Origin of the sequence: Rathayibacter sp. VKM Ac-2926, from assembly GCF_022815565.1 — a bacterium.
Taxonomy (GTDB): domain Bacteria; phylum Actinomycetota; class Actinomycetes; order Actinomycetales; family Microbacteriaceae; genus Rathayibacter; species Rathayibacter festucae.
Genome location: NZ_JALGRS010000004.1, coordinates 169,952 through 211,666, shown reverse-complemented (window position 1 = coordinate 211,666; position 41,715 = coordinate 169,952). Strand labels below are relative to the sequence as shown.

Genomic DNA, 41,715 nt, shown 5'->3' with positions numbered 1-41,715 from the left:
CCCCCCCCCCCCCCCCCCCGACGCTGTGTCCGTTTTCTGCGCCGCTCCCTGCGCGGCGCAGCGCGGTCGGCTCGGGGAGGTGGTCGCGTTCTGCAGAGCGGGGTGCGGGCGGCGACGGCGATTCGCTGGCACGCGAATCGCCGGATGCGCCTCGTGGGGCGCGGCGATACGGTGCGCGACTCTCCGAGGGGTGGGCGCGTCTTCGGCTCGTCGGAACGGCGGGATCCGGCTGCTCGTCCGCCGTGCTGGGGACGGTGGGTCTCGATACGCCCCTGCGGGGCTACTCGACCAGCATGGCCGGGCGCTGCCGAGGTGTCCGACGGAGCGAGCCGCAGGCGATGCGGTCTGGTTCCCAGGACTGTGGGCGAGGGCTTGCGGTGAACGACCGCCCTCGCGGCACGAGGCGTATCCGGCGATCCGCGTTCCAGCGGATCGCCGTCGCCGCACCGCACCGGCCCTGCGGAACGCGACCATGCAGGGAGCGGACGCGCCTGCGCCGCGCGATGCGCGGCGCAGCCCGCGTTCCGCTCGGTGTGACGGGGCTACGCCCCGTTACACCGACCGGAACGCGGCAACAGCATTGTGCCCCCCGAACCCGAAGGAGTTGGAGAGGGCGACGAGGGGCCCTGCTCCGAGGTCGCGCGGGCTGGTGACGACGTCGAGCGGGATCTGCGGGTCCTGGTCGAAGAGGTTGATGGTGGGCGGGGCGGTGCGCTCGTGCAGGGCGAGGACGGTGAAGATCGCCTCGAGGGCGCCGGTGCCGCCGAGGAGGTGGCCGGTGGCGGCCTTGGTGGCGGAGACGGCGATGTTCGGGAGGTGGTCGCCGAACACGCGGGCGAGGGCGCGGTACTCGGCGATGTCGCCGACGGGGGTGCTGGTCGCGTGGGCGTTGACGTGGGTGACGTCGGTGCGGGCGGCGCCGGCCTGCTCGAGAGCCTCGATCATGGCGCGGGCGGCGGCGGAGCCCTCGGGGTCGGGGGCGGTGATGTGGTACGAGTCGCTGGTGACGGCGCCGCCGGCGAGCTCGGCGTAGATGCGGGCGCCGCGGGCGAGCGCGTGCTCCTCGGTCTCGAGGACGAGGGTGGCGGCGCCCTCGCCGAGGACGAAGCCGTCGCGGGAGACGTCGTAGGGGCGGGAGGCGGTGGCCGGGTCGTCGTTGCGGCGCGAGAGGGCCTGCATCGAGGCGAAGGCGGCGAGGGGGAGCGGGTGGACGACCGACTCGGTGCCGCCGGCGATGACGACGTCGGCGAGGCCGCGCTGGAGGTGCTCGTAGGCGTTGGCGATCGCCTCGGTGCTGGACGCGCAGGCCGACACGTCGGTGCGGGCGTAGGCGCGGGAGGGGATCGACATGCTGATCGCGGCAGCGGCGGCGTTGGGCATGAGCATGGGGATGGTCATCGGGAGGACGCGGCGGGGGCCGCGCTCGCGCAGGGTGTCCCACGCGTCGATGAGGGTCCAGAGTCCGCCGATGCCGGTGGAGTAGTCGACGCCGACGCGCAGCGGGTCGACGTCGGTGATGCCGGAGTCGGCCCACGCCTCGCGGGCGGAGATGAGGGCGAACTGGCTGGAGGGGTCGAGGCGCTTGGCCTCGGGCCGGGGGAGGACCTCCTCCGGGCGCACCTTCGCCTGCGCGGCGAAGGTGACGGGGAGGTCGAGCTCGGTCACCCAGTCGGCCTGGATCGTGCTGACGCCGGACTCTCCCGCGAGAAGGGCGTTCCAGGACTCGCGAGCGGTGCCGCCGAGGGGCGTGCTGGCTCCGATGCCGGTGACGACGATTTTCTTGGGACTCATGACGACGATCTCTGTTCCGTGACGGGTGGGTTCCGGGCGCACCCCGGCCGGGCTCAGGGCCCTGGCCGGGGTGTCCGCCGCGAGGACGGGAAGCGCGGGGCGCTGGTTACGCGGAGGCCTTGACGATGAAGGTGACCGCGTCGCCGACCGTCTTGAGGTTCTTGACCTCGTCGTCCGGGATCTTCACGTCGAACTTCTCCTCGGCGTTGACGACGATGGTCATCATCGAGATGGAGTCGATGTCGAGGTCGTCGGTGAACGACTTCTCCATCTCGACGGAATCGGTCGCGATGCCCGTCTCGTCGTTGACCAGTTCGGCCAGGCCGGCGAGGACTTCTTCGTTGGACAGTGCCATGGTTCTCTCCTTGAGGGGTGTTCGATCAGGGTGTTTCGACTCGGTGTACGTCGAGATCGAGGTGTTCGTCGTGTGACCGTAGGTCAGTTTAGGGGTGGGCCTGCGCCCCCTAAGGGAGCACCACGACCTGCGCGCCGAAGACGAGTCCGGCGCCGAAGCCGATCTGCAGGGCGAGTCCGCCGCTGAGCTCGGGGTGCTCCTCGAGCAGGCGGTGGGTCGCGAGCGGGATGGAGGCGGCCGAGGTGTTGCCGGTCGTCTCGATGTCGCGGCCGATGGTCACGGTCTCGGGCAGCTTCAGCTGCTTCGCGAGCTCGTCGATGATGCGCATGTTCGCCTGGTGCGGGATGAAGGCGGCGAGGTCCTCGGGCGCGACGCCCGCCTCGGCCAGCGCCTGCTTGGCGACCTTGGCCATCTCCCAGACCGCCCAGCGGAAGACGGAGGGGCCGTCCTGGCGCAGCGTCGGCCACTCGGCGACGCCGTCGCGGTAGGCGGCGAGCGGGTTGTCCATCCCGACGGTGTCCCACTTCGAGCCGTCGGAGCCCCAGACGGTCTTCGAGATGCCGGCGGTGTCGCTCGGGCCGACGATCGCGGCGCCGGCGCCGTCGCCGAGGAGGAAGGAGATGCTGCGGTCGGTCGACTTCACGATGTCGGAGAGCTTCTCGGCGCCGACGACGAGGACGTACTCGGCGAGGCCGGAGCGGACGAACGAGTCGGCCTGGGCGATGCCGTAGGTGTACCCGGCGCAGGCGGCGGAGATGTCGTAGGCGGGTGCCGGGTTCGCGCCGATCCGATCGGCGAGGAGCGCCGCCAGCGACGGGGTCTGCACGGTGTTGCTGATGGTGGAGACCAGCACGAGGCCGATCTGGTCGGCGCGGATCCCGGCCTTCTCGATCGCCTCGAGCGAGGCGGTCGTCGCGAGGTCGACGGCCTGGATCTCGGAGGAGGCGCGGCGGCGCTCGACGATGCCGGTGCGCTGGCGGATCCACTCGTCGGAGGAGTTGATCGGGCCGACGAGGTCGTCGTTCGGGACGACGAGGTCGCCGCGGGCCGCGCCGATGCCGAGGATGCGGGTGTACTGGCTGCCGCTGGACTGGGTGAGGGAAGGGGTCGTCATGGGTCTCTCCTGCTAGGCGGCGTGCTCGTCGATGAAGGCGCGGGCGGCGTCGAGGTCGTCGGGGGTCTTGATCGCGAGGGTCGGGAGTCCCTTGAGGCCGCGCTTGGCGAGGCCGACGAGGGCGCCGGCGGGGGCCAGCTCGATCAGGCCGGTGACGCCCGCCTCGGCGAAGGCCGCCATGCAGAGGTCCCAGCGGACGGGCGAGGCGACCTGGCCGACGAGCAGCTCCAGGAAGCGGGAGCCGCTGTCGACGACGGAGCCGTCGTTGTTCGTCCAGAGGCGCAGCGTCGGGTCGGCCGGGGTGATCGAGGCGGCGACGCCGGCGAGGGCGTCGCGGGCCGGCGCCATGTAGCGGGTGTGGAAGGCGCCGGCGACCTGGAGCGGGACGACGCGGGTGCCGCGGAGGGGCTCGTCCTTCAGCGCCTGCAGGGCGTCGACCGCGCCGGCGACGACGATCTGGCCGCCGCCGTTGTAGTTGGCCGGCTCGAGGCCGAGCTCGTCGAGGCGGGCGAGGAGCGCCTCCTCGTCGCCGCCGAGGACGGCGCTCATCGCGGTGGGGGTCGCGGCGGCCGCGGCGGCCATGGCGCGGGCGCGCTCGCGGACGAAGACGAGGGCGTCGGGCTCGGAGAGGACGCCGGCTCCGGCCGCGGCGGTGATCTCGCCGACCGAGTGGCCGGCGATGCCCGCGATGCGCTCGCGGCGGCCGCCCTCGAGCAGTGCGGCCAGGCTGACCAGCCCGGCGGAGACGATCAGCGGCTGGGCGATCGCGGTGTCGCGGATCGTGTCCGCGTCCGAGACGGTGCCGTGGGCGGCGAGGTCGATGCCGACCGCCTCCGAGTGGGCGGCGACCTGCTCGGCCACCGAGGGGACGGCGAGCCACGGCTCGAGGAATCCGGGGGTCTGGGAGCCCTGACCCGGGGCGACGACGACGATCACGCTTTCAGTCTTCCGATCCGCGCCGGTTCGTGCGGCGCTCTGAGGTACTGACAAACCACAAAGAGCTTGTGGCGGTTCTACAACGGGGTGCGAGGAGGGGTGCGGCTCACTTGCGGGTCGGACGGCGGCGGACCGCTCCGTCCGGGTCGCTCATCGAGCCGAGGATGAGGGCCGACTGGAGGATGAGCGCCTCGCGAGCGCCCGTCGCGTCCCAGCCGATCACCTCCGCCACCCGCTTCAGGCGGTAGCGGACGGTGTTGGGGTGCACGAAGAGCTCGCGGGCCGTCGCCTCCAGCGAGCGGCCGTTGTCCAGGTAGGCCCACAGCGTGGTGAGCAGCTCGGTCGAGTGCTTCTGCAGCGGCTTGTAGATCTGGGTGATCAGGCTGTGCCGGGCGAGGGGATCGCCGGCGAGCGCGCGCTCGGGGAGGAGGTCGTCGGCGTTCACCGGCCGCGGGGCGTTGCGCCAGGAGCGCGCGACCGCGAAGCCGGCCAGGGCGGCGCGGGCGCTGCGCGAGGCCTCGACGAGCGTCGGCACCTCGTGGCCGAGGACCAGGTGACCGGAGCCGAAGCCCGGCTCGAGCGCGTTCGCGATCTCGAGGAAGGCGACCGGCGGGCCGGTCTCGTCCGTCGCGTTCTCGCTCGGCTCGGCGCGGCCGATCACCAGCACGAGCCGGCTGCCCTGCACGCCGATCAGCACGTCGGCGCTCATGTGCCGGGCGGTGCGGCGGAGCTGGTCGACGTCGAGCATCTTCGGCGCGGTGCCCACGAGCACCGCGACCTCGCCGTGGCCGTGCCAGCCGAGGGCCGCGATGCGGCTCGGCAGCTCGTCGTCGGCCTCGCCCGTGAGGATCGAGTCGACGACGAGCGCCTCGAGCCGGGCGTCCCAGAGGCCGCGCGCCTCGGCCGCCCGGGCGTAGACGTCGGCCGCGGCGAAGGCGATCTCGCGCGAGTAGAGCAGGATCGCCTCGCGCAGGTCCTCGCCGCGGTTGGTGATCCGCTCCTCGACGACCTCGACGGTGACCTTGATCAGCTGGAGGGTCTGGGTCAGCGAGACGGAGCGGAGCAGCTCCCGGGGAGCCGCTCCGAAGACGTCGGCGGCGATCCACGGCGTCGCCGAGGGGTCGTCGAACCAGGAGATGAACGAGGTGATGCCGGCCTGCGCGACCATGCCCACCGCGGAGCGGCGGCCCGGGGGCATGCTGCCGTACCAGGGCAGCGTGTCCTCGAGCTTCTTGATGGTCTGCGTGGACAGCTCGCCCGAGAGGGTCCGCAGCCAGGCGAGGGTCTGCTCCTTCGTGCGCGGAGCGCCCGGCCGGGTGGCCGGACGCTCCGCGGAAGGGGCGGTTCCCCGCGTCGTCGACTGCGCGTCGTCGGAGGAGAGCACCGAGCCGTCCGTCAGTTATCGCCGCCGGCGTTGCCGGTGGTGCCGGCGTTCACGTCGTGGAGGCTGTACTTCTGGATCGCCTGGGCGGAGAGCGAGGGGTCGACCTCGCCGCGCTTGGCGAGCAGCTGCAGCGTGCGCACCACGACCGACGGTCCGTCGATCTTGAAGTGGCGACGTGCGGCGGCGCGGGTGTCCGAGAAGCCGAAGTCGTCCGCTCCGAGCGTCGCGAAGTCGCCCGGGATGAACTGGCGCAGCTGGTCCGGGACCTGGTGCGAGAAGTCCGAGACGGCGACGAAGGGGCCCTTCGCGTCGGCGAGCTTCTGCGTGACGTAGGGGACCTGCGCCTCGTCCTCGGGGTAGAGGAAGTTGTGGTGCTCGGCGTTGATGCCGTCGCGCCGCAGCTCGTTCCACGAGGTGACCGACCAGACGTCGGCCGAAACTCCCCAGTCCTCGGCGAGGAGCTTCTGCGCCTCGATCGCCCACGGCACGGCGACGCCGGACGCGAGCAGCTGGGCCTTCGGGCCGTCCCACTGACCCCAGGAGACGCGGTGGATGCCGCGGACGATGCCGTCCACGTCCACGTCCTCGGGCTCCTTCGGGTGCACGATCGGCTCGTTGTAGACCGTCACGTAGTACATGACGTTCGGGTCCGGGTGCTTCCCGCCGTACATCCGCTCGAGACCGGACTGCACGATGTGCGCGATCTCGTAGCTGTACGCCGGGTCGTAGCTGACGACGGCCGGGTTGGTGGCGGCGAGGATCGGCGAGTGGCCGTCCGCGTGCTGGAGGCCCTCACCGGTCAGCGTGGTGCGACCGGCGGTCGCCGCGATCATGAAGCCGCGGGCCATCATGTCGCCCGCCGCCCAGATCGCGTCGGCCGTGCGCTGGAAGCCGAACATCGAGTAGAAGACGTAGACCGGGATGAGCGGCTCGCCCTGCGTCGAGTAGGACGTGCCGACCGCGGTGAACGCCGCGAGCGCGCCCGCCTCGTTGATGCCGACGTGCAGGATCTGACCCTGCGGGCTCTCCTTGTAGGCCAGGAGCAGCTCGCGGTCGACCGACGTGTAGTGCTGGCCGCGCGGGTTGTAGATCTTCGCGTTCGGGAAGAACGCGTCCATGCCGAAGGTGCGGGCCTCGTCGGGGATGATCGGGACGACGCGGTTGCCGAAGTCCTTCGAGCGCAGGATGTCCTTCAGGATGCGGACGAACGCCATGGTGGTGGCGATCTCCTGCGTCCCGGAGCCCTTCTTGCCGATCTTGTAGGCCGAGTCGTCCGGCAGCGAGAGCTGGGTGTACTTCGACCGGCGCTCGGGCAGGTAGCCGCCGAGCGCGCGGCGGCGCTCCTGCATGTACTCGATCGCCTCGTCGCCCTGACCGGGGTGGTAGTACGGCGGGAGGTAGGGGTTCTCCTCGAGCTGCGCATCCGTGATCGGGATCCGCATGGTGTCGCGGAAGCCCTTCAGGTTGTCGAGCGTCATCTTCTTCATCTGGTGGGTCGCGTTGCGGCCCTCGAAGCTGCGGCCGAGACCGTAGCCCTTGATGGTGTGGGCGAGGATGACGGTCGGCTGGCCCTTGTGCTCCGTCGCGGCCTTCATGGCGGCGTAGATCTTGCGGTAGTCGTGACCACCGCGGCGCAGGCCCCAGATCTGCTCGTCGCTGTAGTCCTCGACGAGCTTCTTCGCGCGCTCGTCGCGGCCGAAGAAGTTCTCGCGGACGTAGGCGCCGTCCTCGGTCTTGAAGGTCTGGAAGTCGCCGTCGGGCGTCTTGTTCATCAGGTCGAGCAGCGCGCCCTCGGTGTCGCGGGCGAGCAGGTCGTCCCACTCGCGGCCCCAGATGAGCTTGATGACGTTCCAGCCGGCGCCGCGGAAGAACGACTCCAGCTCCTGGACGATCTTGCCGTTGCCGCGGACCGGGCCGTCGAGGCGCTGCAGGTTGCAGTTGATGATGAAGTTGAGGTTGTCGAGGCCGTCGTTCGCGGCGACCTGGAGCTGACCGCGCGACTCGACCTCGTCCATCTCGCCGTCGCCGAGGAACGCCCAGACCTGCTGGTCGGAAGCGTCCTTGATGCCGCGGTTGGTGAGGTACTTGTTCGCCTGCGCCTGGTAGATCGCGTTGATCGGGCCGAGGCCCATCGACACGGTCGGGAACTGCCAGAACTCCGGCATGAGGCGCGGGTGCGGGTAGCTGGAGAGCCCGCCGCCCTGGTGCGACTTCTCCTGGCGGAACCCGTCGAGCTGGTGCTCGCTCAGGCGTCCCTCGAGGAAGGCGCGCGCGTAGGGGCCGGGGGAGGCGTGGCCCTGGATGAAGATCTGGTCGCCGCCGCCCGGGTGGTCCTGGCCGCGGAAGAAGTGGTTGAAGCCGACCTCGTAGAGCGAGGCGCTCGACGCGTAGGTCGAGATGTGCCCGCCGACGCCGATGCCGGGGCGCTGCGCGCGGTGCACGAGGATGGCCGCGTTCCAGCGGATCCAGGCGCGGTAGCGGCGCTCGACGTCCTCGTCGCCGGGGAAGTCGGGCTCGTTCTCGGCCGCGATGGTGTTGATGTAGTCCGTCGTCGGCACCATCGGAACGCCGAGGTGCAGCTCCTTGGAGCGCTTGAGGAGGCTGAGCATGACGTCGCGTCCGCGACCGGCACCCCGCTCCTCGACGAGCGCGTCCAGCGACTCGTTCCACTCCGACGTTTCCTCGGGATCCGAGTCGACGTGTCCGACGGAATACGGGTCCTGATCGTTAACAGTCACCCTCGACCTCTCTCTGGGGGCAGATCGTGCCCGAGACATCACTCTCATGAAGCGGTGCGGATCCGCGCGCAGGACCCTCGGATGACGAGGAGCGCGCGGGCACCCGTGCAAGCCTAGCGATTCCGGTCATGTGTGGCGATCCACGACGGAACCGCACAGGGCACTGTGGGATTTCTCCATCCGAACCGCGTCCAGCGGCCGATCGTCGCGGTCCCTTGGCCGATCGGCGGAGCAGGTCTAGCATTGCCCCTCGTGCTCGCGCGACATTCGTGCGCATGGAAGGACATCGTCCGATGGCTCTCGAGAAGCTCACGCTGGCTCCCGACTTCGAACTCGCGAACCAGTACGGCGAGCGCATCCAGCTCGGCGACTTCCACGGGCGGCGCAACGTCGCCCTCGTCTTCTTCCCGCTCGCCTTCTCCGGCACCTGCACCGGCGAGTTCTGCGCGCTGCGCGAGAACCTCTCGCTGTTCGAGCACGCGGAGGTCGAGCTGATCGGCATCTCCGTCGACTCCAAGCACACCCTGCGCGCCTGGGGTGAGAAGCAGGGCTACGACTTCACGCTGCTCTCCGACTTCTGGCCGCACGGCGACGTCGCCAAGCAGTACGGCGTCTTCCTCGAGGGCAAGGGCTACGCGACGCGCGCGACCTTCCTCATCGACAAGGAGGGCGTCATCCGCGACACCTTCATCACCGCGCCCGGCGAGGCCCGCTCGATGGACGACTACCGCGCCGCGATCGACGCGCTCACCCCGGCCCACGCCTGACACCCTCCGCGAGATGCCACTTGTGATCGCCTTTCACGGCGTGTCGCGCTCATAAGTGGCATCTCGCGGACGGCCGATGCGCGTGCACAGGCCAGGGCGTCAGTTGAGGATGTTGACGGCTCGGGAGATGACCAGGGCGAGCAGGACGAAGCCGGTGACGCCCTCGAGGGCCATCAGGAGCTTCACCCGGCTGGACAGCGGCATCGTGTCGGTGGGGCTGAACGCCATGGTGTTCGTCGTCGAGACGTAGAGGTAGTCGACGAAGCCGGGACGCCAGTCGGCCTTCTCGGAGGAGCCGACCGCGACCTCGCTGACGGTGTCGCGGTAGGTGTCCTGCGGGAAGGCGAAGTCGGCGGGCGGCAGCTGCGAGCGCTCGAGCGTGCCGCGGGAGACGGGGCCGCCGCGGTCGAGCTCCCAGTAGATCAGCGCGTAGGCGACGACGTTGGTGACCCAGACCTGCAGTGCGGTGAGCAACAGGAGCGGGCCGTCGGCGGATCCGTCGACGAGGTCGATCACGACCCGGCCGACGTTGATCTGGTTCGCCGCGGCGAGCACGACCGCGAGGGCGATCGAGACTCCGCGCGACCAGCGGGTCTCGGTGTCCAGGCGCCGCGGGTTGACCACGAACAGCGGGATCAGCAGCGCGAGCGTCAGGACCGCCGCGGCGATCCGGACGACCGAGGTGCCGGGATCGTGTCCGACGAGGTTGAGCGCCACGGCCACGAGGATCGCGGCGGAGGCCGGCCAGCGGCTCTCGGCCCGGCGCCTCGCGCGGGTGTCGTCCGTGTCCGCCATGCGCCGAGAGTAGCGCTGCGAGCCGTGTCGTAGGATCGATCCGATCGTCCGCGGCCCGGCCGCGACGGGGGCCTTTAGCTCAGTTGGTAGAGCGCCACGTTTACACCGTGGATGTCATCGGTTCGAGCCCGGTAGGGCCCACAGGAGAGCCTCGCGGGACCTCGGGTCAGCGGGACTGGCGGCGCTTGTAGGGCTTGGGCTGGCCCTTGACGACGGGGGCGCGGCCGGTGCCCTTCGAGGCCTTGGCCTTGCCGCCGGACTTGGGGGCCTCCTCCGGCTCGTCGCCGAGGGCGGCGAGCTCCTCGCGGGCCGAGGCGAGGCGCTGGCGGCCGGCGGCGGTGAGGGTCGTGGCGGCGGCGCCGGGCTCGAAGAGCGGGCGGCCGAGGTCGAGCTCGACGGCGGCGACGGAGGAGTCGAGCTTCGCGCGGGAGATGCCGAGCTTCTCGGCGGCGCGCACGAAGTGGAGCTCCTCGGCGACGGCCACGAAGTGACGCAGCTGGCTGATCTTCATGAGGAACCCTTCGCGGCCGCTCGCTGCGACCGCCTCCACCCTAGGTGGACCCCGGCGCGCGGCGGACACGCGCCCCGGCGCGGACGGACCGTCGCGGACACCCGCCCGGTCGACACCGGCCCTACGCCGACGGCGTCAGCCGCTGGTCGCCGACGACGCCGAGCAGCCGGAGGGCCTCGGCGGAGGCGGGCGATCCGGCGCGCGGCGTGAGCACCAGCAGCACCTGCGCCTGGTTCTCGGTGAAGAGGGCCTGGCAGTCGACGTCGATCTCGCCGACCTCGGGGTGGCGCAGGGTCTTGTGGTCCTCGAAGCGGGCGGTGACCTCCTGGAGCTCCCAGTAGCGGCGGAACTCCTCGCTCCGACCGAGCAGCGACTCGATGATCCGGGCGGCCAGCGGGTCGGCGTCGGGTGCCGCGGCGGCGAAGCGCAGCTGGGCGGTCTGCATCCGCCCCTGGTGCTCGTGCTCGCGCTCGGGGTAGCTGCGCCGGGCCTCGTCGGGGTGCGCGAACCAGCGGTGGATGCCGCTGCGGTCCAGTCCGGTCCAGTCGGCGCCGTCGCCGAAGAGGGCGCGGGCCAGACGGTTCTGCACGAGGGTCTCGCCGAGTTCCGTGATCACCAGCGCCGGGGTGTCCTCCAGGCGGTCGAGGACGCGGAGCAGCCCGGGGGAGACGTGCTCGTCGCGCCGGTGCCGCGCGGGCGGGGTCTGCCCGGCGAGCCGGAAGAGGTGGTCGCGCTCGTCGAGGTCCAGGCGCAGCCCGCGGGCGATCGCGGTGAGCATCTGCTCGGACGGCTGCGGTCCGCGCTGCTGCTCGAGCCGCGACCAGTAGTCGGCGGACATGCCGACGGCGGCGGCGATCTCCTCCCGGCGCAGGCCCGCGGTGCGGCGGCGCGCTCCGGGCGGCATGCCGACGTCGGACGGCTGCAGCCGCTCGCGTCGGCCGCGGAGGAACTCGGCGAGCGCAGGTCTGTCCATGCGCTCATCCTGCCGGTCCGCGCGCATCGCGGACCAGGGAGCGCCGATCCCTGGATCGTCCAGCCCTTCCGGCCCGCGCGGCACAGGGCGACGCTGGGGTCAGCCGGGCGGGACAGCCCGGGACACGGAGGAGACCACATGAAGACCACGGGCAGCACCATCCTGATCACCGGCGCGACCTCGGGCATCGGCCGGGGCCTCGCCGAGCGCTTCCTCGACGCGGGGAGCACGGTGATCCTCGGCGGTCGCCGCAGCGAGCTGCTGGACGAGTTCACGGCGGCCCACCCCGGTTCGCACTCGGTCGTGATCGACGTCACCGACCCGGAGTCGATCGCCGCCGCGGTCGAGACGGTCACCCGGGAGCACCCCGACCTCGACGTCGTCGTCACGATGGCCGGCATCATGCTGCCGGAGGACCTGCAGGACTCGGGGCACCTCGACACCGCCGCGGCCATCGTCGAGACCAATCTGCTCGGCACGATCCGCACGCTGACCGCCTTCACGCCGTGGATCGCCGCGAAGCCGGACGGCGTGCTGATGACCGTGTCCTCGGGGCTCGCGTTCGTGCCGCTGCCGGCGACCCCGACCTACAGCGCGACCAAGGCCGCGGTGCACTCCTACACGCAGAGCCTGCGGGCGCAGCTCGCGGAGACTCCGGTGCAGGTGATCGAGCTGGTGCCGCCGGCCGTCCAGACGACGCTGATGGGGCAGCAGGACGACCCGAGCGCGATGCCGCTGGAGGAGTTCCTCGACGAGACGGTGCGGATCCTCGCCTCCCAGCCGGAGGTGGAGGAGGTGCTCGTGGACCGGGTGCGCTTCCTCCGCGACGCCGAGGCCGAGGGGCGCCACGCCGACGTGCTGGCGCTGCTCAGCGGCCGCCACTGAGCCCGGAGCGGGCCGTCGCCGCCGCGGGGCCGCCGTTCAGCGTCTGTTCTCCGACAGGTGTTGCGCTGGAGCGCTCTCACACCTACCCTCGCGGGCGTGGCCGGAACCCGAAGCCGGCCGCGGAGGAGGCCATTGTGGGCGCGCTCGTCTACAGCGGTGTGGCCTCGATCGACGGCTACACCGTCGACGAGACCGGGGACTTCAGCTGGGCCACGCCCCGCCCCGAGGTGCACCGCTTCATCAACGAGACCGAGACCGGGGTGGGCACGTACCTCTACGGCCACCGGATCTACGAGACCATGCGCGGCTGGGACGCGGGCTACGAGCTCGCCGAGCAGTTCGCCTTCATCCACGACTTCCAGGAGATGTGGCGCGCGGCGGACAAGGTCGTCTACTCGACGACGCTGCCCGCCGTGCGCACCCGCCGCACCCGGCTCGAGCGGACGTTCGATCCGGTGAGCGTGGCGCAGGAGGTCCGCTCGAAGCCGCACGACGTCTCCGTCGGCGGCGCGACCCTCGGGGCGCAGGCACTCCTGGCCGGCGTGGTCGACGAGATCCGCTGGTACGTGGCGCCGATCGCGGTGGGCGGCGGGACGCCGTTCCTCCCGCACGGCTTCCGCAGCCGCCTCGAGCTCCGGCAGCAGCGCAGCTTCGCGGACGGAACCGTGTTCCTCCGCTACGGCGTGAAGCCCTGAGGAGGAGCGACGCGGGCGCCGGTCAGGCGCGGGCCGGCTCGTCCGCGCCGACCAGTGCGGCGATCCGGGCGGCGATCCGCGCGCCCTGCGCCCGGCCGGCCTGCGCCGCGGCGGGACGGACCTCGGGGTCGAGCGAGTTCGGGCCGAAGGCTGCGATCGACGCCTCGTCCGCATAGACGACCTCGACGCGCGAGCCCGACAGTGCCTCGAGCTCGGCGGTGGGCAGAGTGCCGACACCGGGCGAGCCGATCCCGGACATCGGCGTGATGACGACCACCCAGTCGGCGCCGGCGGCGAGGTCGGCGTTGCTCCCGGAGCGCACGCCGCCGTCCATGTAGCGGACGCCGTCGATGCTCACCGGCGGCCAGACGCCGGGCACCGCGCAGCTGGCGGCGATGGCGTCGACCAGGCCGACGCCGCTCGTGCGGTCGAAGACGGTGAGCGCTCCGGTGGCGGTGTCGATCGCGGTGATCAGGAGGCGCTGCTCGGGCCAGTCGGCGTCGGCGATCCGCGCGGCGATGACGTCGCGGCGGGACTCCTCGGAGAGGGTCGCGGTCTCGAGGGCGAGCACGCCGATGCGGCGCCGGGCGTCCTCGGGCGAGGTCGCACCCTCGATCGCTGCGGCGTAGCTCGCCTGCAGGCGCTCGACGTCGACGACGGCGCCGATCTCGGCGGACTCCTCGCGCAGCTGGGACTCGTAGGCCTCGTCGAGGCCGACGGAGGTGCTCAGCTGCGAGGCGACGGCGGAGCCGGCCGAGGTGCCGATCAGGGTCGTGGCGGGGTCGAGGAGGAGGCGGGCCGCCTCGGGCGAGGCGTCGCTGAGGCCGCGGACGATGCCGAGCTCCCAGGCGATTCCGGCGAGGCCGCCTCCGGCGAGGACGAGGGCTCCGGGCATGGGTGGTCCTTTCGATGGTGCGGTGAGGGGTGCTGCCAGCCTGGCCCCCGAGGCTGGGAGGCGCCGGCCGGTGGCGCGTGTCCGGCGGTGGTCAGGCGCGGGCTGCGGCGATGGCGTCGGCCGCGAGCCGCGTCGAGCTGTCGCGGTCGCGGAGCCAGAGCGGGACCGAGTGGACGCGCAGACCGGTGCCGTCGAGGGCGCCGACGGCCGCCGCGTCCTCCTCGCCGACCAGCCAGGCGTCGAGCAGGCCGCCGGTGGAGCGCGCGCCGTAGTGCCGGCCCACCGCCTCCGCCGAGGTCTCGACCCCGATGGCGGGCAGGCAGTGGTCGGCCATCCCGCGCACCACCGCGCCGCCGATGATCGGCGAGACGCCGACGACCGGAGCCGAGGTGGTCCGCACGGCCTCCGCGATGCCGGGCACGCCGAGGATCGTCCCGATCGACACCACCGGGTTGGACGGGGCGATCAGGACCGCGTCGGTGTCGGCGATCGCCTCGAGCACGCCCGGGGCGGGACGCGCCTCCTCGACGCCCTGCTGCACGAAGCGGCGGGCGGGCACCGACGCGCGCAGCCGCACCCACCACTCCTCGAAGTGCAGCAGCCGGACGCCCTCGCCGGGCAGGTCGACCTCGACGTGGGTCTCGACGTCGGAGTCGGACATCGGCAGCAGGCGGACGCCGAGCGGCCAGCGCGCGGTGATCCGCTCGGTGGCCTCGGACAGGGTGAGCCCGTCGCGCAGCATCGAGGTGCGGGCGAGGTGGGTGCCGATGTCGAGGTCGCCGAGGGTGAACCACGGCCAGCCGACACCAAACGCGGTCAGCTCGGCCGAGACGCGCTCGCTCTCGCCGGCCCGGCCCCAGCCGCGCTCGGTGTCGTTGACACCGGCCAGCGCGTAGGTGAGCGAGTCGAGGTCGGGGCAGACCTTCAGGCCGGTCAGCCACATGTCGTCGCCGGTGTTGGCGACGACCGTGATCTCGGAGGGACCGCCGCCGGCCGCCTCGAGGTCGCGGAGGTGCTCGCGGACCGCGGAGGTGAAGCGGGCGCCGCCGACGCCGCCGGCCAGGATCGTGATGCGCATCCGTCGACGCTACCGCGGACCGCGGACACCGCGGATTCCGAAGGACCGGCGCCTTAATGCTGCGGATCCGCGCCGGAAACACCCGGGAAACGTCGGAGGACGACGATGAACCCCTGTCCGGCGCGCGGAGCGGAAGCGGTCATTGCCTTCGACCCTCGCGCGGACCACAGTGAGACCACGGCCCCTCGGCCCCGCCTCCCGCGTCTCGCGGGACCTCGGCGGAGCCTCGACCGGGCCGACCGAAGCATGGAGGTACCGATGACCATCGTCCGCGCAGCGATCACCCAGACCACGTGGACCGGCGACAAGGAGTCGATGCTCGACAAGCACGAGCAGTTCGCCCGCGACGCCGCCGCCCAGGGAGCGCAGATCGTCTGCTTCCAGGAGCTGTTCTACGGCCCGTACTTCGGCATCACCGAGGACAAGAAGTACTACCGCTACGCCGAGCCCGCCGACGGCCCGATCGTGCAGCGCTTCGCCGCGCTGGCCAAGGAGCTCGGCACGGTGATGATCCTGCCGATCTACGAGGAGGACATCACCGGCGTCTACTACAACACCGCCGTGGTCGTCGACGCCGACGGCACGATCCTCGGCAAGTACCGCAAGCACCACATCCCGCACCTCGACCGCTTCTGGGAGAAGTTCTACTTCCGCCCCGGCAACCTCGGCTACCCGGTCTTCGACACCGCCGTCGGCAAGGTCGGCGTCTACATCTGCTACGACCGGCACTTCCCCGAGGGCTGGCGCGAGCTGGGCCTGAACGGCGCGCACATGGTGTTCAACCCGAACGCGACCAAGCCGGGCCTCTCGAACCGCCTGTGGGAGGTGGAGGGCCCGTGCGCCGCCGTGGCGAACGGCTACTTCGTGCTCCAGCCCAACCGGGTCGGCCGCGAGGACAACGAGTACGGCGAGCTGGCCGTCGATTTCTACGGCACCAGCCAGGTGATCGACCCGCGCGGCGACTTCGTCGGCGAGCGCGGCTCGGGCGACAGCGAGGAGGTCCTGATCCGCGATCTGGACCTCGACATGGTGCAGCAGATGCGCGACGACTGGCAGTTCTACCGGGACCGCCGTCCGGACTCGTACACGAGCATCGCCACGCCCTGACCGCCGACGAACCGACCGCGCTACCGCCGCAGCACCGGAACCACCGAGGAGCATCGATGAAGACCCTCATCACGAACGGCACGGTCGTCAACGCGACCGGCACCGCCACCGCCGACGTCCTGATCGACGGCGAGACCATCGCCGCGGTGCTCGCGCCCGGCTCGACGCTGCTGGGCTTCGACCTCGCGGCGAACGTCGACCGCGTGATCGACGCGGCCGGCAAGTACGTCATCCCCGGCGGGATCGACGCGCACACGCACATGGAGATGCCGTTCGGCGGCACCTTCGCCTCGGACACCTTCGAGACCGGCACCCGGGCCGCGGCCTGGGGCGGGACGACCTCGATCGTCGACTTCGTCGTGCAGTACCCGGGCGAGAGCGTCGTCGACCGCTACCAGGCCTGGCAGGAGAAGGCGGCCGGGAACTGCGCGATCGACTACGGCTTCCACCAGATCCTCTCCGACGTGCAGGACTCGTCCCTGGTGGCGATGGACGAGCTGATGGACGAGGGGGTGACCAGCTTCAAGCTCTTCATGGCCTACAAGGGCGTGTTCCTCTCGGACGACGGGCAGATCCTGCGGGCGTTCCAGAAAGGCGCGTCGAACGGCGCGATGATGATGATGCACGCCGAGAACGGCGCGATCATCGACGAGCTGGTGAAGCAGTCGCTCGCCGCCGGCAACACCTCGCCCTACTTCCACGGCACCTCGCGGCCGTGGCAGGCGGAGGAGGAGGCGACGCACCGGGCGATCATGATCGCGGACCTCACCGGCGCGCCGCTCTACGTGGTGCACGTGTCGGCGAAGCAGGCGGTGGAGCAGATCGCGCAGGCCCGCGACCGCGGGATGAACGTGTTCGGCGAGACCTGCCCGCAGTACCTCTACCTCTCGCTCGAGGAGCAGCTCGGCGCGCCCGGCTTCGAGGGCGCGAAGTGGGTGTGCTCGACGCCGCTGCGCTCGAAGGCGGAGGGGCACCAGCACCACATGTGGCAGTCGCTGCGCACCAACGACATCCAGATGGTCTCCACCGACCACTGCCCCTTCTGCATGAAGGGCCAGAAGGACATGGGCGTCGGCGACTTCTCGAAGATCCCGAACGGCATCGGCTCGGTCGAGCACCGGATGGACCTGATGTACCAGGGCGTCGTGTCCGGGCAGATCTCGCTGCCGCGCTGGGTGGAGCTGACCTCGACCACTCCGGCGCGGATGTTCGGGATGTACGGGAAGAAGGGCGTTATCCAGCCCGGCGCCGACGGCGACGTGGTCGTCTACGACCCGAACGGGCACACCTCGATCGGCATCGGCGAGGGCCGCAGCCACCACATGAACATGGACTACTCCGCCTGGGAGGGCTTCGAGATCGACGGCCACGTCGACACCGTGGTCTCTCGCGGCAAGGTCGTCGTCGACTCCGGCGAGTACATCGGCACCAAGGGCGACGGGAAGTACATCAAGCGGGGCTTGTCCCAGTATTTGATCTGACCCGAAGTCCCCTTTTCCCACCGCAACGAAGGAAGCCCCATGGACTTCGGAGTCGTCCTCCAGACCAACCCGCCCGCCTCGCGCACCGTCGCGCTCGCCGTCCTCGCCGAGACCTACGGCTTCGACTACGCGTGGACGTTCGACTCGCACCTGCTCTGGCAGGAGCCGTACGTCATCTACTCGCAGATCCTCGAGAAGACCCACCGGATCACCGTCGGCCCGATGGTGACCAACCCGGCGACCCGCGACTGGACCGTCATCGCCTCGCTGCACGCGACCCTCAACGAGATGTACGGCAACCGCACCGTCTGCGGCATCGGCCGCGGCGACTCCGCCGTCCGCATCACCGGCGGCGCTCCGACCACGCTGAAGACCCTGCGGGAGTCGATCCACGTCATCCGCGAGCTGGCGAACAGCCGCTCGGTCGAGTACAACGGCTCGACCCTGCAGTTCCCGTGGAGCCGCGGCTCCTCGCTGGAGATGTGGGTCGCCGCCTACGGACCGCTCGCGCTCAAGCTGGCGGGGGAGACGGGCGACGGGTTCATCCTGCAGCTCGCCGACCTCGACATCGCACGCTGGATGATCCAGACGGTCAAGGACGCGGCGGCGAACGTCGGCCGCGACCCGGAGTCGCTGCAGTTCTGCGTCGCGGCACCGATGTACATCGGGACCGACCGCGCGCACATGTACGACCAGTGCCGCTGGTTCGGCGGGATGGTCGGCAACCACGTCGCCGACATCGTCGGCCGCTACGGCACGAGCGGCGCCGTCCCGCAGGCACTGACCGACTACATCGCCGAGCGCGAGGGCTACGACTACAACGAGCACGGGCGGGCCGGCAACTCGCACACCGCGTTCGTGCCCGACGAGATCGTCGAGCGCTTCTGCGTCCTCGGCACGGCCGACGAGCACATCGCGAAGCTGACGGCGCTCGCCGAGATCGGCGTCACGCAGTTCGCCGGCTACCTCCAGCACGACAACAAGGAGGAGACGCTGCGCGTGTACGGCGAGCGCGTCATCCCGGCCCTCGGCCCGCACATTGTGGCCAAGGCATGAGGTCGCCGGCCGCGACGCGCGGGGTCCTGCTCGGCGCGGCCGGGCTGCTCCTGCTCGCGGTGCTCTGGGAGGTCTACAAGGCCCTGGGGCCGGAGACGGGCGTCGTCGTCGGCGGGGTCACCGTGCTCCCGCGCACCAGCGCCATCGCGATGCCGCACCTGTGGGAGATCGCCGGGCGGCTCGTCGAGCCGGTGACCGGCGCTCGCAACGCCCCGGTGCTCTGGCTCGCGGTGCTGCAGGCCAGCGCCTTCTCGCTGGGCGTCGCGGCCGTGGGCTGGGTCGTCGGCGTGGTGGTCGGGCTGCTGCTCGCGGTGCTGATGCAGCGCTTCCGCACGGCCGAGTCCGCGGTGCTGCCGTGGATCGTGCTGAGCCAGACGGTGCCGCTGATCGCGATCGCACCGCTGGTGCGCCGCTGGGGCTCGCAGCTCGAGCTCGGCGCCTTCACCTGGGAGAACTGGATGTCGGTGGCGCTGATCGCCTCCTACCTCGCCTTCTTCCCGGTCTCGATCGGCGCGCTGCGCGGACTGAACGCGCCGTCGTCGCACCAGGTCGAGCTGATGCGCGTCTACGGCGTCGGCTGGTGGAAGACGCTGCTGCGGCTGCGCCTCCCCGCGAGCGTGCCGTTCCTCCTGCCGGCGCTGCGGCTCGGTGCCGTCAGCGCCGTGATCGGCACCGTCGTCGCGGAGGTCTCGATCGGCCTGCGCGGCGGCATCGGCCGGATGATCATCGAGTTCGCCTCCTCCGCCGGGGGAGACCCCGCCAAGCCCTGGGCGCCGATCCTGGGCGCAGTGCTGGTGGGCCTCGCGGCCGCCGGCGCCGTGGGCCTGATCGGCACCGCCCTCCGTCCGTTCCGCAGAGGGGAGCAGCCCGCATGAGCGCTGCCGAACCGGCCGTCGTCGTCGACTCCGTCACGAAGACGTTCACCACGAAGAAGAGCACGAGCGTCACCGCGCTCGACACCGTCTCGCTCGAGATCGCCGCGGGGGAGTTCGTGTCGCTGATCGGACCCTCCGGCTGCGGCAAGTCGACGCTGCTGCGCCTGATCGCCGACCTCGACGAGCCGACCTCCGGCTCGATCTCGGTCTTCGGCAAGACGGCGCGGCGGGCCCGGCTCGATCAGGAGTACGGCATCGCCTTCCAGCAGGCGGGGCTGCTGCCCTGGCGGAGCATCCGGGCGAACATCGCGCTGCCGCTCGAGCTGCACGGCGTCGGCGCCGCGGCCCGCCGGTCGCGGGTCGACGAGCTGCTGGCGCTGGTGGGGCTCGGCGACTTCGCCGACTCCTACCCCGACCAGCTCTCCGGCGGGATGCAGCAGCGGGTCGCCATCGCGCGCGCCCTCGCCGAGAGCCCCCGGCTGCTGCTGATGGACGAGCCCTTCGGTGCCCTGGACGAGATGACGCGCGAGCGGATGCAGACCGAGCTGCTGCGCATCCGGAGCGAGACGGGGGCCGCCGTGGTCTTCGTGACGCACTCGATCCCGGAGGCGGTGTTCCTCTCCGACCGCGTTGTGGTGATGTCGCCGCGACCCGGGCGGATCCGCGACGTGCTGCGGATCGCGCTGCCCGACTCCTCCGAGCGCGAGGCGGGGGTCCGCGAGGACGCCGCGTTCTTCTCGGACGTCGGGGCCGTGCGCGAGCTGCTGCACGGCGACGCCGCCGCGTTGCCGCGCGGGGTGGAGAACCGGTGAGCAGCCCCGCGCTCGCCCGGGCGGTCGTCGCCCCGCTGGTGCTCGGCGTCGTGGCGCTGCTGCTCTGGCAGGTCGGCGTCACGGCGCTCGACGTGCAGCCGTTCGTGCTGCCCTCGCCGCTCGCGATCGGGGCGGAGTTCGCGCAGAACGCGGGCTCGGTCCTGGCGGGGAGCCGGGTGACCGGCGGCAACGCGCTGATCGGGCTCGTCGCCGGGGCGGTGCTCGCGGTGCTCGTCGCCGCGGTGTCGGCGCTGGTGCGGGTCTTCGACGGGCTGACGGCGGCGATCGTCGCCGCCGCGGCCGTCGTGCCGATCGTGGCGCTCGCCCCCGTGCTCTACACGATGTTCGGCGCCAACGTGGAGACGGCCCGGCAGCTCGTGGCGGCGCTCGCGGTCTTCGTGCCGGTGTACGTCAACACGCTGCGCGGGCTGCGTCAGGCTGCTCCCGTGCATCGCGATCTGATGCGCGCCTACGCCGCGTCGCCGTGGCAGACGGCGCGGACGATCACGCTGCCCGGGGCGGTGCCGTTCTTCTTCACGGGGCTGCGGATCGCCTCCTCGCTCGCCGTGATCTCGGCGCTGGTCGCCGAGTACTTCGGCGGTCCGATCGGGGGCCTGGGCAAGTCGATCACTTCGGCGGCGTCGGGCAGCGACTACGCGCTCGCCTACGCCTACGTGCTCGGGGCCGTGCTCGTCGGCCTCGTCTTCTACTGCGTCACCGCGGGCCTCGAGGCGCTCGCACTCCGGCGCAGCCACGCGCGCTGAGGCGCGTCCCTCCACTCCCGCCGGCTCGCGCCGGACGGGCACTTCGGCTCCACCCGAACGCACCACCCGCACCACCGCACTCGCTCCACCGCACTCGCTCCATCCGCTCCACCGCTCCATCCGCACCACGGCACTGACGGCCCGTCCGGGCCGCATCCCGCACCGCACCGCACCAGGAGGAACAGTGAACAGACGCACGCGCATCGCGATGACGACCACGGCGGGGCTCGCCGCCGTCGGCCTCGCGCTCACCGGCTGCAGCGCATCCAGTGACACCGGCTCGGGAGCCTCGGGGGACTCGGGGGATCTCACGCCCGTCACCCTGCAGCTCCAGTGGGTCGCCCAGGCCCAGTTCGCCGGCTACTACGCCGCCGTCGACCAGGGCTACTACGAGGACGAGGGCCTCGACGTGACCATCGCCGAGGGCGGCGGCGACATCGTCCCGCAGGACGTCCTCGCCTCCGGAGACGCCGACTACGCGATCTCCTGGGTGCCGAAGGTGCTCGGCTCGATCGAGAACGGCGCGAACATCACCGATGTCGCGCAGATCTTCGAGCGCAGCGCCACCACGCAGATCTCGTTCAAGGACAAGGGCATCACCTCGCCCGCCGACCTCGCGGGCAAGCAGGTCGGCAGCTGGGGCTACGGCAACGAGTGGGAGCTCTTCGCCGGCATGCAGAAGGACGGCGTCGCGCTCAGCGACATCTCGCTCGTGCAGCAGCTCTTCGACATGAACGGCTTCCTCGCCGGCGACATCGACGCCGCGCAGGCGATGACCTACAACGAGTACGCGCAGGTCCTCGAGACGGTGAACCCCGACACGGGCGAGCTGTACACGCCGGACGACCTCAACGTGATCAGCTGGAACGACGTCGGCACCGCGATGCTGCAGGACGCGATCTGGGCCGACGCGGACAAGCTCTCGAGCGACGACGCCTACGCCGAGCAGACCGTCGCCTTCATCAAGGCGTCGATCAAGGGCTGGATCTACGCGAAGGACAACCCGCAGGAGGCGGCGGACATCGTCACCGCGGCCGGCTCCACGCTCGGCACGAGCCACCAGCTCTGGATGACCAACGAGGTCAACAAGCTGATCTGGCCCTCGACCGACGGCGTCGGCATGATCGACGAGGCCGCCTGGGACCAGACGGTCGACATCGCCAAGACGACGGAGAACGAGACCGGCGCGACCATCATCAGCGAGGACCCGCCGGAGACCGCCTACTCGAACGAGTACGTCGAGAAGGCGCTCGCCGAGCTCGCGGACGAGGGCGTGGACACCAGCGGCGCCGACTACGAGCCGATCGAGGTGACCCTGCAGGAGGGCGGCGCCTGACGCGTCCCCTTCCACTGACCACCCTCTCCACTCCGCAGAAGTTGCGGTAGTCGATCCCGGCTACCGCAACTTCTGCGTACTCGCCCGCAACTTCTGAGGAGTGGGGGTGCGGGGTGTCGGCGGGATCCGGGTGACCTCCGCCCGGGCGTGGCGCGGGGGACTAGGCTCGATCCTCGTGACTACTTTCAAGAAGACGCCGTTCACCGTGAACGTGCGCGACATCGTGAACCGCCCGGGGGAGATGCGCGAGCACCGTCTCGACCTCGAGGCGCCCGAGGCCTTCGGCGAGGGCATCGTCGCCGTCCGCCAGGGCGCGCCGCTCGATCTCGACGTCCGGATCGAGTCGGTGCACGAGGGCATCCTGGCCAGCGTCCAGGTGTCCGCGGAGGCCGTCGGCGAGTGCAGCCGCTGCCTCACCGACATCTCCCTGCCTGTCGATGTCGAGTTCCAGGAACTTTTCGCGTACTCTTCTGACGAAGCTTTCGACTATGAGGTTCACGACGACCACGTGGATCTTGAACCTCTGGTCAGGGATGCGGTGGTGCTGTCGCTGCCGTTCCAGCCGGTCTGCCGGCCGGATTGTCCGGGCCTCGACCCTGTCACGGGGGAGCGGCTGGCCGAGTCCTCCGTGTCCGAGCCCAAGGCTCCGCGCGACTCCAGGTGGGCCGCGCTCGCCGGGTTGGGCGAGTCGGGGACCGGTGGGGCCGCAGCGCCCGGAGCTTCCGCAGACAGTGGTGCCGGCGCCGAGCCGCGCACCGAAGACGACCGAACCTGATCAGCCCCGCCTGATCCGACCGAGCTAGAGAAGAGAGAATCATGGCTGTTCCCAAGAGGAAGAAGTCCCGCGCGAACACCCACGCTCGTCGTTCGCAGTGGAAGGCGGAGGTCCCGCCCCTGGTGAAGACCGTCGAGAACGGCAAGACCGTCTACAGCCTCCCGCACCGCGCCAAGGTCGTCGAGGACTCCGCGGGCACCGCGCTGTTCCTCGAGTACAAGGGCCGCAAGGTCGCGAACGTCTGATCCAGTCCCTCCGGCTCCGCGTCGCTCCGCGACACGAGCCGTGCGGTCCATGGTGAACCAGACCTCTGCCACACCCTCCAGCGACGACCGGTCGCGTCTGGAGGCCACGCTCGGCGTGAGCCTCGACGGTGAGCTCTTCGAGCTCGCCCTGACGCACCGGTCGTTCGCTTTCGAGCACGGCGGGCTCCCGCACAACGAGCGCCTCGAGTTCCTCGGCGACTCGATCCTCGGGCAGGCCGTGACCGTGATGCTCTACACCGAGTACCCCGCGCTGAGCGAGGGCGACCTGGCCAAGCGCCGGGCGAGCCTCGTCTCGACCGTCGCTCTCGCGGAGATCGCCCGCGGCATCGGCCTCGGCGAGCACCTCCGCCTCGGCCGCGGCGAGGAGATGACCGGCGGCCGCGACAAGTCGTCGATCCTCGCGGACACCGTCGAGGCGATCATCGGCGCGGTCTACCTCGGCACCGGCCCGGACGCCGCGCGCGACCTCGTGCTGCGGCTGATCGCCCCGTTGACCGCGGATCCGCTGCGCTTCGGCGTCTCGATGGACCCGAAGACGAGCCTCCAGGAGGCGGCCGCCGAGCGCGGCGCGCCCGCGCCCCGCTACGAGATCGCCGCGACCGGGCCGGACCACAGCAAGGTCTTCGTCGCCACCGTCATCGTCGGCGGTCTCGTCACGGCGCGCGGCGAGGGGACGAGCAAGAAGGCGGCCGAGATGGCCGCCGCCCTCGACGCCTGGACGCGCCTCTCGGCGACGGCTCCGGGTGAGCCGGTCGCCCCCGCGGCGCCGGCCGCTCCGATCGAGGGCTGATCGTGCCCGAGCTGCCCGAGGTCGAGGTGGTGCGGGCCGGGCTCGCTCCCGCCGTCACCGGCTCGCTGGTGACGAGCGTCGAGATCGTCGACGAGCGCTCGCTCAAGCGCCATGTGCACCCGCTCGGCTCCTTCGAAGGGCTGCTCGTCGGGCGGCGGCTGCGCGGCGCGGTGCGACGCGGCAAGTTCCTCTGGCTGCCGGCCGGTCGCGACGAGGCGCTGCTCGTGCACCTCGGAATGAGCGGGCAGGTGCTGCTGCGGACGGCCGACGCCGCGCTCGCGAAGCTGACCCGCATCCGGATCGGCATCGAGCATCCCGAGCACGGCGAGCTGGCCCTGCACTTCGTGGACCAGCGGATCTTCGGCTCGATGGCGATCGACTCGCTGGCTCCCACCGCGGACGGCGCGCCGGGCGGCTACGCCGGCGACGACGCGGTCGAGGGCGACTGGCTGCGGGCCGTGCCCTCGCAGGTGGCGCACATCGCCCGCGATCCGCTCGACCCGTTCTTCGACCTCTCCGCCGTCCTCGCCGTGCTGGCCCGCCGGAACAGCGGCATCAAGCGCTCCCTGCTCGACCAGACGCTGGTCAGCGGCATCGGCAACATCTACGCGGACGAGTCGCTGTGGGCGGCCGAGCTGCACCCCGAGACGCCCAGCTCGTCGCTGACCGAGGCGCGGATCCGCCGCCTGTTCGCCGAGGTCCGCTCGGTGCTCGAGCGCGCACTGGCCGAGGGCGGCACCAGCTTCGACGCCCAGTACGTCAACGTGAACGGCGCCTCCGGCTACTTCTCGCACAGCCTCAACGCCTACGGCCGGACCGGCAAGCCCTGCCCGCGCTGCGGCGAGCCGATCGTCCGCGTGCCGTTCATGAACCGCTCGTCGCACCTCTGCCCGCACTGCCAGCGCGCACCGCGCTGAGCGGCGCGGAGACCAAGAATCCAGAACCTACGTCGTCGCTCGCCTTCAGCGGGCAGCGGTGACGACCGCCTCGAGTCGCGGCCCAACCGACTCGGCCATCATGCTGATCTCTCGTTGAGCGATGCCGTTGGCCCGGGCGGACTCCTGCCAGGGCGCCAGCGACTCGGCGATGCGGACCATCCGCTCACGGCCTTCCCTCGCCGAGAGGCTGAATCCCTCAGCGAGCGCGATCAGCGCCTCCGCCTCGTCAGGCGGTGCATCGGCTCCCATGATCGAGGTGGAACGAGCACGCCACGGATCAGGGTTCGGATTCACGTCGAACGCCGGGCTCAGCCGCCACGCACCGCGCTCAGCGAGGAAGCCGTGATTCCGCAGGTGGTCGTCGGTGTTTCCGAGTGCCACGCTCGCGACGATGCGGTCGAAGAGCTCGTGATGGTCTGCGCGCGGCGAGAAGGAGAGATCGCGGATGGCGTCGGAGAGGTCGGCGTAGTCTCGGTGGTCGCCGTCGACGGCGCTGAGAGCGGTCATCGCGCTGATGTAGCCGATCCGCCGGCCGTCCTCTGTGCGGTCGAACCGGCGCAGGATCAGCACGCTGCGTTCCCCTACGCGGCTGAGTCTCCGTTGGGGCGTTCGAAGACCCGCGCGATCCAGGAGGTCCAGGGCGGTCGATTCCCAGGCCATGACGTCCCATTCGTCGCTTCCATGGGGGAACTTCGCGATCGCCAGCGAGCCGTCCTCGAGGCGCACCGACGCTTTCGGTCGCGCCCCGCCCAGACCGGTCGTCCCCGTGTCGAGAAGCTGCTTGACCGCGCGGCTCGGGTCCTCGTCCGCGGAGACGTCGTCCGCGGCACGCAGGAGCGTCGGCAGGGACAGCAGCGGGGGGACCGTCGAGGGCTCCCCGCTGAACGCTGCGCTGCCGGGAAGGCGGTAGCGGAGTCCGCCCTGCCGGGTGTCGTCACTCACGCCGAGAAGGAAGTCGACGTCGTCGAGGCGGCGGGGTGCGCGGTTCTCCTCGCGCGCGCGGATCCGCTCGGCCTTCTCGACGAGGTTCCGTCCCCAGCGGTCGGGGGCGCTGTCGGAGAAGGCACGGACGAGGCCGGTCTGATGTTGCGAGCCGCTCACGAGTGGCAGCACGGGGTCGATGCTCGTACCTCCGCTTGCGAGGTAGTCGGCGTCGTAGAGGAAGGTCGTGGAGACCTCGCCTCGCGTGCGGGTGAAGTGCGCTCGACCGACAGGCCGGGAGCGGCCGTTCTCGTCGACCAGAACGTCCACGGTGGTCATCGGGCGCGTTTCTTCGTCAGACGGCCGGCGCGCAGTCGGCCGATGTCGCTGGCGAGGGGGTCGGTAGCGGCGATGGTCTGATCGAGCACTCCGAGGGCTCGGAGGACCTGAGCGACGCTTCCGAAGCGGACACCGGGGTCACCCGCCTCGATCTTGTGCACTGTCGCGCGAGTGATGCCGGCGCGCTCCGCGACCTGCTGAGCGGTCAGGCCCAGCACCATGCGCCAGCCGCGTGCGTTCTCACCGAGCTCTGCGAGCTGCGAGTCGATTCGGTAGCCGGGCATCCTGTTCCTCCAACGCTATGGTCGGAATCCTACGCACAACGCCACGGTGTGCAAAGGAAAATGTGCATAACTGGGGAAAGGAAGGCAGGACCCGGCGAGGTCAGGCCGCGGCCTTCTCCTCCGCGGGGGTGGCGTGCTTGACGTGGGCGATGAGGTGGCCGAGGAGCGAGGCGATCAGGGTGATCGCGGCGGCGATGGCGAGGCCGAGCCAGAGGCCGACGTTCAGGGCCAGGGCGCCGACTCCGGCGCCGGCGGCGATCAGGACGACGGCGGTGGCGCGGCGGAACCAGGGCTGGCCCTTGCCGCCGCCGAGGCGGGAGTCGGCGGCGAGGCCGGTGATGGTCGAGGTGACGACGACGGTGGTGACGTCCTTGACCGCGATGTGGCGGGCGGTCGCGGCCTGGAGGCCCATCGCGAGGCCCAGGACGCCGGTGACGGTCAGGGCGAGGGGCTCGGGGTGCTCGGGGACGACGCCGAGCACGACGGCGAGCACGGTCATCAGCAGGCCGACGACGGTGAAGAGCCAGGAGGAGCGGGTGGTCCAGCCGACCTTCACCGGGCGCAGGACGCGGCCGCCGATCGCGGCGCCGAGCATGAAGCCGGCGAGGGCGATGATCGGGCCGACGATGGGGAGGTCGTCGGCGCCGGCGAGCGCCATGCCGAGGATGACCACGTTGCCGGTCATGTTGCCGGTGAAGACCCGGTCGAGGCCGAGGTAGCCGACGGCGTCGATGATGCCGGTCGAGAAGGTCAGGGCGAGCATGAGGCCGAGGTGGACGTTGTCGGTGCGCGTGCGCAGGCGTCGGAACACAGGGGTCCTGTCGTCGGAGGGGTGGGCGGGTGCCGCGAGATGCCACTTGTGAGCGCCTCCGTCGGCGTGTCGCGTACACAAGTGGCATCTCGCGGGAGGGGAGCGAGGGTGGTGCGGGGCCGATACTGCCATGGATGCGGCGGGCGGCCGGGACACGAGGGCGCAACACGGCGCCGCTACTGTCGGACGGAGTGCGGGGCGGGCCCGCGCGGAGAGGCGGCCATCGTGCAGGACGTGCAGAGGCGGGACGCGCAGGGGCGGCCTGCGCAGGAGCAGCCGGCGGTGTGGGCGGTGCAGCCCGGGGAGGGACTTCCGGAGGGGGTCGAGTACCTGCCGGCCGGTCCGGGATCGGTGCTGTGGGGGCGGCTGCCCTGCGCGAGCGACCGGGCGGTGCTCACCGTGGACTCCGGTGCGGAGGTCGTCATCGACACGCTGAGCCACGAGGGGGTCCTCGAGGATCAGGGACGCGATCCGGTCGCGTTCTTCGGGGCGCACGGTGTGGCTCCCGAGGGGGTGCTTCGCGACGCGATCGAGCTCGCCGCGGCCGGGCCCTTCCGCGACACCGCCGTCGACGGGCCGCACGTGGTGACCGGGCCGATCGCGGTGCGCGGCGCGCAGCCCGGCGACCTGCTCCGGATGACGCTGCTCGAGGCCGAGCCGCGCGTCCCGTACGGCGTGATCTCGAACCGGCACGGGCGCGGCGCGCTGCCGGGGGAGTATCCGCTGGCCGCGGGGTCGTTCAGCGCGTTCGCCCGCGTGGAGGAGGGCGACGACGGCATCCGGCGGGGCGTCCTGCCGCTGACTCCGGGCGGTGAGCGCTCGGCGCGGTTCGAGCTGCACCCGTTCCTCGGGATCATGGGCGTCGCGGTGGCGGGCGACGAGCGGCCGCACTCCGTGCCCCCGGGGGCGCACGGCGGCAACATCGACATCTCGCTGCTGACGGCGGGCACGAGCGTGTACCTGCCGGTGCAGGTGCCGGAGGCCCTCGCCTACGTCGGGGACCCGCACTTCGCTCAGGGCGACGGCGAGGTAGCGCTGACCGCGATGGAGGCGAGCCTGCGGGTGCGGGTGCGCTTCGAGGTGATCCCGCGGGCGGAGGCGCTCGCCGCGTTCGGCGAGATCGCCGGGCCGCTCGGCGAGACGGCCGAGTTCCTGGTGCCGACCGGGATGGACGAGGACCTCGACGTCGCGGTGCAGAACTGCGTGCGGGCGGCGATCGCGCTGCTCCAGGCCCGCTACGGGATGGACGCGAGCCTCGCCTACGCGTACCTCAGTGCCGCGACGGACTTCAACATCTCGCAGGTCGTCGACCTGGTGAAGGGCGTGCACGCCCGCGTGCGGACGGCGGACTTCGATGACTGAGCAGCACGTCCCTGATCCGCGCGTCACGACGCTGGAGGGGGAGCTGCCCGACGGGCTCGTCGACGCGGTGCTCGCCTACGAGGCCGCGCTCGCGGCCGACGACGTGCCGGCGCTCGCCGACGCCTTCGTCCGCGAGCCGACGACGCTGCGCGGCGACGCCGCCGGGCTGCTCGTGGGGCACGAGGCGATCACCGGGTTCCGCGGGCGGCGGGGCGGGACGCCGCCGCGGGCGCTCGCCGAGCTGCACGTGCGGGCCCTCGGGGAGGACGACGCGCTGGTCGTGACGGTGAACCTGCCGGCCCGCGGGGGGCGCGGGCTGGTGACGCAGCTGTGGACGCGGGACTCCGGAACCTGGCGGGTGCGCGCGGCGCAGGTGCAGGCGCCCGCGCCGGCGCTCGATGCGCGGGTGTGGCGGGCGGTCGGGGCGCCGCTCGTGCCCGCCTCCGCGTCGGGGCCGCTCGACGGGCTGGACGTGGCCGTGAAGGACCTGTTCGCGATCGAGGGGCAGCGGATCGGCGCGGGGATCCCCGTGCGGCTGGCGGAGGCGGTGGTCGAGCGATCCACCGCTCCTGCCGTCGCGATGCTGCTGGGCGCGGGGGCGTCGGTGCGCGGGATCGCGCAGACCGACGAGTTCGCGTACAGCATCGCGGGGCGCAACTCCGGCTACGGGACGCCGCCGAACCCGGCGGTGCCGGGGGCGATCCCCGGTGGCTCCTCGAGCGGACCCGCGACCGCGGTCTCGCTCGGGCAGGCGGCGGTCGGGCTCGCCACGGACACGGCGGGGTCGATCCGCGTGCCCGCGTCGTACCAGGGGCTCTGGGGGCTGCGGACGACGCACGGAGCGGTGCCGGTCGAGGGGCTGCTTCCGCTCGCGCCGAGCTTCGACACGGTGGGGTGGCTGACGCGGGATCTCGAGGTGCTGCGGCGGGTGGCGCGCGTCGCGCTGACCGGGCCTGCGGAGGCGCCTGCGGACGGGTTCGTCGTCTGCGACGCGCTGCTCGAGAGGGTCGACACGCCGGTCGCAGCCGCGTTCTCGGCGGTGGTCGACGGGCTCGGGGCCGAGCGGATCGAGCTGCCGCCGGTGGCGGAGATGTTCGAGGCGTTCCGGACGGTGCAGGCGGCGGAGGCGTGGGCGTCGGACGGTGCCTGGGTCGCCGCGCACCCGGGAGTGCTGGCGCCGGACGTGCAGGGGCGGTTCGAGGCGGCGGCGCGGATCGACGCGGAGACCGAGGCGGCGGCGCGGGAGCGGGTCGCGGGGTTCCGCGAGCGGCTCGACGCGGCGCTCGCCGGACGGGTGCTGCTGCTGCCGTCGGCGTCGTCGGTGGCGCCGGCGCTCGACGCGTCGGCCGAAGTCATCGATGCGGCGCGGACCGCGACCCTCGGGCTGACCTGCCTCGCGGGGATCGGCGGGTATCCGGCGCTGTCGGTGCCGCGGCTGAGCGTCGACGGGCGGCCGGTCGGGCTGTGCCTGGTCGGGCCGCGCGGGGCGGATCTGGCGCTGCTGGAGCTGGCGGCGGAGGTGCTGGGGTAGGCGGGTCTCGATACGCCCGCGATGCGGGCTACTCGACCAGCATGAAGAGGGGCCGCTCTGGTGAAGCATGTACTGCCTGGCTCGGGAGGGGTGGGTCTCGATACGCCCCTGCGGGGCTATTCGACCAGCATGAAGGGCAGCTCATGCTGGTCGAGTAGGCGCCGCAGGTGCCGTATCGAGACCTACCGACGCCGAAACATGGGCGAAACGTGTGTTGCAGTAAGGTCGGAACCTGAAACAGGTGTTTCTGCACGTCCGACTGCGAAGAAGGTGGCTCCCATTCCGACCGCGCCCGCGATCTCGACGTTCCTCCCCATCGATCCGCCGCCCCGGCTGCTGATGGGCCCCGGCCCGATCAACGCCGACCCGCGGGTGCTCCGCGCGATGTCCGCGCAGCTGGTGGGCCAGTACGACCCGTTCATGACCTCGATGATGAACGAGACGCAGGAGCTCTACCGCCGCGTCTTCGCCACGTCGAACGAGAAGACGATGCTCGTCGACGGCACCAGCCGTGCCGGGATCGAGGCCGCGCTCGTCTCGATGCTCGAGCCGGGCGACAGGGTGCTCGTGCCCGTCTTCGGCCGCTTCGGCCACCTGCTCCGCGAGATCGCCGAGCGCTGCGGCGCGGAGGTGCACGTGATCGAGGCGGAGTGGGGCCAGGTGTTCCCGGTCTCGGTCATCGCCGAGGCGATCGAGCGCGTCCGCCCGAAGGTGCTCGCAGTCGTGCACGGCGACACCTCGACGACGATGGCGCAGCCGCTCGAGGAGCTCGGCGCGGTCTGCGAGAAGCACGGCGTGCTGTTCTACACCGACGTCACCGCGTCGCTCGCGGGCAACGCGTTCGGCGCCGACGAGTTCGGCCTCGACGCCGTCTCGGCCGGCCTGCAGAAGTGCCTGGGCGGGCCGTCCGGCTCCGCTCCCGTCACCTTCTCCGAGCGCGCCGTCGCCGTGATCGAGGCGCGCAAGAGCATCGAGGCCGGAATCCGCGACGAGGGCGACGCGGTCAGCGCGCACCCGGTCCGCTCCAACTACTTCGACCTCGGCATGGTCTTCGACTACTGGGGTCCGCGCCGGCTCAACCACCACACCGAGGCCACGACGATGCTCTACGGCGCGCGCGAGTGCGCCCGGCTGATCGTCGAGGAGGGCCTCGACACCACCATCGCGCGGCACGAGCTGCACGGTGCGGCGATGCTCGCCGGCGTCCAGGGTCTCGGCCTCCGCGTCTTCGGCGACCTCGCGCACAAGATGAACAACGTCGTCGCAGTGCACATCCCGGACGGCGTGAACGGCGATGCGGTGCGCGGCGCGATGCTGGAGGACTTCGGCATCGAGATCGGCACCTCCTTCGGGCCGCTGCACGGCAAGGTCTGGCGGATCGGCACGATGGGCTACAACGCGCGCCAGGACACGGTGCTGACCACCCTCGCCGCGCTCGAGGCGGTCCTGCGCCGCGCGGGCGCGACCGTCGCTCCGGGTGGCGGGGTCGCGGGCGCGTACGGCGTCTACGACTCCGCACGGGGAGGCGCGGCGTGAGCGTCGTCGACGCCGCCGCGATCATGGCGCGCTGCGACGAGCTCGCCGCGGTGTCGAGCACCCGCGGTGCGATCGAGCGCGTCTACCTCTCTCCCGAGCACGCGCGCGTCAACGCGATGGCCGCGCGCTGGATGGAGGACGCCGGCATGCGCACCTGGCAGGACGCGGCCGGCAACCAGTGCGGCCGCTACGAGGGCGCCACGCCCGGACTGCCCGCGCTGCTGCTGGGCTCGCACCTGGACACCGTGCCCGATGCGGGGCGCTACGACGGGATCCTCGGCGTGATGCTCGCGATCGCCGTCGTCTCCCGGCTGAACGAGGCTGGGACCCGGCTGCCGTTCGCCGTCGAGGTCGTCGCGTTCGGCGACGAGGAGGGCACCCGCTTCGGCACGGCCCTGCTCGGCTCCCGCGCGGTCGCCGGCACCTGGGACGAGCACTGGTGGGAGCTGGAGGACGCGCACGGCACGACCCTCGTCGAGGCGTTCCACGAGTTCGGCCTCGACCCCTCGCGCATCTCGACCGCGGCGCGCGACGCCGCCGACGTCCTCGCCTACCTCGAGACGCACATCGAGCAGGGCCCGTACCTCGAGGAGGCGGACCGCGCCCTCGGCGTCGTCTCCTCCATCGCCGGCGCCCGCCGCTTCGCGCTCACCCTCACCGGCAAGGCCGGCCACGCGGGCGGCGTGCCGTTCGACCGCCGCCGCGACGCGCTGACCGGGGCCGCCGAGGCCGTGCTCGCCGTCGAGCGCATCGCCCGCGAGCACGGGGCGATCGCCACCGTCGGCCGCCTCGAGGCGTTCCCCGGCGCAGTCAACGTGATCCCGGGCCGGGTGGAGTTCTCGCTCGACCTGCGGGCCGAGTTCGACGACGTCCGCGACACCGTCTGGGACGGGATCGAGCACTCGATGTCGGAGTCGGCCCGCCGCCGTCGGCTCGCGCTGACCGTCGAGGAGACGCACGGAGCGCCCGCCGTCGTCGCGGCCCACTGGCTGCAGGACGTCGTCCGCACCGGCATCCGGGCGACCGGCGACGAGGAGCCGATGGTGCTGTTCTCGAAGGCCGGGCACGACGCGATGGCGATCGCCGACCTCACCGAGTACGCGATGCTCTTCGTCCGCTGCGAGGGCGGCGTCAGCCACCACCCGGAGGAGAACGTGACCGAGGCCGATGTCGCGACCGCGCTGGACGCCTTCGAGGCGGCGGTGCACGCGTTCGCCGAGGCGCGGGCAGGACGGGTGTGACCGCCTCGGCGCCGATCGCCGAGCACCGCACCGACGCCTCCGCTCCGAGCATCGGCCGCCGGATCGACGCGGGCTACGCCTCGCTGTCGCGCCAGGAGCAGCGCGCGGCCGACTTCATCCTCGACCACCTCGGCGACCTCGCCAGCTACACCGCCACCGAGCTCGCGCAGCACAGCGGAGTGTCGAAGGCCACGGTCTCGCGGCTCTTCCGCCGCCTGGGCTTCTCCAACTCGCAGGAGGTGCGCGAGCACGCGCGCGCGCTGCGCAGCTCCGGGGTGCCGGTCGGCCCGGCCTCGGCCGGTGCCCCCGCCGACGCGCTGGCCGCGCACCTCGAGAGCGAGCACGCGAACCTCCGCCGCCTCGCCACGACCTTCGCCGACGGGCGGCTCGAGGAGTCCGTCCGGCTGCTCTCCGGCGCCCGCGAGGTCGTCGTGATCGGCCTGCGCAACAGCTACCCGGTCGCGCTACACCTGCGCCAGCAGCTCGCCCAGGCGCGTGCCCGGGTGCGGATCGCGCCGCAGCCCGGGCAGTCGCTCGGCGAGGAGATCGCCGGACTCGGCGCGGAGGACGCGGTGGTGCTGGTCGGCTTCCGGCGGCGGCCCGCCTCCTTCGCGGCCGTCGTCGATGTGCTGGCCGCGCACGGGGTGCCGGTCGTGCTGCTCGCCGATGCGCACGCGCGGCGGTTCGCCGACCGCTGCGCGGTCTGGCTGGAGTGTCCGGTCGACAGCGAGGCGGCGTTCGACAGCTACGCGGCGGCGATGAGCGCCGTCGCAGTGCTGGCCGCCGGGGTGCTCGGCGCCGTGCCGCGGGAGTCGCGCGAGCGCATCGCGGGCATCAGCACCCTGTACGCCGAGTTGGCGGAGTTGGAGGAGCGGCCGTGAGCGCCGAGGCGGCCGAGCTGATCCGGGCGCACGCTCGGCATCCGGTGGGGCGGGACGAGACGGCGCCGGCGGAGGTGCTCGGCCGGGCAGAGCTGCTCACGCCGACCTGCGGCGACCGGATCGAGGTCCGGGTCTCCGGTGGCGCTGGTGCGCTGTCGGTGAGCTGGAGCGGGCGCGGCTGCGAGGTGTCGCAGGGCTCCGCGTCGCTGCTCGCGGACGAGCTCGACGGGCTCGACGCGGTGACGGTCCGCGGGCGCGTCACCGCCTTCCTCGAGGCGATGGCGGCGCACGACGCGGTGTCCGGACGCGCAGCGGAATCGGTCGCGGCCGAGCCGCTCGGCGACGAGGCGGCGCTGCTGCTGGTCGCCGCGAACCCGGTGCGCTCGGTCTGCGCGACCCTCGCCTGGCGCGCGCTGCGCGACGCGCTCGACGAGGGCGGGCTCGGATGACCGCGTCAGCCGGGTCCGTCGCGGTCTGCTCCCGAGAAGAGGTCGCCGCACTCGACCGCGAGGGCGCCGTGCCGCGCGAGGTAGTCGCGGGCCCCGGAGTCGCCGGTGAGCGCCGCCGAGAGCGGCCGCCAGTGCGCGCTGCCCAGGAGTACCGGGTGGCCGGGGCGGCCGCGGTAGGTCGCGCGGGCGAGCACCGACGGACCGACGGGGGAGTCGCGGAGGACGCGCTCGCCGACCGCGGCGGGTTCGTCCGGCAGATCGACGAGCGTCACCAGGGCGGCGTCACCGTGCGCGGCCCGCAGCCCGGTGCGCAGGGAAGCGGACAGTCCCTCGGCCCAGTCGTCGGCGACGACGACCGCTGCTCGTTCCGGCACCAGGGGGCGCGCCTCGTCGGCCTCGGCGCCGAGCACCACGAGCACGCTCCCGCAGCCGACGGCCTCGAGTCTCACCACCGCACGCTCGACCCAGCTCACGCCCGTCGGGTCGACCCGCAGCGCCTTCGGTCCGCCCGCCCGGCGCCCGGCGCCCGCGGCGAGCACCACCCCCACCACGTCCATCCGACCATCGTGCCGCACACCCGGGCCGACGAGGAGACCGCATGACCGACCCCACCACCCTCCGCGACGCGCTGCTGGCGTGCCTCGCCGTCCCGCGCTGGGCCGACGAGGTCGCCGCGGGCGCGCCCTACGCCTCGACCGAGGCTCTGGCCGCCGCGGCCGACGCGAGCGCGCGCACGCTGACGGCCGACGAGGTGGAGGCGGCGCTGGCCGACCACCCCCGGATCGGCGAGAAGCACGCGGGGACCGGACGCTCCTCCGACTTCTCCGCCGCCGAGCAGGCGTCGAGCCTCTCGCCGGACGAGGCGCTGGCCGAGCGGCTGCTGGCCGGCAACCGGGCCTACGAGGAGCGGTTCGGGCGGGTGTTCCTCATCCGGGCGGCCGGACGCGACCGATCGGAGATCGTCGCCGAGCTGGAGCGCCGGCTCGGCCTCGACGAGGACACCGAGCGCGGGATCGTCGCCGACCAGCTGCGCGAGATCACGGTCCTGCGGGTGCGCGCGCTCGGCCCGGAGACCGGCGCCGTCGTGGAGGCGGGCCGATGAGCGCGCACCGCAGCCACGTCACGACGCACGTGCTCGACGCCGTGCTCGGCCGGCCGGCGCAGGACGTGCCGGTCGCGCTCGAGGCGCGACGAGGATCCGGCTGGGAGCCGATCGCGACCGCGCGGACCGACGCCGACGGCCGCGTCGCCGAGTTCGGGCCGGCGGAACTGCCCGCGGGGATCTACCGCGTCGTCTTCGACACCGCCGCGTACTTCGAGCGCTCGGGCACCGCGTCGTTCTACCCCGAGGTGGTCGTCGCGTTCCGCCTCGAGGACACGGCCGCGCACTTCCACATCCCGCTGCTGCTGAGCCCGTTCGCCTACTCGACCTACCGGGGGAGCTGAGCGTGCAGCTCCGGGAGCTCCTCGACGCGCCGACGCTGCGGATCCGCGCCGTGCACACCACCGAGGAGGCGCTCGCGCGCGAGGTGAACTGGACCTTCACCACCGATCTGCTCGACCCGCGCCGCTATCTGGCGCGCGACCAGCTCGTGCTCACCGGGATGATGTGGCGGCGCACGGCCGAGGACAGCGAGGCCTTCGTGTCCGCGGTCGCCTCCTCCGGCGCCGTCGCGCTGCTGGCCGGCGAGGGGCTCCTGGGCTTCGTGCCCGACGATCTGGTCGCGGCTTGCCGCGCGCACGGGGTCGCGCTGTTCGCCGTGCCGGCCGACGTGTCCTTCGCCTCGATCACCGCGCACCTCTCCAATGCGCTGGCGGGCGATCGGGTCGCGCGGCTGACCGCCGGGCTCGCGCGCCAGCGGCAGCTGCTGACCGAGGTCTACCGCGGGCAGCTGCTCGACGAGCTGATCGCCCGCACCTCGACCGAGCTGGGGCGGCCGGTGCGGGTGCTGACCGCGACCGGGCGCTCCGCCGCCGCGTCCGCGGACCCGCTGAGTGCCGACGAGGTCGACCGCGTCGTGCACGCCGCCCTGACCGCGCGCCGCACCCCGGTGACGGTGCCGGACGCGCACGGAGGAGTGCTGTCGATCCTCGCCGTCGCGGGAGCGGAGGAGCACCGCGCCGCCTCGTGGTTCGTCGTCGTCGCCGGCGACTGGAACGAGTGGCACCCCTCGCTGCTCGACGCGATCACCGAGCTGACGGGCGTGATCGGGCTCTACCGGCTGCAGCGTGAGGCGGCCCTGCTCGCCGACGCGGCGCTCGCCGACCGGCTGCTCGAGCTGATCGAGGAGGACAGCGAGCAGCCGGAGACGGCGGTCTACCTCCGCCAGCTGGGCCTCGCCGGCGTCGAGCGCTTCGCGGTGCTGGCGGCCGCGGTGGACGGCGACGGCGAGCTCGCGCGCTCGGTGCTCGCGGACGCGGTGGCGCACCTGGGCCGGGCCGTGGTGGGGCGCGATGCCGACGGTGCGGTGGCGCTGGTCCCGGTGGCGGACGACGAAGCCCTGGCCGTGGTGACCGCGGCGCTGCGCCGGGCCGGCGCGGCGTTGGACGGAGCGGTGCTGCGGGTCGGAGTGAGCGCGCCGAGTCCGCTGGCCGCGCTCGGCGGGGCGCTGCGGTCGGCGCGGTACGCGCTGCGGCTGCCGTCCGCGCCGGGCGACGCGTCGCCGGTGCGGATCGGGACAGCGGGCGAGGTGACCTCGGCGGTGCAGCTGCTGAGCGCGGTGCCGGACCACCTGCGCGCGGTGTTCGTCGAGCTGGTGCTGGGCCGGCTGATCGAGCACGACGCGCGCTACAACTCGCAGCTGGTGGCGACTCTGTCGGCGTTCCTCGACTGCGGCGGCTCCTGGGTGCGCGCGGCCGAGCAGACGCACCTGCACCTCAACACGGTGCGCTACCGCATCGCCCGGGTGGAGGAGCTGACGCAGCGCGACCTCTCGAACACTTCCGACCGCGCCGACCTCTTCCTGGCGCTGCGGCTGCGCTGAGCAACCATGTCGATCGAGTAGCGCGAGCAGCGCGCGTATCGAGATCCGCCGTCGTCCGCACGCGTGGGTCTCGATACGCCCCTGGCGGGGCTACTCGACCAGCATGGAGGCGGGCCCTTCGGGTCTGCTCGACCAGCGCGGGGTCGGTCGCTTCAGCGCGGCAGCTCCTTCTTCGCTGGTCGAGTAGGGCGCGAAGCGGGCGTATCGAGATCCGCCGTTGTCTGCACGCGTGGGTCTCGATACGCCCCTGGCGGGGCTACTCGACCAGCATGAAAGGCGGGCCCTGAGGGCTGTCCGACCAGCATGAAAGGCGGGCCCTGCGGGGCTGTTCGGCCAGCGCGGAGTCGGTCTATTCAGCGCGGCAGCTCCTTCTTCGCTGATCGAGTAGCGCGCGCAGCGCGCGTATCGAGATCCGCCCACCGTTCGGACGTGTGGGTCTCGATACGCCCCTCCGGGGCTACTCGACCAGCATGAGAAAGGGCGCCGCGGCGCTCCTCGACCAGAAGTGAGGGGCCCCGGGGCTACAGAGACGGAGCGACGACGCGGCGGCCCTGCACGTGGACCGCCGCGATGGCGGGCTCGCGCAGGCCCAGGAGCAGGGCGAACAGCAGCTGGGCCGTCGCCTCCTCCGGGTCGTCGGCGCGGACGCCGAGGGCGAGCACCTCCGCGAGCGGCTCCCAGCGGTCGGGCTCGATGCGGAGGAAGTCCGCGTCCTTGCCGAGGTCGAAGTTGCCGAAGCGCTCCTCCATGTCGAGCGCGCGGGCACCGGCCAGCGTCGCGGTGAAGAGCAGCTGGGCCGGGTGCAGCGCGATCGACGCGTCGCCCTCCTCCGACAGGTGCACCTTGAAGGCGTCGTTGGCCACCCGCGCGAGCAGCCACTCGTCGCCGGCGCCGATGTCGCTGCCGAGCGCGATCGTCACGCCCGCCGCCGCGGTACGCCGCCACGGCATCGTGCCCGAGCCGAGGAACTGCTGCGAGGTCGGGCAGTGCGCGATCGAGGTGCCGGTCGCGGCCATCCGGTGCAGCTCCGCGTCCTGGCAGTGCACCGCGTGCGCGAGGATCGTCCGCCGGCCGAGCAGGGAGGAGCCGCCGCGCCGCGAGCCGGGCAGGAACAGCCCGTCGTAGGTGTCCAGGTAGCTGCGGGTGCCGAAGCTCGCGCGGACCGCCGCGATCTCGCCGTCGCCCGGCCGGTCGTTCTCGTTGAGGTGGCTGTGCACGTACACGCCGAGGTCGCGGACGCCGTCGTAGAGCTCGCCGAGCCCGGCGAGCGTCGTCGGGCTCACCGACAGCGAGAAGCGGGGGACGATCGCGACCTGCTGCAGCGCCGTCGAGGGGTCGCCGGTGTCGACCGCGTGCCAGCGGTCGACCTCCTCGGCGACGAGCGCGAGCGCCTCGTCCTCGCCGGTCAGCAGCGCCGCGGCCGACGGCGGCCCGACCGTCTGCAGTCCGCGACCCGACACCGTCCGCAGCCCCGCCTCGACACTCCGCTCGAACAGCGCGTCCTGCGCGTGCGGGAACGCCGAGCCGAAGACCATCGCCGCGGTCGTCCCGGCGCTCACCCGGCGGCGGGTGAAGGCGCGTGCGATGCGGCTCGCGAACTCCTCGTCGGCGAGCCGCGACTCCGCCGGGAAGATCGCGGTGTCGAGCCACTCCAGCAGCTGCCCGCCGCCGAACGCGTCGGTCGAGTACGTCTGCGGGAAGTGCAGGTGCGTGTCGACGAAGCCGGGCAGGAGGAACGCGCCCGCGTCGCCGGTGACCGGCCAGTCCGCGTAGTCGCGGGGGAGGGCGGCGTGCGGTCCGACCCAGAGGATCGTCCCGCTGTCGCCGACGACGAGTGCGCCGTCCGGGATCGAGACCAGGGCCGCCTCCGCCGTCTCGACGGTGGGCCGGCCGGCCACGTGCAGGACGTGGCCGCGGTGCACGCCGCGCGAACCGGCGCCCGGACCGGACCCTCCGCTCACACCAGTCCCGAGTACGCGTACCAGGCGGGCCCGGCGTCCGGCGCGTCGTCGCGGGTGACAGCGGCCTGGATCAGCCCGTACGGCCGGTCGGCGGCGTGGTAGACCTCGTTGTCGTTCTCGACGCCGAAGGGCGAGAGGTCGTAGAGGAAGTGGTGCTTGTTCGGGGCCGAGAGGCGCACCTCGACGATCTGCGGGAACTCCTCCAGCACCGCCTTGCCCATCTCGAAGAGCGTCTGCTGAAGGGCGAGCGAGTGCACGGTGGCGAAGCGGCTGATCATCAGCGCCTTCACTCCGGCGTAGACGGCCTCCCAGTCGCTCGCGGCGATCTCCTCGTCGCTGAGGGCGAAGCGCCACTTCGCGACCAGCGAGGTCGCCATCACGCGGTCCCGGGTCGGCGGGAGCACCGTGTACGGGTCGGTCAGGAAGCCGTGGAACTCCGAGCCGGTGGACTTGAGGATCGTCAGGTCCTTGAAGCCGCCGGTGATCCAGACCTGCTGCGCGTCGCCGGTGCCCTCGACGGTGACGGAGGCGATGCGCACCTCCTGGCCCTTGCGGACCCAGGTGTGGTCGTGCTCGGCGCCGTCGACCAGGACGCGCTCCCAGGCGAACTCCTCGATCTCGATCCGCGCGCCGTGCACGGTCTCGGTGCCGTCGACGAAGTGCCGGGCCAGCTCGAGGCCGTACGCCTCGATCGAGCGCAGCCCCTTCTCCTTGGCGAAGGAGTAGGCGGTCTGCTTCTGGGTGTCGGTGGGGAGGACCGCGGACTGGTCGCCGGTGAGGTGCGCGGCCGCGAAGTCGCCGCGCAGGGCGGTCGAGACGTTCACATCGTGGATCTCGTGCCGGGGGCTGTCGCGGTAGATCCGGACGACGCGGTTCTCGGCCTTCCCGTACTGGTGGTCTCCGAGGATGATCGACATGTCCGCTCCTGTTCGCGTTCGGTGGTTCGTGGGGCTCTGCGGGCGTCCGCGGTCGCGCGGCCGGGCGGTGCCCGTCTGCCAGGATGCCGCCCGCGGCGATCCCGTCGCACCGGCGGAGCACTCAGCGTCCGGCGCCCGCCTCACCCGAGTCTTGTGCGATCCGCCCGGAACCACGCCCGGAACCGCGGGAGTTCACACGGCGGAAACGTGACCGGAACACGCGGCCCGGCCCCGTCGCTGCGACTCCGCCGCCGGTGACGGCTCAGGGCCGCTCGAGCAGCCGGCCGACCGGCGCCTCGCTGCCGTCCGTGACCCGGACTCCGCCGACCCAGGTGGCCGCGACGGCGCCGCGCAGCACGCGTCCGTCGTAGGCGGAGACCTTGTTCTTGTGCGAGAGCGCGTCGACGTCCACCGGCGACGCCGCCTCCGGCTCGAACGCGACCAGGTCGGCGTCCGCTCCGGCGCGCAGCAGCCCCTTCTGCCCGAGCCCGGCGAAGGCGGCGGTCGCCGTCGACATCCAGGCGACGACCTGCTCCAGCGGGATCCCGCGCTCGCGCGCGCCCGTCCAGACCGCGCGGAAGCTCAGCTCGAGCCCGGAGATGCCGCCCCAGGCGAGGCCGAAGTCGCCGTCGTGCGCGAACTTGAGCTCGGCCGTGGCGGGGGAGTGATCGGAGGCGATCAGGTCGATCGTGCCGTCGAGCAGGCCCTTCCAGAGCAGCTCGCGATTGCGCTCGTCCCGGATCGGCGGGCAGCACTTGAACTGCGTGCCGCCGTCGGGGATCGTCTCCGCATCGAAGGTGAGGTAGTGCGGGCAGGTCTCCGCGGTGATCCGCAGCCCCTCGGCCTTCGCCTCGCGCAGCAGCGGCAGCGCCTCGGCGGAGGACAGGTGCAGGATGTGCGCCCGCCCGCCCGTCTCGCGGACGGCCTGGATCACGCTCGCGATCGCCGAGTTCTCGGAGGCGGGCGGCCGGGAGTCGACGAAGGCGTCGTAGGAGGTGCCGCCGGCGTTGGCGCTCGCCTCGAGCTCGTCCGGGTCCTCGGCGTGCACGATCAGCAGGCCGTCGAACGCGGCGATCTCGGCCATCGCCGCGAACAGCTGCTCGGTGCTGAGGTGCGGGAACTCGTCGACGCCGCTCGGCGAGAGGAAGCACTTGAAGCCGAAGACGCCCGCGTCGTGCAGCTCGCGCAGGGTGCCGAGGTTCTCCGGGATCGCCCCGCCCCAGAAGCCGACGTCGACGAGCGCCTGCGGACCGGCCGCGGCCTTCTTGGCGCCCAGCCCCGCGACGGTGGTGGTCGGCGGGATCGAGTTCAGCGGCATGTCGATGATCGTGGTGACGCCGCCGGCCGCTGCCGCACGAGTGGCGGAGGCGAAGCCCTCCCA

The 41,715-nt window shown here is 72.3% G+C and carries 41 protein-coding genes and 1 tRNA gene (1 of these 42 running past the window's edge); 24 read left to right on the top strand and 18 right to left on the bottom strand.

Annotation, left to right across the window (positions count from 1 at the left end; genetic code table 11):
- Window positions 1–552 precede the first annotated feature (552 nt).
- The 6 genes from MT351_RS07200 to aceE form a co-directional block, all read right to left on the bottom strand.
- Window positions 553–1,791, bottom strand: a complete 1,239-nt coding sequence (locus MT351_RS07200) for a beta-ketoacyl synthase (RefSeq protein ID WP_243581734.1) — start codon at window positions 1,789–1,791, stop codon at window positions 553–555.
- 106 nt (window positions 1,792–1,897) lie between these two features.
- Window positions 1,898–2,146, bottom strand: coding sequence for an acyl carrier protein (locus MT351_RS07195; protein ID WP_123445660.1), 249 nt, complete (start codon window positions 2,144–2,146; stop codon window positions 1,898–1,900).
- Between the two features lie 109 nt (window positions 2,147–2,255).
- On the bottom strand, window positions 2,256–3,260 hold the full coding sequence (locus MT351_RS07190) for a beta-ketoacyl-ACP synthase III (protein ID WP_123445661.1): 1,005 nt from the start codon (window positions 3,258–3,260) through the stop codon (window positions 2,256–2,258).
- Between the two features lie 12 nt (window positions 3,261–3,272).
- A complete protein-coding gene (locus MT351_RS07185; RefSeq protein ID WP_123735482.1) occupies window positions 3,273–4,196 on the bottom strand; it encodes an ACP S-malonyltransferase in 924 nt (307 codons plus the stop codon).
- Window positions 4,197–4,302: 106 nt separating this feature from the next.
- Entirely contained in the window at window positions 4,303–5,469 is a 1,167-nt protein-coding gene (locus MT351_RS07180) for a CdaR family transcriptional regulator (RefSeq protein ID WP_243581846.1), read from the bottom strand.
- Window positions 5,470–5,591: 122 nt separating this feature from the next.
- On the bottom strand, window positions 5,592–8,318 hold the full coding sequence (gene aceE, locus MT351_RS07175) for a pyruvate dehydrogenase (acetyl-transferring), homodimeric type (protein ID WP_243581732.1): 2,727 nt from the start codon (window positions 8,316–8,318) through the stop codon (window positions 5,592–5,594).
- A gap of 293 nt (window positions 8,319–8,611) precedes the next feature.
- Between aceE and MT351_RS07170 the strand changes: the two genes are divergently transcribed.
- Window positions 8,612–9,085, top strand: coding sequence for a peroxiredoxin (locus MT351_RS07170; RefSeq protein ID WP_123445665.1), 474 nt, complete (start codon window positions 8,612–8,614; stop codon window positions 9,083–9,085).
- 99 nt (window positions 9,086–9,184) lie between these two features.
- Here the strand turns inward: MT351_RS07170 and MT351_RS07165 are convergent, their stop codons facing one another.
- On the bottom strand, window positions 9,185–9,880 hold the full coding sequence (locus MT351_RS07165) for a DUF1345 domain-containing protein (protein WP_132437789.1): 696 nt from the start codon (window positions 9,878–9,880) through the stop codon (window positions 9,185–9,187).
- A 68-nt stretch (window positions 9,881–9,948) separates the two neighbouring features.
- On the opposite strand from MT351_RS07165, the gene MT351_RS07160 reads away from it, so the two are divergent.
- A tRNA-Val gene (locus MT351_RS07160) sits at window positions 9,949–10,021 on the top strand.
- 25 nt (window positions 10,022–10,046) lie between these two features.
- Here the strand turns inward: MT351_RS07160 and MT351_RS07155 are convergent.
- Entirely contained in the window at window positions 10,047–10,391 is a 345-nt protein-coding gene (locus tag MT351_RS07155) for a LysR family transcriptional regulator (protein WP_123445667.1), read from the bottom strand.
- A gap of 121 nt (window positions 10,392–10,512) precedes the next feature.
- Entirely contained in the window at window positions 10,513–11,364 is an 852-nt protein-coding gene (locus MT351_RS07150; protein ID WP_243581730.1) for a helix-turn-helix transcriptional regulator, read from the bottom strand.
- 138 nt (window positions 11,365–11,502) lie between these two features.
- Here MT351_RS07150 and MT351_RS07145 point away from each other — a divergent pair, with 138 nt between their 5' ends.
- Both MT351_RS07145 and MT351_RS07140 read left to right on the top strand, forming a co-directional pair.
- Window positions 11,503–12,249 (top strand): SDR family oxidoreductase, encoded by a 747-nt coding sequence (locus tag MT351_RS07145; RefSeq protein WP_243581728.1) that lies wholly within the window; start codon window positions 11,503–11,505, stop codon window positions 12,247–12,249.
- Window positions 12,250–12,383: 134 nt separating this feature from the next.
- On the top strand, window positions 12,384–12,944 hold the full coding sequence (locus MT351_RS07140; RefSeq protein ID WP_243581727.1) for a dihydrofolate reductase family protein: 561 nt from the start codon (window positions 12,384–12,386) through the stop codon (window positions 12,942–12,944).
- A 22-nt stretch (window positions 12,945–12,966) separates the two neighbouring features.
- Here MT351_RS07140 and MT351_RS07135 read toward each other — a convergent pair whose 3' ends face one another.
- Window positions 12,967–13,839, bottom strand: a complete 873-nt coding sequence (locus MT351_RS07135; protein WP_243581726.1) for a patatin-like phospholipase family protein — start codon at window positions 13,837–13,839, stop codon at window positions 12,967–12,969.
- Window positions 13,840–13,930: 91 nt separating this feature from the next.
- Window positions 13,931–14,917 carry a 2-phospho-L-lactate transferase gene (gene cofD, locus MT351_RS07130; protein WP_123732141.1) on the bottom strand — a complete coding sequence of 329 codons (987 nt, stop codon included), beginning with the start codon at window positions 14,915–14,917 and terminating at the stop codon, window positions 13,931–13,933.
- 258 nt (window positions 14,918–15,175) lie between these two features.
- Here cofD and MT351_RS07125 point away from each other — a divergent pair, with 258 nt between their 5' ends.
- The 11 genes from MT351_RS07125 to mutM all read left to right on the top strand — a co-directional run bounded on the left by MT351_RS07125 (window position 15,176) and on the right by mutM (window position 25,096).
- Window positions 15,176–16,024, top strand: coding sequence for a nitrilase-related carbon-nitrogen hydrolase (locus tag MT351_RS07125; protein WP_243581725.1), 849 nt, complete (start codon window positions 15,176–15,178; stop codon window positions 16,022–16,024).
- 56 nt (window positions 16,025–16,080) lie between these two features.
- Window positions 16,081–17,505 (top strand): dihydropyrimidinase, encoded by a 1,425-nt coding sequence (hydA, locus tag MT351_RS07120; RefSeq protein ID WP_123735493.1) that lies wholly within the window; start codon window positions 16,081–16,083, stop codon window positions 17,503–17,505.
- A 39-nt stretch (window positions 17,506–17,544) separates the two neighbouring features.
- Window positions 17,545–18,561: a TIGR03842 family LLM class F420-dependent oxidoreductase gene (locus tag MT351_RS07115; protein WP_243581724.1), complete on the top strand. Its 1,017-nt coding sequence runs from the start codon at window positions 17,545–17,547 to the stop codon at window positions 18,559–18,561.
- Window positions 18,558–19,436, top strand: a complete 879-nt coding sequence (locus MT351_RS07110; protein ID WP_243581723.1) for an ABC transporter permease — start codon at window positions 18,558–18,560, stop codon at window positions 19,434–19,436. Before MT351_RS07115 ends, MT351_RS07110 begins: the two co-directional genes overlap by 4 nt.
- The gene (locus MT351_RS07105; RefSeq protein ID WP_243581722.1) at window positions 19,433–20,248 is read left to right on the top strand and encodes an ABC transporter ATP-binding protein; all 816 of its coding nucleotides are present in this window, start codon (window positions 19,433–19,435) and stop codon (window positions 20,246–20,248) included. Before MT351_RS07110 ends, MT351_RS07105 begins: the two co-directional genes overlap by 4 nt.
- A complete protein-coding gene (locus MT351_RS07100) occupies window positions 20,245–21,012 on the top strand; it encodes an ABC transporter permease (RefSeq protein ID WP_243581709.1) in 768 nt (255 codons plus the stop codon). Before MT351_RS07105 ends, MT351_RS07100 begins: the two co-directional genes overlap by 4 nt.
- A 184-nt stretch (window positions 21,013–21,196) precedes the next feature.
- Complete coding sequence (locus tag MT351_RS07095; RefSeq protein ID WP_243581707.1) at window positions 21,197–22,348, top strand: ABC transporter substrate-binding protein; 1,152 nt, start codon at window positions 21,197–21,199, stop codon at window positions 22,346–22,348.
- 175 nt (window positions 22,349–22,523) lie between these two features.
- Window positions 22,524–23,123 (top strand): DUF177 domain-containing protein, encoded by a 600-nt coding sequence (locus MT351_RS07090; RefSeq protein ID WP_374204757.1) that lies wholly within the window; start codon window positions 22,524–22,526, stop codon window positions 23,121–23,123.
- Between the two features lie 41 nt (window positions 23,124–23,164).
- Window positions 23,165–23,368 carry a 50S ribosomal protein L32 gene (gene rpmF, locus MT351_RS07085; RefSeq protein WP_123445680.1) on the top strand — a complete coding sequence of 68 codons (204 nt, stop codon included), beginning with the start codon at window positions 23,165–23,167 and terminating at the stop codon, window positions 23,366–23,368.
- Between the two features lie 49 nt (window positions 23,369–23,417).
- Window positions 23,418–24,179 carry a ribonuclease III gene (rnc, locus tag MT351_RS07080; protein ID WP_123703197.1) on the top strand — a complete coding sequence of 254 codons (762 nt, stop codon included), beginning with the start codon at window positions 23,418–23,420 and terminating at the stop codon, window positions 24,177–24,179.
- Between the two features lie 2 nt (window positions 24,180–24,181).
- Window positions 24,182–25,096: a bifunctional DNA-formamidopyrimidine glycosylase/DNA-(apurinic or apyrimidinic site) lyase gene (gene mutM, locus MT351_RS07075; protein ID WP_243581706.1), complete on the top strand. Its 915-nt coding sequence runs from the start codon at window positions 24,182–24,184 to the stop codon at window positions 25,094–25,096.
- A gap of 45 nt (window positions 25,097–25,141) precedes the next feature.
- Here the strand turns inward: mutM and MT351_RS07070 are convergent, their stop codons facing one another.
- From MT351_RS07070 to MT351_RS07060, 3 genes are all read right to left on the bottom strand, one after another.
- Window positions 25,142–26,377: a type II toxin-antitoxin system HipA family toxin gene (locus tag MT351_RS07070; protein WP_243581705.1), complete on the bottom strand. Its 1,236-nt coding sequence runs from the start codon at window positions 26,375–26,377 to the stop codon at window positions 25,142–25,144.
- Window positions 26,374–26,661, bottom strand: coding sequence for a helix-turn-helix domain-containing protein (locus MT351_RS07065; protein ID WP_243581704.1), 288 nt, complete (start codon window positions 26,659–26,661; stop codon window positions 26,374–26,376). The genes MT351_RS07070 and MT351_RS07065 overlap by 4 nt, the downstream gene beginning before the upstream one ends.
- 100 nt (window positions 26,662–26,761) lie before the next feature.
- Window positions 26,762–27,472 carry a YoaK family protein gene (locus tag MT351_RS07060; RefSeq protein WP_308197719.1) on the bottom strand — a complete coding sequence of 237 codons (711 nt, stop codon included), beginning with the start codon at window positions 27,470–27,472 and terminating at the stop codon, window positions 26,762–26,764.
- Window positions 27,473–27,706: 234 nt separating this feature from the next.
- Here MT351_RS07060 and MT351_RS07055 point away from each other — a divergent pair, with 234 nt between their 5' ends.
- From MT351_RS07055 to MT351_RS07030, 6 genes are all read left to right on the top strand, one after another.
- Window positions 27,707–28,834 (top strand): acetamidase/formamidase family protein, encoded by a 1,128-nt coding sequence (locus tag MT351_RS07055; RefSeq protein ID WP_243581843.1) that lies wholly within the window; start codon window positions 27,707–27,709, stop codon window positions 28,832–28,834.
- Window positions 28,827–30,365: an AtzH-like domain-containing protein gene (locus MT351_RS07050; RefSeq protein WP_243581703.1), complete on the top strand. Its 1,539-nt coding sequence runs from the start codon at window positions 28,827–28,829 to the stop codon at window positions 30,363–30,365. The genes MT351_RS07055 and MT351_RS07050 overlap by 8 nt, the downstream gene beginning before the upstream one ends.
- A gap of 339 nt (window positions 30,366–30,704) precedes the next feature.
- Complete coding sequence (locus tag MT351_RS07045; protein ID WP_243581842.1) at window positions 30,705–31,901, top strand: alanine--glyoxylate aminotransferase family protein; 1,197 nt, start codon at window positions 30,705–30,707, stop codon at window positions 31,899–31,901.
- Entirely contained in the window at window positions 31,898–33,142 is a 1,245-nt protein-coding gene (locus tag MT351_RS07040) for an allantoate amidohydrolase (protein ID WP_243581702.1), read from the top strand. Before MT351_RS07045 ends, MT351_RS07040 begins: the two co-directional genes overlap by 4 nt.
- Window positions 33,139–34,023, top strand: a complete 885-nt coding sequence (locus tag MT351_RS20250; RefSeq protein ID WP_243581700.1) for a MurR/RpiR family transcriptional regulator — start codon at window positions 33,139–33,141, stop codon at window positions 34,021–34,023. Before MT351_RS07040 ends, MT351_RS20250 begins: the two co-directional genes overlap by 4 nt.
- Window positions 34,020–34,472, top strand: a complete 453-nt coding sequence (locus MT351_RS07030; protein ID WP_132437802.1) for an iron-sulfur cluster assembly scaffold protein — start codon at window positions 34,020–34,022, stop codon at window positions 34,470–34,472. The genes MT351_RS20250 and MT351_RS07030 overlap by 4 nt, the downstream gene beginning before the upstream one ends.
- A gap of 5 nt (window positions 34,473–34,477) precedes the next feature.
- Here the strand turns inward: MT351_RS07030 and MT351_RS07025 are convergent, their stop codons facing one another.
- Entirely contained in the window at window positions 34,478–35,029 is a 552-nt protein-coding gene (locus MT351_RS07025) for an NTP transferase domain-containing protein (protein ID WP_243581699.1), read from the bottom strand.
- A 41-nt stretch (window positions 35,030–35,070) separates the two neighbouring features.
- Here MT351_RS07025 and uraD point away from each other — a divergent pair, with 41 nt between their 5' ends.
- The 3 genes from uraD to MT351_RS07010 are packed head-to-tail and all read left to right on the top strand — an operon-like array spanning window position 35,071 to window position 37,456.
- On the top strand, window positions 35,071–35,574 hold the full coding sequence (uraD, locus tag MT351_RS07020) for a 2-oxo-4-hydroxy-4-carboxy-5-ureidoimidazoline decarboxylase (RefSeq protein ID WP_243581696.1): 504 nt from the start codon (window positions 35,071–35,073) through the stop codon (window positions 35,572–35,574).
- Window positions 35,571–35,918, top strand: coding sequence for a hydroxyisourate hydrolase (gene uraH, locus MT351_RS07015; protein WP_243581695.1), 348 nt, complete (start codon window positions 35,571–35,573; stop codon window positions 35,916–35,918). The genes uraD and uraH overlap by 4 nt, the downstream gene beginning before the upstream one ends.
- A 2-nt stretch (window positions 35,919–35,920) precedes the next feature.
- Window positions 35,921–37,456: a helix-turn-helix domain-containing protein gene (locus MT351_RS07010; protein ID WP_243581693.1), complete on the top strand. Its 1,536-nt coding sequence runs from the start codon at window positions 35,921–35,923 to the stop codon at window positions 37,454–37,456.
- Window positions 37,457–37,977: 521 nt separating this feature from the next.
- Here the strand turns inward: MT351_RS07010 and MT351_RS07005 are convergent.
- The 3 genes from MT351_RS07005 to allB all read right to left on the bottom strand — a co-directional run.
- Window positions 37,978–39,417, bottom strand: a complete 1,440-nt coding sequence (locus MT351_RS07005; RefSeq protein WP_243581691.1) for an amidohydrolase family protein — start codon at window positions 39,415–39,417, stop codon at window positions 37,978–37,980.
- Window positions 39,414–40,334: a factor-independent urate hydroxylase gene (gene pucL / locus MT351_RS07000; RefSeq protein WP_123735510.1), complete on the bottom strand. Its 921-nt coding sequence runs from the start codon at window positions 40,332–40,334 to the stop codon at window positions 39,414–39,416. Before pucL ends, MT351_RS07005 begins: the two co-directional genes overlap by 4 nt.
- A 262-nt stretch (window positions 40,335–40,596) precedes the next feature.
- Window positions 40,597–41,715: the 3' portion of an allantoinase AllB gene (allB, locus tag MT351_RS06995; RefSeq protein ID WP_132437810.1), read on the bottom strand. It continues 231 nt past the right edge of the window; the window shows 1,119 of its 1,350 coding nt (coding positions 232–1,350); its start codon lies off the right edge, out of view — the gene reads right to left on this strand; its stop codon occupies window positions 40,597–40,599.

What these genes read in the sequence shown, in the direction of transcription:
- hydA (WP_123735493.1), top strand. Translation starts at nt 16,081, where the DNA reads ATGAAGACCCTCATCACGAACGGCACGGTCGTCAACGCGACCGGCACC.
- MT351_RS07125 (WP_243581725.1), top strand. Translation starts at nt 15,176, where the DNA reads ATGACCATCGTCCGCGCAGCGATCACCCAGACCACGTGGACCGGCGAC.
- pucL (WP_123735510.1), bottom strand. Translation starts at nt 40,334, where the DNA reads ATGTCGATCATCCTCGGAGACCACCAGTACGGGAAGGCCGAGAACCGC.
- rnc (WP_123703197.1), top strand. Translation starts at nt 23,418, where the DNA reads ATGGTGAACCAGACCTCTGCCACACCCTCCAGCGACGACCGGTCGCGT.
- MT351_RS07105 (WP_243581722.1), top strand. Translation starts at nt 19,433, where the DNA reads ATGAGCGCTGCCGAACCGGCCGTCGTCGTCGACTCCGTCACGAAGACG.
- MT351_RS07200 (WP_243581734.1), bottom strand. Translation starts at nt 1,791, where the DNA reads ATGAGTCCCAAGAAAATCGTCGTCACCGGCATCGGAGCCAGCACGCCC.
- MT351_RS07170 (WP_123445665.1), top strand. Translation starts at nt 8,612, where the DNA reads ATGGCTCTCGAGAAGCTCACGCTGGCTCCCGACTTCGAACTCGCGAAC.
- MT351_RS07135 (WP_243581726.1), bottom strand. Translation starts at nt 13,839, where the DNA reads ATGCCCGGAGCCCTCGTCCTCGCCGGAGGCGGCCTCGCCGGAATCGCC.
- MT351_RS07045 (WP_243581842.1), top strand. Translation starts at nt 30,705, where the DNA reads ATGGGCCCCGGCCCGATCAACGCCGACCCGCGGGTGCTCCGCGCGATG.
- cofD (WP_123732141.1), bottom strand. Translation starts at nt 14,917, where the DNA reads ATGCGCATCACGATCCTGGCCGGCGGCGTCGGCGGCGCCCGCTTCACC.
- MT351_RS07150 (WP_243581730.1), bottom strand. Translation starts at nt 11,364, where the DNA reads ATGGACAGACCTGCGCTCGCCGAGTTCCTCCGCGGCCGACGCGAGCGG.
- MT351_RS07145 (WP_243581728.1), top strand. Translation starts at nt 11,503, where the DNA reads ATGAAGACCACGGGCAGCACCATCCTGATCACCGGCGCGACCTCGGGC.
- MT351_RS07165 (WP_132437789.1), bottom strand. Translation starts at nt 9,880, where the DNA reads ATGGCGGACACGGACGACACCCGCGCGAGGCGCCGGGCCGAGAGCCGC.
- uraH (WP_243581695.1), top strand. Translation starts at nt 35,571, where the DNA reads ATGAGCGCGCACCGCAGCCACGTCACGACGCACGTGCTCGACGCCGTG.
- uraD (WP_243581696.1), top strand. Translation starts at nt 35,071, where the DNA reads ATGACCGACCCCACCACCCTCCGCGACGCGCTGCTGGCGTGCCTCGCC.
- MT351_RS07070 (WP_243581705.1), bottom strand. Translation starts at nt 26,377, where the DNA reads ATGACCACCGTGGACGTTCTGGTCGACGAGAACGGCCGCTCCCGGCCT.
- MT351_RS07065 (WP_243581704.1), bottom strand. Translation starts at nt 26,661, where the DNA reads ATGCCCGGCTACCGAATCGACTCGCAGCTCGCAGAGCTCGGTGAGAAC.
- MT351_RS07110 (WP_243581723.1), top strand. Translation starts at nt 18,558, where the DNA reads ATGAGGTCGCCGGCCGCGACGCGCGGGGTCCTGCTCGGCGCGGCCGGG.
- MT351_RS07025 (WP_243581699.1), bottom strand. Translation starts at nt 35,029, where the DNA reads ATGGACGTGGTGGGGGTGGTGCTCGCCGCGGGCGCCGGGCGCCGGGCG.
- rpmF (WP_123445680.1), top strand. Translation starts at nt 23,165, where the DNA reads ATGGCTGTTCCCAAGAGGAAGAAGTCCCGCGCGAACACCCACGCTCGT.
- MT351_RS07195 (WP_123445660.1), bottom strand. Translation starts at nt 2,146, where the DNA reads ATGGCACTGTCCAACGAAGAAGTCCTCGCCGGCCTGGCCGAACTGGTC.
- MT351_RS07050 (WP_243581703.1), top strand. Translation starts at nt 28,827, where the DNA reads ATGACTGAGCAGCACGTCCCTGATCCGCGCGTCACGACGCTGGAGGGG.
- MT351_RS07190 (WP_123445661.1), bottom strand. Translation starts at nt 3,260, where the DNA reads ATGACGACCCCTTCCCTCACCCAGTCCAGCGGCAGCCAGTACACCCGC.
- MT351_RS07155 (WP_123445667.1), bottom strand. Translation starts at nt 10,391, where the DNA reads ATGAAGATCAGCCAGCTGCGTCACTTCGTGGCCGTCGCCGAGGAGCTC.
- MT351_RS07115 (WP_243581724.1), top strand. Translation starts at nt 17,545, where the DNA reads ATGGACTTCGGAGTCGTCCTCCAGACCAACCCGCCCGCCTCGCGCACC.